The organism is Acinetobacter sp. AS167 (assembly GCF_037152175.1).
GTDB lineage: Bacteria > Pseudomonadota > Gammaproteobacteria > Pseudomonadales > Moraxellaceae > Acinetobacter.
Map to the genome: position 1 here is coordinate 1 of NZ_JBBCMP010000004.1, position 57,671 is coordinate 57,671.

50 protein-coding genes and 3 pseudogenes (1 of these 53 running past the window's edge) are annotated in these 57,671 nt (G+C 38.1%); 15 read left to right on the forward strand and 38 right to left on the reverse strand.

Annotated elements, in window-relative coordinates; genetic code table 11:
• The coding region (locus tag WFN33_RS08695) for a CoA-transferase (RefSeq protein ID WP_336952984.1) at positions 1 to 153 on the reverse strand (153 nt) is incomplete at its 3' end.
• A 250-nt stretch (positions 154 to 403) separates the two neighbouring features.
• On the opposite strand from WFN33_RS08695, the gene pcaU reads away from it, so the two are divergent.
• The gene (pcaU, locus tag WFN33_RS08700; RefSeq protein WP_336952606.1) at positions 404 to 1,228 is read left to right on the forward strand and encodes an IclR family transcriptional regulator PcaU; all 825 of its coding nucleotides are present in this window, start codon (positions 404 to 406) and stop codon (positions 1,226 to 1,228) included.
• Positions 1,229 to 1,427: 199 nt separating this feature from the next.
• On the opposite strand, the gene WFN33_RS08705 is transcribed toward pcaU, so the two are convergent.
• The 13 genes from WFN33_RS08705 to WFN33_RS08765 all read right to left on the reverse strand — a co-directional run bounded on the left by WFN33_RS08705 (position 1,428) and on the right by WFN33_RS08765 (position 17,349).
• Positions 1,428 to 2,081, reverse strand: a complete 654-nt coding sequence (locus WFN33_RS08705) for an ATP-binding cassette domain-containing protein (RefSeq protein ID WP_336952607.1) — start codon at positions 2,079 to 2,081, stop codon at positions 1,428 to 1,430.
• Complete coding sequence (gene modB / locus WFN33_RS08710) at positions 2,068 to 2,766, reverse strand: molybdate ABC transporter permease subunit (protein WP_336952609.1); 699 nt, start codon at positions 2,764 to 2,766, stop codon at positions 2,068 to 2,070. Before modB ends, WFN33_RS08705 begins: the two co-directional genes overlap by 14 nt.
• 11 nt (positions 2,767 to 2,777) lie before the next feature.
• Positions 2,778 to 3,521 (reverse strand): molybdate ABC transporter substrate-binding protein, encoded by a 744-nt coding sequence (modA, locus tag WFN33_RS08715; protein WP_419820727.1) that lies wholly within the window; start codon positions 3,519 to 3,521, stop codon positions 2,778 to 2,780.
• A gap of 28 nt (positions 3,522 to 3,549) precedes the next feature.
• On the reverse strand, positions 3,550 to 4,842 hold the full coding sequence (locus WFN33_RS08720) for a molybdopterin molybdotransferase MoeA (protein WP_336952612.1): 1,293 nt from the start codon (positions 4,840 to 4,842) through the stop codon (positions 3,550 to 3,552).
• Positions 4,839 to 5,762, reverse strand: a complete 924-nt coding sequence (gene moaCB, locus WFN33_RS08725; protein ID WP_336952614.1) for a bifunctional molybdenum cofactor biosynthesis protein MoaC/MoaB — start codon at positions 5,760 to 5,762, stop codon at positions 4,839 to 4,841. Before moaCB ends, WFN33_RS08720 begins: the two co-directional genes overlap by 4 nt.
• A gap of 68 nt (positions 5,763 to 5,830) precedes the next feature.
• Positions 5,831 to 6,529 carry a molybdenum cofactor biosynthesis protein MoaE gene (locus tag WFN33_RS08730; protein ID WP_419328462.1) on the reverse strand — a complete coding sequence of 233 codons (699 nt, stop codon included), beginning with the start codon at positions 6,527 to 6,529 and terminating at the stop codon, positions 5,831 to 5,833.
• A gap of 1 nt (position 6,530) precedes the next feature.
• The gene (locus WFN33_RS08735) at positions 6,531 to 6,842 is read right to left on the reverse strand and encodes a MoaD/ThiS family protein (RefSeq protein WP_336952616.1); all 312 of its coding nucleotides are present in this window, start codon (positions 6,840 to 6,842) and stop codon (positions 6,531 to 6,533) included.
• A gap of 1 nt (position 6,843) precedes the next feature.
• Positions 6,844 to 7,953 carry a GTP 3',8-cyclase MoaA gene (gene moaA / locus WFN33_RS08740; RefSeq protein WP_336952618.1) on the reverse strand — a complete coding sequence of 370 codons (1,110 nt, stop codon included), beginning with the start codon at positions 7,951 to 7,953 and terminating at the stop codon, positions 6,844 to 6,846.
• A gap of 186 nt (positions 7,954 to 8,139) precedes the next feature.
• Positions 8,140 to 8,775: a molybdenum cofactor guanylyltransferase gene (mobA, locus tag WFN33_RS08745; protein ID WP_336952620.1), complete on the reverse strand. Its 636-nt coding sequence runs from the start codon at positions 8,773 to 8,775 to the stop codon at positions 8,140 to 8,142.
• Positions 8,772 to 11,567: a molybdopterin-dependent oxidoreductase gene (locus tag WFN33_RS08750; RefSeq protein WP_336952622.1), complete on the reverse strand. Its 2,796-nt coding sequence runs from the start codon at positions 11,565 to 11,567 to the stop codon at positions 8,772 to 8,774. The genes mobA and WFN33_RS08750 overlap by 4 nt, the downstream gene beginning before the upstream one ends.
• Before the next feature lie 95 nt (positions 11,568 to 11,662).
• Positions 11,663 to 13,288, reverse strand: a complete 1,626-nt coding sequence (nirD, locus tag WFN33_RS08755) for a nitrite reductase small subunit NirD (protein ID WP_336952623.1) — start codon at positions 13,286 to 13,288, stop codon at positions 11,663 to 11,665.
• 99 nt (positions 13,289 to 13,387) lie between these two features.
• The gene (nirB, locus tag WFN33_RS08760) at positions 13,388 to 15,934 is read right to left on the reverse strand and encodes a nitrite reductase large subunit NirB (RefSeq protein WP_336952624.1); all 2,547 of its coding nucleotides are present in this window, start codon (positions 15,932 to 15,934) and stop codon (positions 13,388 to 13,390) included.
• A gap of 38 nt (positions 15,935 to 15,972) precedes the next feature.
• Entirely contained in the window at positions 15,973 to 17,349 is a 1,377-nt protein-coding gene (locus WFN33_RS08765; RefSeq protein ID WP_336952625.1) for an MFS transporter, read from the reverse strand.
• A 431-nt stretch (positions 17,350 to 17,780) separates the two neighbouring features.
• On the opposite strand from WFN33_RS08765, the gene WFN33_RS08770 reads away from it, so the two are divergent.
• Positions 17,781 to 18,374 (forward strand): ANTAR domain-containing response regulator, encoded by a 594-nt coding sequence (locus WFN33_RS08770; RefSeq protein WP_336952627.1) that lies wholly within the window; start codon positions 17,781 to 17,783, stop codon positions 18,372 to 18,374.
• Positions 18,371 to 19,360 (forward strand): ABC transporter substrate-binding protein, encoded by a 990-nt coding sequence (locus WFN33_RS08775; protein ID WP_336952629.1) that lies wholly within the window; start codon positions 18,371 to 18,373, stop codon positions 19,358 to 19,360. Before WFN33_RS08770 ends, WFN33_RS08775 begins: the two co-directional genes overlap by 4 nt.
• Before the next feature lie 190 nt (positions 19,361 to 19,550).
• Here WFN33_RS08775 and WFN33_RS08780 read toward each other — a convergent pair whose 3' ends face one another.
• The 3 genes from WFN33_RS08780 to WFN33_RS08790 form a co-directional block, all read right to left on the reverse strand.
• A complete protein-coding gene (locus WFN33_RS08780; protein ID WP_336952631.1) occupies positions 19,551 to 20,084 on the reverse strand; it encodes a hypothetical protein in 534 nt (177 codons plus the stop codon).
• Positions 20,085 to 20,132: 48 nt separating this feature from the next.
• On the reverse strand, positions 20,133 to 20,585 hold the full coding sequence (locus tag WFN33_RS08785) for a hypothetical protein (protein WP_336952632.1): 453 nt from the start codon (positions 20,583 to 20,585) through the stop codon (positions 20,133 to 20,135).
• Between the two features lie 112 nt (positions 20,586 to 20,697).
• Positions 20,698 to 21,294 (reverse strand): DUF4189 domain-containing protein, encoded by a 597-nt coding sequence (locus WFN33_RS08790; RefSeq protein ID WP_336952634.1) that lies wholly within the window; start codon positions 21,292 to 21,294, stop codon positions 20,698 to 20,700.
• A 476-nt stretch (positions 21,295 to 21,770) separates the two neighbouring features.
• On the opposite strand from WFN33_RS08790, the gene WFN33_RS08795 reads away from it, so the two are divergent.
• The 8 genes from WFN33_RS08795 to WFN33_RS08830 all read left to right on the forward strand — a co-directional run bounded on the left by WFN33_RS08795 (position 21,771) and on the right by WFN33_RS08830 (position 30,424).
• Positions 21,771 to 22,232 (forward strand): hypothetical protein, encoded by a 462-nt coding sequence (locus tag WFN33_RS08795; protein ID WP_336952636.1) that lies wholly within the window; start codon positions 21,771 to 21,773, stop codon positions 22,230 to 22,232.
• An 849-nt stretch (positions 22,233 to 23,081) separates the two neighbouring features.
• Positions 23,082 to 23,633 (forward strand): type 1 fimbrial major subunit FimA, encoded by a 552-nt coding sequence (gene fimA / locus WFN33_RS08800; protein WP_016539504.1) that lies wholly within the window; start codon positions 23,082 to 23,084, stop codon positions 23,631 to 23,633.
• Positions 23,634 to 23,685: 52 nt separating this feature from the next.
• Complete coding sequence (locus tag WFN33_RS08805) at positions 23,686 to 24,171, forward strand: hypothetical protein (RefSeq protein ID WP_336952638.1); 486 nt, start codon at positions 23,686 to 23,688, stop codon at positions 24,169 to 24,171.
• A 19-nt stretch (positions 24,172 to 24,190) separates the two neighbouring features.
• Positions 24,191 to 24,892, forward strand: a complete 702-nt coding sequence (locus WFN33_RS08810; RefSeq protein WP_336952639.1) for a fimbria/pilus periplasmic chaperone — start codon at positions 24,191 to 24,193, stop codon at positions 24,890 to 24,892.
• A 5-nt stretch (positions 24,893 to 24,897) separates the two neighbouring features.
• Positions 24,898 to 27,516, forward strand: coding sequence for an outer membrane usher protein FimD (fimD, locus tag WFN33_RS08815; protein WP_336952640.1), 2,619 nt, complete (start codon positions 24,898 to 24,900; stop codon positions 27,514 to 27,516).
• An 11-nt stretch (positions 27,517 to 27,527) separates the two neighbouring features.
• Entirely contained in the window at positions 27,528 to 28,538 is a 1,011-nt protein-coding gene (locus tag WFN33_RS08820; RefSeq protein ID WP_336952641.1) for a fimbrial protein, read from the forward strand.
• A 9-nt stretch (positions 28,539 to 28,547) separates the two neighbouring features.
• On the forward strand, positions 28,548 to 29,096 hold the full coding sequence (locus WFN33_RS08825) for a fimbrial protein (protein WP_336952642.1): 549 nt from the start codon (positions 28,548 to 28,550) through the stop codon (positions 29,094 to 29,096).
• A gap of 248 nt (positions 29,097 to 29,344) precedes the next feature.
• Positions 29,345 to 30,424, forward strand: a complete 1,080-nt coding sequence (locus WFN33_RS08830) for a helix-turn-helix domain-containing protein (RefSeq protein ID WP_336952643.1) — start codon at positions 29,345 to 29,347, stop codon at positions 30,422 to 30,424.
• Between the two features lie 169 nt (positions 30,425 to 30,593).
• On the opposite strand, the gene WFN33_RS08835 is transcribed toward WFN33_RS08830, so the two are convergent.
• The 3 genes and pseudogenes from WFN33_RS08835 to WFN33_RS08845 all read right to left on the reverse strand — a co-directional run bounded on the left by WFN33_RS08835 (position 30,594) and on the right by WFN33_RS08845 (position 34,200).
• Positions 30,594 to 31,985, reverse strand: a complete 1,392-nt coding sequence (locus tag WFN33_RS08835) for an amino acid permease (RefSeq protein ID WP_336952644.1) — start codon at positions 31,983 to 31,985, stop codon at positions 30,594 to 30,596.
• A gap of 99 nt (positions 31,986 to 32,084) precedes the next feature.
• Positions 32,085 to 32,582: pseudogene (locus tag WFN33_RS08840) on the reverse strand (aldehyde dehydrogenase family protein); the annotation flags it as partial.
• A 241-nt stretch (positions 32,583 to 32,823) separates the two neighbouring features.
• On the reverse strand, positions 32,824 to 34,200 hold the full coding sequence (locus tag WFN33_RS08845; RefSeq protein ID WP_336952645.1) for an aspartate aminotransferase family protein: 1,377 nt from the start codon (positions 34,198 to 34,200) through the stop codon (positions 32,824 to 32,826).
• A gap of 102 nt (positions 34,201 to 34,302) precedes the next feature.
• Here WFN33_RS08845 and WFN33_RS08850 point away from each other — a divergent pair, with 102 nt between their 5' ends.
• Positions 34,303 to 35,223 (forward strand): LysR family transcriptional regulator, encoded by a 921-nt coding sequence (locus WFN33_RS08850; RefSeq protein WP_336952646.1) that lies wholly within the window; start codon positions 34,303 to 34,305, stop codon positions 35,221 to 35,223.
• Between the two features lie 133 nt (positions 35,224 to 35,356).
• Here WFN33_RS08850 and WFN33_RS08855 read toward each other — a convergent pair whose 3' ends face one another.
• The 7 genes and pseudogenes from WFN33_RS08855 to WFN33_RS08885 form a co-directional block, all read right to left on the reverse strand.
• A complete protein-coding gene (locus WFN33_RS08855; protein WP_336952647.1) occupies positions 35,357 to 35,665 on the reverse strand; it encodes a hypothetical protein in 309 nt (102 codons plus the stop codon).
• A 115-nt stretch (positions 35,666 to 35,780) separates the two neighbouring features.
• Positions 35,781 to 36,791, reverse strand: coding sequence for a fimbrial protein (locus WFN33_RS08860; protein ID WP_336952648.1), 1,011 nt, complete (start codon positions 36,789 to 36,791; stop codon positions 35,781 to 35,783).
• Positions 36,788 to 39,361, reverse strand: coding sequence for a fimbria/pilus outer membrane usher protein (locus tag WFN33_RS08865; protein WP_336952649.1), 2,574 nt, complete (start codon positions 39,359 to 39,361; stop codon positions 36,788 to 36,790). Before WFN33_RS08865 ends, WFN33_RS08860 begins: the two co-directional genes overlap by 4 nt.
• Positions 39,362 to 39,496: 135 nt before the next feature.
• On the reverse strand, positions 39,497 to 40,225 hold the full coding sequence (locus tag WFN33_RS08870) for a fimbrial biogenesis chaperone (RefSeq protein WP_336952650.1): 729 nt from the start codon (positions 40,223 to 40,225) through the stop codon (positions 39,497 to 39,499).
• A gap of 77 nt (positions 40,226 to 40,302) precedes the next feature.
• The gene (locus WFN33_RS08875) at positions 40,303 to 40,836 is read right to left on the reverse strand and encodes a fimbrial protein (RefSeq protein WP_336952651.1); all 534 of its coding nucleotides are present in this window, start codon (positions 40,834 to 40,836) and stop codon (positions 40,303 to 40,305) included.
• 826 nt (positions 40,837 to 41,662) lie between these two features.
• The gene (locus WFN33_RS08880) at positions 41,663 to 42,094 is read right to left on the reverse strand and encodes a type II toxin-antitoxin system HicB family antitoxin (RefSeq protein ID WP_336952652.1); all 432 of its coding nucleotides are present in this window, start codon (positions 42,092 to 42,094) and stop codon (positions 41,663 to 41,665) included.
• A 41-nt stretch (positions 42,095 to 42,135) separates the two neighbouring features.
• Positions 42,136 to 42,225, reverse strand: a pseudogene (locus WFN33_RS08885) (type II toxin-antitoxin system HicA family toxin); the annotation flags it as partial.
• Positions 42,226 to 42,496: 271 nt separating this feature from the next.
• Between WFN33_RS08885 and WFN33_RS08890 the strand changes: the two are divergent.
• Positions 42,497 to 43,060, forward strand: a pseudogene (locus WFN33_RS08890) (GNAT family N-acetyltransferase).
• Between the two features lie 158 nt (positions 43,061 to 43,218).
• Here WFN33_RS08890 and WFN33_RS08895 read toward each other — a convergent pair.
• From WFN33_RS08895 to WFN33_RS08915, 5 genes are all read right to left on the reverse strand, one after another.
• Positions 43,219 to 43,575, reverse strand: coding sequence for a DUF1304 domain-containing protein (locus WFN33_RS08895; protein WP_336952653.1), 357 nt, complete (start codon positions 43,573 to 43,575; stop codon positions 43,219 to 43,221).
• 65 nt (positions 43,576 to 43,640) lie between these two features.
• Positions 43,641 to 44,618 (reverse strand): zinc-binding dehydrogenase, encoded by a 978-nt coding sequence (locus WFN33_RS08900; protein WP_336952654.1) that lies wholly within the window; start codon positions 44,616 to 44,618, stop codon positions 43,641 to 43,643.
• 9 nt (positions 44,619 to 44,627) lie between these two features.
• Complete coding sequence (locus WFN33_RS08905; RefSeq protein WP_262085351.1) at positions 44,628 to 45,230, reverse strand: TetR/AcrR family transcriptional regulator; 603 nt, start codon at positions 45,228 to 45,230, stop codon at positions 44,628 to 44,630.
• Positions 45,231 to 45,383: 153 nt separating this feature from the next.
• Positions 45,384 to 47,588 carry a TonB-dependent siderophore receptor gene (locus WFN33_RS08910; protein ID WP_336952656.1) on the reverse strand — a complete coding sequence of 735 codons (2,205 nt, stop codon included), beginning with the start codon at positions 47,586 to 47,588 and terminating at the stop codon, positions 45,384 to 45,386.
• 280 nt (positions 47,589 to 47,868) lie between these two features.
• Positions 47,869 to 48,483: a MarC family protein gene (locus WFN33_RS08915; RefSeq protein WP_336952657.1), complete on the reverse strand. Its 615-nt coding sequence runs from the start codon at positions 48,481 to 48,483 to the stop codon at positions 47,869 to 47,871.
• A gap of 685 nt (positions 48,484 to 49,168) precedes the next feature.
• Here WFN33_RS08915 and proP point away from each other — a divergent pair.
• On the forward strand, positions 49,169 to 50,650 hold the full coding sequence (proP, locus tag WFN33_RS08920; RefSeq protein WP_336952658.1) for a glycine betaine/L-proline transporter ProP: 1,482 nt from the start codon (positions 49,169 to 49,171) through the stop codon (positions 50,648 to 50,650).
• 198 nt (positions 50,651 to 50,848) lie between these two features.
• Here the strand turns inward: proP and WFN33_RS08925 are convergent, their stop codons facing one another.
• From WFN33_RS08925 to WFN33_RS08950, 6 genes are all read right to left on the reverse strand, one after another.
• Entirely contained in the window at positions 50,849 to 51,553 is a 705-nt protein-coding gene (locus WFN33_RS08925) for a hypothetical protein (protein WP_336952660.1), read from the reverse strand.
• A 442-nt stretch (positions 51,554 to 51,995) separates the two neighbouring features.
• Entirely contained in the window at positions 51,996 to 53,252 is a 1,257-nt protein-coding gene (locus WFN33_RS08930; RefSeq protein WP_336952661.1) for a carbohydrate porin, read from the reverse strand.
• Between the two features lie 162 nt (positions 53,253 to 53,414).
• Entirely contained in the window at positions 53,415 to 54,419 is a 1,005-nt protein-coding gene (locus WFN33_RS08935; RefSeq protein WP_336952662.1) for a transketolase family protein, read from the reverse strand.
• Positions 54,420 to 54,432: 13 nt separating this feature from the next.
• Positions 54,433 to 55,278, reverse strand: coding sequence for a transketolase (locus WFN33_RS08940; protein ID WP_336952663.1), 846 nt, complete (start codon positions 55,276 to 55,278; stop codon positions 54,433 to 54,435).
• 15 nt (positions 55,279 to 55,293) lie between these two features.
• Positions 55,294 to 56,592 (reverse strand): MFS transporter, encoded by a 1,299-nt coding sequence (locus WFN33_RS08945; protein WP_336952664.1) that lies wholly within the window; start codon positions 56,590 to 56,592, stop codon positions 55,294 to 55,296.
• A gap of 77 nt (positions 56,593 to 56,669) precedes the next feature.
• The gene (locus WFN33_RS08950) at positions 56,670 to 57,419 is read right to left on the reverse strand and encodes an SDR family NAD(P)-dependent oxidoreductase (protein ID WP_336952665.1); all 750 of its coding nucleotides are present in this window, start codon (positions 57,417 to 57,419) and stop codon (positions 56,670 to 56,672) included.
• 150 nt (positions 57,420 to 57,569) lie between these two features.
• Here WFN33_RS08950 and WFN33_RS08955 point away from each other — a divergent pair, with 150 nt between their 5' ends.
• On the forward strand, positions 57,570 to 57,671 hold the 5' end (the start) of the coding sequence (locus tag WFN33_RS08955) for a LysR substrate-binding domain-containing protein (RefSeq protein ID WP_336952666.1). The gene runs 810 nt beyond the window's last position; the window shows 102 of its 912 coding nt (coding positions 1–102); its start codon is at positions 57,570 to 57,572; its stop codon lies off the right edge, out of view.

The window sequence follows — 57,671 nt, forward strand, 5'->3', positions numbered from 1 at the left end:
GACAATCACCAGATCTTTAACGCCAAGTTCAATCAGCCCATCGATCAGCTCTGCGGGCTGTCCTGCTGTTCCAAAGCCACCAATCATAATGGTTGCACCATCTTTGATTTGGGATAGAACCTCAGTCAATGAGGTGGCATTTTTATCAATCATCTGACTACTTCCTGTACTTTGAATCACTCATTCATTTCATCCTAGAAACCGATGAAACTAAGCCGAGTGTTTTGTTCGGATTTCTAATCTTTATTCTTGATAAATTTTGTATTTACTTCTAGGCTTAAAGTTAGATTTTGTTCGATCATTATTTTTTATGTTCGATGATCGAACATTATCCCACTAAAACGGTCTGATTTGGATTGAGTAAAATTTTAATGTAATTGGCTTTAAATTAAGGATCTGCGTTATGGACGATGAACACAACAAAACTACCCGATTAATCCATCATTCTGAAAATAAAAAGATTATTCGCCATGAAGATTTTATTGCAGGGATTGCAAAAGGGTTGGCGATTTTGGAATGTTTTGGGCCTGAACGACATCGCTTGAATATCAGTACTGCGGCTGAAAAGACAGGAATGACCCGAGCAGCAGCGCGTCGCCAGTTACTGACCTTAGAGTACTTAGGCTATTTAGACTTTGATGGACATTACTATTATTTAACTCCCAAAATTTTAAAGTTCTCTGGTGCTTATTTAGATGGTTCACCTTTACCCAAAATTTGCCAACCTTTATTAAACTTATTGACCAATCAGACTTCGCTGATTTACTCGGTGATGGTATTAGATGGTTATGAGGCAATTACCATTGCACGTAGTGCCGCACATCAGCAAACAGACCGTGTTAATCCTTACGGCTTACATTTAGGCAATCGTCTTCCTGCACATGCAACTTCTGCGGGGAAAATTTTATTAGCGCATTTAAATGTGGAAGAACAAAAGCAATGGCTGACCCAGTATCCATTAAAACGTCTTACTAAATATACTTATACAGAAAGTGAGGCGTTTATCGAATTACTGCATGAGATTAAAGAACAAGATTGGTGTTATTCATGTGAAGAACATGAATTGGGAGTTCATGCTGTTGCGGTTCCAATTTATGACTCAAACGCGGTAGTTGTGGCCGCATTAAATATTGTCTCCCCCACTATGCGCACAACAAAAGATTATTTAATTACTCATATTTTACCGTTACTGCAAGAAACAGCACGTGATTTACGCCAAGTGATTTAATAGATATCTTGAACAAGTATATTTTTAGATCATTGCTAAATGAGCTAAACCTTATAAATCATGGAATTTAGACCATTTCATAAAGGTGAGTTTATCAAAATGTAGAGTTTGTACTGCGTATCTTGCATTTAAATTTAAATACATTTGAACAGACAATACTTCCTTTTTCATGGATAAAAAGATCTAATATTATTCAAGATTAGTGAGTTTTTGGGATTTCAGTGATGCTTCCCTGATCCATATAAACCACCTGTGCATTTAAATAAGCCAGCTCATCGGCATGATGGGTGACATAAATCATGGGTAATTGAGTTTCTAGTTTAACGCTATTTAGAAAAGGTAAAATTTGATCTTTTAATTTGTAGTCCAGCCCAGTTAATGGTTCGTCCAAGAGCAACAAATCAGGAGAAGATAAGAGCGCGCGACCAATCGAAATACGTTGTGCCTCGCCACCAGACAATTGATAAGATGCACGTTGTAATAACGGCTTGAGTTGAAGTAAATCAACAATCTGATCAAAGCTAAATTTCTTGTTCTGATCTGGACACAAATTTTCTGCATATTTTAGATTTTGTTTCACATTCATATGTGGAAACAGCCATGCATTTTGGAAGACTAATGCGATCCGACGTTTGTGCATGGGTAAATTAATTTTTTTTTGATCGTCGAAAACACACTGCTGATTGAGTAAAATTGAACCCTGTTGTGGCTGTAACAAGCCGGTAATGTTTTTAAGGAATGTTGATTTCCCACTGCCTGATGCACCCATAATGCCCAGCAATTGTTTTTGCATTTGCAACTTTACCTTTAAATTAAACTCAGCATATTGAAATTGAAAATCACATTGCAGCATCTTTGCCTCCCAATTTTCGCTGATAATTCTGAAGAATATAAGCATTTGCAATCAAAGCACCAAAGGCAACCAATATGGATAAGATCACTAAACGCATAGCGCCCTGCTCCCCATCAGGTTGCTGAATCAGCGAGTAAATTGCTATAGGAATGGTCCGAGTTTCATCGGGAATATTGCCCACAAAAGTAATGGTTGCACCAAACTCACCTAAGCTACGACTAAAACACAAAATACTTCCAATTAAAATTCCGGGTAAAGCCAAAGGTAGGCTGATACTGCTAAATACCCGTACAGGGCTTGCACCCAAAGAACCTGCAACCTGTTCCAGTTGCTGATTGATCATTTGAAAAGATAGCCGAATGGGTTGCACCATCAATGGAAAAGCCACGATCATGGAGGCTAAAACAGCTCCTTTCCAATTAAATGCCAATTGAATACCTAACTGATTGAGATATTGTCCAATCCAGCCATTGGCACCAAACAGGATTAAAAGCAAATAACCTAAAACCACTGGAGGTAACACCATGGGCATTTGTAACAGTGCTTCCACCACAAACTTTAATCTAAATTGATAACGTGCCAAAATCCAAGCGAGCATGATTGCAAATGGTAGACAGAATAAAGTTGCAAAGAAGCCCACTTTCACCGACAAATACAATGCACTCCACTCTTCTGAACTTAGCATAAAGTAGGATCCTATAAACCAAAACCATACTGAACAAAAATCTTTTTAGCTTGCGCATTTTCTTTTAAATAATGGTTAAATTTCACTGCTGACTGATTGTTGATACCTTGTTGTGTCAAAGCAAGCGGATAGACAATTGGATGATGGCTGTTGCTTGGAAAAACTCCTGAAATTTTGATTTTTTTACTGATCAATGCATCGGTCTTGTACACAATCCCCACTTGACACTCACCACGTTCAACAAATGCCAACGCTGAACGAACATCATCCGTCCCCACTATTCGACCATTTAAACTGTTCAGCCAATTGAGTTTAATCAGACTTTGCTTGGCATATTTACCTACTGGCACAGACTCCATTTGCCCTGTGCATAAATGCCCTTGAAATGATTGGGCAAAATTAAATGTAGGCACAGCTTTAAACTGTTGTTTGCTTTGCAAAGGGCTAATCAACACCAATTGATTAAACAAAAATGGTTTAACCTGATTTACCTGAATCTTCTGTTTTTGGACTAAATAATTCATCCAGTCCTGATCAGCAGAAAAGAAAATATCACTGGGCGCACCGGCCTCAATTTGTTTTGCCAGTGCTGAAGATGCACCAAAAACAGTCACTATTTTAACCTCTGGTTGCTGCTTCTCATACAATTTAGCAATATCTGTCACCGCATTGGTTAAGCTTGCTGCAGCATAAATTTTGATTGTTTCAGCGTGTAATATGCTCATACTCGGCAGAAAATACAGGCCCAAGATCATTTTTAACGACCTACGCATCTTTTATCCCCTAATCTTGAATAAATAAACCTTGGAGGACTTGCCCCTGTTGTATGTTTTGATCTGAGGGTATACGCACAATACAATTGGCATCAATCAGATTACTCAACATATGTGATTGCTGTTTAGTTAAACTCTTCAAACTTAATCTTCCTTGTTCAAATACAGCATGCATTCTTAAAAAGCGCTCTCGCGCATCAGACTTCAGCGCATGACTCATAACGCCTGTCATCCAATTGAGTGGATGCTTTTGCCCCTGTAAAGAATTCACTAGAGTCGCCACATAGACTTGCATACCGATATAAACCGCAGCAGGATTGCCGGGTAAACCCAATAGGTAACAGTGAGTTTGATCTTGTTGCTGTTCTTGTCCTTTTCTTTCTTGTCCTTGTTTTTTTTGTTGAGAATACTTGGCGAAAAGCATCGGTTTACCCGGCTTTTGTTTGACCTTCCAAAAAATTTGCTGAAAACCGAGTTTTAATGCTGCGGGACGAACAAAATCATAATCTCCTACAGACACCCCACCTGTAGTAATGATTAAATCGTATTGTTCCTTAAGACGATCAAACAACTGAATTACACGATGTTCGATATCTTCAACATGAATTAAATTAACTGTTTGATTTCGGGTTTGAAACCATGCGCGGATCATGGGTGTATTTGCATCAAAGATTTTGCCTGAATTTAAACATTCGATCATATCTGCAACTTCGTCACCTGTAACGACCACAGCAATTTTGGGATAACGATAAACTTCTACTTGCTTTACACCTGCCATACTGAGTGCTGCAATAACACCGACATTGAGTTTTTGTCCTACTGATGCAATTAATTGACCGAGTGCAACTTCTTCCCCAACATCTCGAATATCAGCATGACTGTTTAAAGACTCAGTGAGTTTTATATTGTGTAAATCGATGAGCTCAACAATCTCTTGTCGAGCAACCGTTGTGGTACCTGCTGGGATTTTTGTCCCTGTAAATATTCGAATCGCTTGCCCTTGTTTCAATTCGACCTCAACCCTTTGCCCTGCACGAATCTCTCCAATCAATTCGAATTTAGAATCTGTTTGAGTCACTGCACTTGCATTGATCGCATAACCATCTACCGCACTTTGCGAAAAAATGGGTAAATTAATTTCTGAAAAAATATCTGCTGCAACATAACGATTAAGCGCTTGGTTTAAGGGGATGGTTTCACTACCTAGACTTGGAGTGTGATCCACAAGTAACTGCAATGCTTGATCAACTGAAACCAAGCCTTTTTCATTGCCACAATCATGAGCGACCGCAATCTGATTCATTGATAGCCCCCAAGATGTGGAATATTTTTTTGCACATCAAAAAGATGTACCAAGGCTGGTAGAATGGCAATCAGTGACTCTTTAGCACCTTGGCGACTGCCTGGCAAAGTAATCACCAAACTATTGTCAATATAGCCCGCGACCCCTCGGCTGAGTGCTGCATAAGGGGTACGTCTTTGACCAAAACTACGAGAAGCTTCCATCAAACCTGGAATTTCACGTTTAAGTAAAGGTTGAATGGTTTCAACAGTTAAATCTTTAGGGCCTAATCCTGTTCCACCCACAGTCAAAATAAGTGGATAGTGATTCTTTTGTTGTTCAATTAACGCCAATAACTGTTCTGGAGAGTCGGCAATTACTTGATAATTCACCTGACTAAAATTGGCTTCTTCAAGAATTTCTAAAACATTTTGCCCAGCTGTATCAGGCTTTTTCCCTGAAGCCACGGTATCGGATAAGACAATAACCGATGCAGATAAAGTCTCTTTCAATACACGGGTAAAATGTGATTTACCGCCTTTTTTCAGTTGTAATTTACATTGGTCAAGGCATAAGTCTTCAGGTTCACAGTGCGGCTTAAGCATATCGTATAAGGTTAAGCCTGCTAGACTGACTGCCGTGAGTGCTTCCATTTCTACACCTGTAGGACCAATCGTTTCGACAGTCGCAATAATTTCGACATGTTTTTCATGCAACTCATATTCAACATCTGCACGATAGATCGGTAAGGGATGGCACAAAGGAATTAATTCATCAGTGCGTTTTGCTGCCAAAATTCCAGCAATACGTGCGGTTTTTAGTGCGTCCCCTTTTTCTGTACTTCCAGTGCGTAATAGTTCTATGCAATGTGCAGGTGCATATAAAATTCCTGTTGCTACGGCTGTACGGTAGCTTTCTGCTTTCATACTCACATTTTTCATTGCCTGTTCCTTCTCTTACGATATTACTTACATGGCCAGACATATTTAGCTGAGTTACTCAATCAGGTTTACATATGCCATTGGTAAATCGTCTGTTCACACTGGTTGCTCAGCAACATTTTCTGTTTTGCATCATGTTGTAGATTGTTCTGTGCTGTATGTCTGTGCTGTGAATCTTGGTAATGGGAATGACTTGGTAAAGAATGATGATGCTGCGCGGCTCCATGCCTATGCTCAAAATCGCGCCCACAACTATGCTCAGAATCATGTTGACTCAATGAATCCGTTTGTGTGGCTGTATCCTGTTCAACATAATCTTTCCGAATACAGCACCCAGCAACATATTGGCTACTACCATCTAAATAAAACTCCTCTTTCCATACAGGAACTTCGTGTTTTACTCGTTCTACCGCTTCTTCACATGCGGCAAAGGCTTCACGTCGATGTGCTGCATAAGCAATCGCAATAATGGCTTTTTCGCCGATATTTAAGGTACCAATACGATGAATCACCCGTACATAAGCCACAGCGAATTTCTGTTGAATCTCTTGCTCAATTTGACGAATCATTTTTTCTGAAACCGGCGCATAGCTCGTATATTTCAATGCTTTCACCGCTTTGCCTTCATGGTGATTACGTACTGTTCCAATAAAGATGCCAATACCACCGCATTCAGGAAAGTGTAGGATCGGATCAAAACTCTCCTGAGTTAAAGGAGTATCCTGAATCCTATTAAATTGCTTGAGTGTAGAATCAAATGTACTCATCTCAACCTCCTGCAACCGGTGACAGTAAAACAACTGTACTATCAGATGTTAATAGGGTCTGACGCGGAATAATGTCTTCCCCCATTGCACATGCACAGTGTTGAATCATTTTTCCTGCGTCTGGATATGCACGCACCACGTATTCTAAAACATCAGAAATGAGCATGTTTGACTCACATTGCAGGATTAAATCTGCTGGCAATACACGTTCAATTGCACCAAAGCATTCAATTTTTACCGTCATCTGCTGCGGTATATTCTTCAGTTGATTAACATTATTTGGCGTATTTAGAATTTTAAATTGATCTGACATATTAACCTCCAATCATATACATACTGATTTTTCGAGATGACGAATGTTTTGAATTTAGCTGTTGATGAATCTCATTAAAGCCTTGCTTTTTCTGCCAAATATAATCAGACAAAGTATCTTGTAATTGTCTGGGTTGCGGTAATTCTAGATTTATTGGCGAATATACAACTGCATTTGGTGAGTGACTTTGAACAAACTGAGTCTCAGCGAAATAATGTGAATCATGGTGCAATGCCTGAATTTGTGTTTTCAGGCTAATTCCCTTTGGAGCAAATAGGCAGTTATAAAAATCACCTTGTGCTGTTAACCGTATACGGTCACAAGTGCCACAAAATGAATTGGTTATGGTCGAAATGATGCCAATAGGATAATCATTAATAAAATACTGTCGTGCAGGCTCGGAAGATTGTCCTTGTTGTAAAGTGACAGTAAAGTCTTGCTTTAATTGCTCTAAAATTTCCTGCTCAGTGACAATATCGGCTTGCGTCCAAAGCCCCTCTCCATCTAAAGGCATAAACTCGATAAAACGCATTGTAAGATGCTGTTGAATGGACCAATGTGCTAAGGGTAAAACCTGATCATCATTGATTCCTTTGATCAATACAGCATTGATCTTGATTTTAAAACCTGCCTGCTGTGCTGCTGTAATGCCTTCTAATACTGGTTGTAACTCTTTTTGAGTCAAGGCCTTAAATTGTGCTTTATCTAAACTGTCCAAACTAATATTCAAATCATCTAAACCCGCTTGTTTTAACTGGGTTGCGTATTGTTTAAGGTAGTGTGCGTTGCTAGTCATTGAGATCCGTTTTAGGCCCAGTTTTTTTAATTTTTGTAGTTGATCAATGAAATGCACCACACCTTTACGCATTAATGGTTCGCCACCAGTGATTCGAATCTGCTCAATCCCATGTCGCACCATAAACTCGCAAAAAATATACAGTTCTTCAAAACTGAGTAAATTATGCTTTTTGATCCATTCTGGATGTTCAGGCATACAATAGACACACTTAAAATTACAGCGATCTGTCACTGAAATTCTGAGTTTGCGCTTAGTGCGACCATATTGATCGACAAAGGCGGCACCCTCTTCGTATTGTGTCATTGCATTCATATACACATCCCAAGCACTATTTAAGTTCAAGATTTTTTAATACTTAAAATCTGCGCTATTTTATTGACATTGAAATTGCAAAAAGTGTTCCAACTTTGATCATCTACAGCTAAATGTGAGCTAAAACCGATTTGACCTCTATTAAAAATGCCGAGATTTGCAAAAAATTAAGCAAAACTAAGCCAGTCAATTTAAAAACTTGAGCTGTTGGTATTGTTGTAATTCATCCAAAGAATTGATGCTGTGGAAAAACAGTGCATGATTCTCAAATAATGCTTCCTGAGCGTGCAAATCAGAAAAACATATCTTTAAACTGCGCTGTCCTTGTTCAAGATGAGTACAGATTCGATTGAAAGCGCTCCGTTTTAATAAACAAAATGGATATAACGCTTTACCATTGATATTGACGTAAGCCACTTCTGCCAAAGGATGACTCGCTAAAGTGACATGTAAGCGTTCAATGACCTCAGGTGGAATAAATGTCACATCACAGGGCACAAAAAGTACATAGTCAGATTCAACATAAGACCAAGCACTTTTAATTCCCATCAAAGGACCATAAAAGCCAGTTTCATCATCTTGATAGCAATACAAACTTGGAATAAGCTTCTGATAAATTGAATAATCGCGATGACTATTGACCCAGACCTGTGATACTCGGTTTTTTAATTGTTGATGGATCTTGATGAGTTGAATTTGATCATCAAACTTCTGTAACAGTTTATTGATCCCATTCATACGTCGCGCCTGACCACCAGCGAGAATCACAAGATCAGTTTGTGGATATTGCTTAGCTTTCTTGGGTTTTATAATTCTTTTCATAGAGTAAGCTCCGCTTGACAGGCTTTAATCAATCCGCGAATTTCAGGTAGACATGAACCGCAATTACCACCTGCTTTTAAACATGCAGTCACTTGTTTTTCATGATTGATATTGTTTTGTTTAATGGTTTCAATAATTCGATTTTTGCCTACCTTAAAGCAACTACATACCAATGGCCCCTCACTATTGCCTATTGACATGACTTGTCCAGCAAGTAAGGCTTTACGATGCATCGCACTTAAACGATCACGTTTAAACAAACTTGCGACCCAATCACGATCTGGTAATAATACTTTAGGTGCGATATATAAACTTGCAATAAGGCGCCCCTCTTTTAGCACTACACTATGGCTGATATGTGCAGTTTGATCTTCCAAGTTAAGCCATTCAAAACTTTCATCGTCAAAGGGTAAAAGTTGCTTGAGATTTTGGGAGGTGTGGGTAAAACGACGACGATCTGCCAATTCATACCGCACTGCTTTGGCAGTCTGAATTTTTGTCCACCACACCGTATTTTCAATGCTATTTTTAACAATGTGTTCAAAGCCTTCACGAACATAAAATACCCCTTGCCACTGGGTATAAAATGGCTGAATCAACACAGGGGTATGTTTGAATTCTGGCTCCCCTGAGATTGCGTCCACCACTGGATTGACCACTTTGCCAATACGTGCATCCGAAGCATATTGATCATTCCAATGAATCGGGGCGAAAATTTGTCCACGGCGGATATTGTCACTGAGTACAGCACGCAAGACACAATTGCCCCAAGCCGATTTGATTTCGACCAATTCGCCTTCTTTCAAGCCATACTTCAATGCATCATTGGGGTGAATTTCACAAAAGGGTTCTGCTTTATGGGTGCTTAAATTGGCAGATAAACCTGTGCGAGTCATAGTGTGCCACTGATCTCGAATCCGTCCTGTATTGAGAATTAAAGGATATTCAACAGTGCTTTGATGGACTGGATCTATCGCCATTGTGGCAATAAATTTAGCTTTGCCATCTGCATGACTAAATTGTCCCTGTGAAAACAATTGTGCGAATGCATGTTCAGTCTGATTGCGCATGATCACAGGCCATTGAATGGGTTCCAATTGATCATATTCATCTAATGAAAGATCAGTTAAACCTTGTAAATTGAAGTAACGAAAGCTTTGGGTATTTGATCGCGCATTAATCTCTGCGTTTTGATACGCAGATAACAGAGCATGTTCTTTAAAAATCTCGTGGCTATTTGCAAAATCAAAGCCAGTAAATCCGAGCTTTTGAGCCACTTGTGCCACAGCCCACCAATCCGCTTTGGCCTGCTCAGGCGGGTCTAAAAAAGCACGTTGTCTTGAAATACGACGTTCTGAATTGGTGACCGTACCATCCTTTTCTCCCCACCCCAACGCAGGTAAGAGCACATCGGCAAACTGAGTAGTGTCGGTATCTTTGCAAATATCGGAGACTACAACAAACTCACAGCTGTTTAAAGCACGTTTGACCTGATCGGCATTGGGGAGGCTGACTACAGGATTGGTTGCCATAATCCAAATTGCTTTAATCTTGCCACTTTCCACTGCTTCAAAAAGATCAACTGCTTTTAATCCCATATGCTTGGCAATGCTTGGACTGTTCCAAAAATTTTGTACAAGCTGTTGATGTTGTTGATTGTCTAAGTCCATGTGTGCTGCCAGCATATTGGCAAGCCCACCCACTTCACGTCCGCCCATTGCATTGGGTTGTCCTGTCATAGAGAATGGAGCTGCACCCAACTTTCCAATTTTGCCCGTCAACAAATGACAATTGATGATGCTATTGGCTTTGTCCACGCCACGTGAAGACTGGTTTACCCCCATTGAAAATAGGGTCATGACTTTTTCAGTTTGGGCAAACTTTTCAAAAAAGAGTTGAAGTTTTTCTAGCGAAATTCCTGTTTTCACTGCAACATCTTGGATATCTGTTTCAGCTTGCGAACTTTTTAGTGCCGTATCTAGCCCTTGAGTATGTGCCTCAATAAATGCGCTATCCGCATAGTTATGTTGATGTAAATATTGTAATAGCCCATTAAACAAGCAAACATCTTGACCCATTAGAATAGGCAAATGTAAATCAGCTGCTTCACATGTAGCCGTAAAGCGTGGATCAATCACCACCACAAATAAATCACTTTGCTTTTGTTGTCTTAATTCTTTGGCTTGCATGATGCGTTGATACATCACGGGATGACACCATGCTGTATTTGAACCAACCAAAATCACCATATCAGTATGTTCAAAATCGTCATAACTTGCAGGTACCAAATCCTCACCAAAAGCACGCTTGTGTGCGGCAACTGCCGAAGACATACACAATCTTGAATTGGTATCGATATTGGCTGTACCCAAATAGCCTTTAACGAATTTATTTACCAAATAATAGTCTTCTGTCAACAACTGACCAGAAACATAAAATGCGACACTGTCACGACCATATTGCTCGATATAGTGTTGGAATTTATTGGCGATTAAACCTGTTGCGCTATCCCAATCTGTAACTTGCTGATGGGGATGACGTCCAAGCATCGGCTGTAAAACACGTGTGCCCAACCCCAGCGTATCAGCCAAATTACTGCCTTTAATACACAGTTTTCCGTAATTCGAGGGATGCTTAACATCGCCAACCACAGAAACTTTTTGTCCTAGCGTAGTGTCTTGCACTGTTGCTGTTACACCACAGCCTACACCACAGTAAGGACAAGTGGTTTGTGTGCTTGTGATCTTATATTCTGTGGAGCTCGGCAGTTCCATTACAGGGATACTATTCATTGCTGCTGTGCTCCTCAATGCTATACATTCACTTGAATATGGCTTTCATTTAATCTTCCCCCTCCTTTTAAGATGAAGGGGTTAAGCGATATAAATCAGCCTGCTTTTTTTAATGCAAAATCCCGACCAAATAACAATTTATTGCGAATCGAAGATATTGGGGTTTGATCAGCAATCAATTCAGCGTACCAAGTGCCATCCTCTGTATCACCAAACAGTACCGCACCAACGACTTTATCTTTTTGAATAATAATGCGTTTGTAGATTTGACGTTTTTCATCATTCAGAATAATGTCTTCGAAATCTTCTATAGGCTGACTGTTTTCTAAATCAATACGGCCTGCTGAAAAAACATCACAACCACTGACTTTTAACTGGGTAGGAACCGTCGGTGCTTTAAAGGTCAAACTGCCGTGTTCGGCCAAATGTGATGCACAGATAAAGGCTTGCCCCCATAAAGGTTCTACCAAACCAAACGTTTGGTTACGATGCTCAATACATTCACCCACTGCATAAATACTTGGATCATAGGTTTGCATGGTGTCATTAACCAACACACCGCGATTACAGCGTAAACCCGCACTTTGTGCCAAAGCCATATTGGGACGAATACCCACGGCAAAAACCACCAGATCTGCATCTAAAAGTGTGCCATCTTGTAACCGAACTTGGGTGACATGACCATTTTCACCAAGTAATTCTTCTGTATTGGCTTCTGTGATGATCGGAATACCTTTTTGCTCAATTGCTGTTTTCAACATTTGACTGGCTTTGGCATCAAGTTGGCGATCCATAATACGATCCATCAAATGCAAAACCGTCACATTCATACCACGTTGCTTTAAACCATATGCGGCTTCTAGCCCCAAGAGACCACCACCAATCACCACTGCATTATTTTTAGATTTACAGTAGTCGAGCATATTATTGACATCATAAATATCACGAAAGCTCAAAACGCCATCCAATGCTGCGCCTTTGACCGGTGGAATAAATGGTTTTGAACCCGTTGCTAAAATCAAACGGTCATAACTCACCACCACACCTTTTTCGGTATAAACTTGCTTACGAGGACGGTCAATACGTACCACAGCATCACCTGCAATAAAGCGAATATTTTTATTCGCATACCATGAATGGGGGTGCAGCATAATGTCGTCAATGGTTTTATCCCCTGATAAGACAGGCGACAGCATAATCCGGTTATAGTTCCCCCAAGGCTCCTCACCAATCACCGTCACTTCATAACGATCAGGTGCCATATCAAGCAAATCTTCCAAGCAACGCATTCCTGCCAATCCGTTCCCCACCAGAACTAAATTGATTTTTTCCTGAGCCGTACCATTATTGGTGATATAAGTTTTTTGTGGGGTTGGACTGACCCAGACACGACCATTTTCAATTTTGCTTGGAAAAACCAGTAATTTTTGATCTTTGTCTTCTAAACAACGGCCTGTTGCTAAACTAAAATGTTGCTTATAAATCGGTGATGCAACTACACGTTCACCTTGTAAATCACCAATTATTCCACGTGACATGACAAAGGCTTTGCTAAATGGATCTTGGTTGCTCAGCGCATACACACGCTTTTCACTGCCTACCCGAAAAATAGCCACTTGTTGTTGCCCGAGCAACGCGCCTACACCAGTATTGGGCGTAATGTCTTGCAATGCACAAATATCGAGCCAGTCGAGTTCGTTCATATCTTTTAAAATGGTCATTGTGTTTGTCCTTTTAACAACGTTTATCAGCTCTTCCACAAGGCTTGTTTTAAGCTGTGGAATTGTGGAGTAAGGCCAATAAAGCAAGTATTCATATGCTTATGCTTCAACTACAGGAATACGGCTCTGATCACGTTCTGAGTCAGTTTTTGGGCGAATTTGCCCACGTACTTGAGCAAACTGAATATGTGGATCTTGCTGTTGCTCAGCTTTGGCATTAATAAAGGTCACAAAACGTTTACGGACTTCAGGATCTTCCACCGCAGTTCGCCATTCGTCTTGATAAGTACCCACCACATGGCTCATTCGGCGTTCTAGTTCAGCAGCAACTCCTAAAGAATCATGCACAACAACATCTTTTAGATAATCCAAACCACCTTCCATATTGTCACGCCATACCGAAGTCCGTTGTAAACGATCCGCTGTTTGGATATAGAACATAAAGAAGCGGTCGATATATTGAATTAAAGTTTGCGTATCTAGGTCAGAAGCTAAAAGTTCTGCATGGCGAGGTTTCATTCCCCCATTGCCACAAACATATAAGTTCCAGCCTTTCTCAGTGGCAATCACCCCAACATCTTTGCTTTGTGCTTCGGCACACTCTCGTGTACAGCCCGAAACTGCCATTTTTAATTTATGTGGGGAACGCAAACCTTTGTAGCGATTTTCAAGGAAGATGGCTAAACCGACCGAGTCATCGACACCATAACGACACCATGTGCTCCCAACACAAGATTTAACGGTACGTAATGACTTGCCATAGGCATGACCAGACTCAAAACCAGCATTGATCAGCTTTTCCCAAATTTCTGGCAATTGATGGACTTGTGCTCCAAATAAGTCTACCCGTTGCCCACCGGTTAGCTTGGTATATAAACCATATTCTTTGGCAATCTGCCCAACTGCAATCAAACCATCTGGTGTCACTTCACCACCTGCCATACGCGGTACAACAGAATAAGAACCATCTTTTTGAATATTGCCTAGGTAGTAGTCGTTACTATCTTGCAACCCAGCATGATTTGCAGTGAGAACAAAGTCATTCCAACAAGATGCCAAGATATTGGCTACTGTCGGTTTGCAAATATCACAACCTAAACCATGCCCATGTTGTTGAATCAAATCATCAAAAGTTTTAATTTCATTGACCCGTACCAAGTGATACAACTCTTGGCGTGAGTAAGCAAAGTGTTCACAAAGATGATTATTGACCGTTACCCCTTGGCGTTGTAATTCAGATTTTAAAACTTGGGTCACTAAGGGTGCACATCCACCACATGCGGTTGCGGCTTTGGTACATTTTTTTAACGCACCTAATGAGGTCGAACCCTCGGCAATGGCACTACAAATATCTGCTTTAGACACGTTATTACATGAACAAATCGTGGCACTGTCTGGCAATAAATCTACACCACTACTCCCCGCTTTTGCCGTAGATTGTGCATAGCCTGGCATGATTAAACTTTCTGGATTTTCTGGTATCGCTAAGCCATTCAACATCATTTGCAATAAGTCGTTATATTCTTTGGCACAACCAACCAGTACCGCACCAAGTAATTGGGTTTTCTCTGCATTGACCACGATCTTTTTATAGACCATTGCATCCTCATCAGCATAGAAATAGCTCAATGCATTTGCAGTCATGGCATGCGCATCGCCTACCGATGCCACATCGACACCCATCAGTTTTAACTTGGTGCTCATGTCTGCGCCAGCAAATGTGGGGCAACTTTGTTGCATCACATGTTTTGCTGCAATCCTTGCCATGTCATAACCGGGTGCAACTAAACCATAGATTTTATTGTTCCATAATGCACATTCACCAATCGCATAAATATCTGCATCGGAGGTTTGGCAGTAATCATTAATCGCGATACCGCCACGTTCACCTAACGCTAAACCACATTGGCGGGCCAACTCATCACGCGGGCGAATCCCTGCAGAAAATAGAATAATATCTGTTTCAAGTTCTGAACCATCCGCAAACTTCATCACATGGGTGCTATTCACGCCATCTTCTATCGATGAAGTGGCCTTTTGCGTGTGAACCTTTACCCCTAAATTTTCAATTTTGGACCGTAAAACTTTCCCGCCCAAATCATCAATTTGTACTGCCATTAAACGAGGTGCAAATTCAACGACATGGGTTTCTAAGTCTAAATCACGAAGTGCTTTCGCGGCTTCTAAACCGAGTAAACCACCCCCAATCACCACACCAGATTTTGCAGATAGACTTGCTGCCCGTATTGCATCTAAATCATCAATGGTACGGTAAACAAAACAGTTTTTACGATCATGCCCCGAAATTGGTGGAACAAAAGCATAGGAACCCGTCGCAAGCACCAATTTGTCATAGTTGATCACATCGCCATGATCGGTGGTGATGCATTTATGGATGGTATCAAGATGAGTGGCTTTGGTATTTAAACGCAGGTCAATTCCATAAGCATCTGCAAAGTCCGCACGACAAAGAGTTAAATCTTTGACAGATTTACCTGTGAAATATTCAGTCAAATGTACCCGATCATAGGCCAAACGGGGTTCTTCTGCCAAAATCGTGATTTCAACCTCATCACCTGCATGTTCTAGCACAGATTCAATAAATTTATGCCCAACCATTCCATGACCAATCATCACTAATTTCATATCGATTCTCCTCGATTGTTTTTGCTCTTGTTATTCAATTAAGTCGCACTGTTTTGTTTAAGACTTACAGCATTTTGTTCCATGCTATTTCGCTCCAGTACAGCAGCTTCAAATAACTTTTGCTCTTTCTCTTTATGTTCAACCGAGAAACGAATCATCAATACACAACTTGCAGCAATCACTACCAAACCACCTAAAACCATCAGCGTCGTTTGAATATCCAACATGCCTTTTAATAAGAAACCCGCAGCAACAGCACCGACATTACCGCCTGCCCCGATAATGCCCGCCACACCACCCAAAGCATCACGATCAATAAATGGAACCAGTGCATAGGTCGCACCGCAGGCCATATGGGTAAATAAAGCAAATACGGTCATGACCAGAATCGCCAGAATCGCGGTATTCATTTGTGAAAAGACAATCAGGAATACGCCTTCTAACAGGATCATGGCAAACAACACTTTCGTGCGACCATCGAGACCTTTTTTAGTCGCCACCTTGTCAGAAACGATACCACCAAGCGCACGGGCAAACAGTGCAAGTAAACCGAAAATCCCTGCTGCCATCCCTGCTTCTTTTAAACCAAATTTAAAATGATCCACGTAGTACATTGCGACAATGTTATGAATGAAAATTTCAATACCAAAACACGCTGCATAAGCACCAAATAGAATCCAAACGCGGTAGTTTTTTGCAGCATGCATCAAAATTGCCATACCGCCTTTTTTATCACTCCCCACATGCAGACCTTGTGCACGAAGCTCTTTAAAATCACCTTGTGGACAGTCTTGAGTAAACTTCCAATACATTGCACCGACAATTAACATCATCACACCAGGTACAATTAGTGCAATTCTCCAGCCCATGGTTTGTTCAACACCGAACATCACCAATGCTGCGAGCATCAAAGGCATCAAGGCTTGAGTTGCGCCTCCACCTGCATTACCCCAACCTGCTGTGGTTGCATTTGCAGTGCCTACGACATTTGGTGCAAACATAATACTGGTGTGATATTGGGTGATAACAAAGCTGGCACCAATTGCGCCAATCAAGAGTCGGAAGAATAGAAAAGACTCATAACTATTGGCTGATGCCACCCCAAATACAGGGATACTGCCGATAATCAATAATGCGGTATAGGTTTTACGTGGGCCATATTTATCGCATAAAGGACCAACAATCAGACGCACTACAATCGTGATTGCAACAGCAGCAATATTAATATTGGCGATTTGATCTTTGGTGAGATGGAATTCACCTGCAATAACAGGCATTAACGGCGCACAGGCAAACCATGCAAAGAAACAGACAAAAAAAGCAAGCCAACTCATATGGAAGGCCCGCATTGCTGCACTGCTAAAATTGAAAAGATGAATCTTTGTTGCTTTTTTCGCATCTAAATTTGAAGACATAGCTTCGATCTCCTGAACTGAACGCATATAAGTTGCTGTTATGCACGAGGCATATCAGTAACGATCAGAACGGACGTCGTTGGCCGTCTTACAAATTTTGAAAGTCTTCATTGACTTGATTTAAACTATGCATAGTTCATGCCAGTTTAATATTTCTAAATATCTAATTTTTTATTTTGCTTGAATACTCAGTACTTATGATTGAATAGTTGTACCTTTATCCTGTGATACACGTTCATGCTTTTTATCCGCACGGATAAAATGTAAATCATAAAACTGCATGTTTAGAAGGCAAATTGCGTCAATAAAGTGCATCAATTTTCTTTAACATTCTGTGACTATGCTTTAAAACAGCACTATTCATGCGAAATATTGGCATCTAAATTGCTTATATGCTGAAAGTTCATGTCAGGACATACTTGAGTAGCGACATGCCAAAATTAAGAATTGCCCTGATCGATGATGATATAGAGCGGGCATCTTTTATCAAATCCTCTTTGATCGAACATGATTTCGAGGTGGTCGCATGTCTGATGATTGACCATTTAAATAGTACCGATCTTCATCACTTATATGCTGATGTGATTTTGCTGGATATGGACCATCCACATCGAGATATTATTGAAAGCTGTGTAAGTCAGTTTGATTTACCCACTGTGCTTTTCACTAAAAACTCGCAAAAAGACACCATCAAAAGTGCTATTGAAGCGGGTGTAACCGCCTATATTGTTGATGGGATTGATCCTGAAAAACTGGAAAGTATTTTAGAAATTTCGATTGAGCAATTTAAAAAACATAAAAAGCTCTTAAAAGATCTCAATGAAACCAAATGCAAACTTGCTGACCGTAAAGATATTGAAAAAGCCAAAGTGATGCTGATGCAGATGCATCAAATTGAAGAAGAACAAGCTTTCAGTTTGTTACGAAAAAACGCCATGAGTCACCGTATCACCATGGGGGAAATGGCAAGAAAGTTAATCGATGCTCAAGCCTTGCTCCAAGAAATTTCAAGGAATAAACAATGAACACACTTGAAACCACGGACATTGAATTAGGCTATATTCCTTTGCTGGATTGCACTGCAATACTTTGGGCACAACATCAAGGTTATTTTACTGAGCAAGGTCTGAAGGTTAGGTTGGTGAAAGAGCCTTCTTGGGCAAGTTTACGTGATCGTTTAGCTTTTGGCATTTTAGATGCCGCACATTGTCTTTCTGCCATGCTTCCCGCTGCTGCGACAGGCAATGATCAGCTGGGTATTCCCTTACAAACCTCATTGGTGTTGAGCACCAATCGTGCATTTATCAGCTTGAGCCAAAAACTCTGCTATGAGTTAAAAATTCACACGCAAGATACTGCGCAAGCGTCAGCAGTGAAAGTAGTTCAAGCCTTAAAACAAGGCGACAAAATACAACTGGCCCATGTATTTAAACAGTCCATCCACCATTATTGTTTAAGAGAGTGGTTGGCTTTGGCAGATCCAGACTTGGCAAAAAAATACCAACCATCCACACTGCCCCCTTCCTATATGGTGGATGCGATTTCATCACAACTCATTGATGGATTTTGTGTCGGTGAACCGTGGAATATCCAATCGCAGATTGAAGGTTATAGTTATGTAATTGCTGAGAGTAAACAGATTATTCCTGAAGTGGCGGATAAAGTTTTAGCCACCACCCATGAATGGGCAAACAAGCATCCGAATACGTTAAATGCATTGCAGACGGCGATTCAAAAGGCACAACATGATTTAAGCACCTTGCAATCACTACAACCCATATGGCATATGCTAGAAGTGAGTGACATCATCCGTTTCAATTGTTCTCATCTAGTGCATACCTATGCGTTTCATAAAATACAAAATATTATTCGCTCTTTTGGTACACAGGACCGACCAAAACCAGATGATTTTGAATGGATTATTCAACAAATGTGCAAATGGGATAACTTAGAACTCGATACGGCACAAATCAAAAAAATTTCGACACAATGCACGGGTGATTTAATTTAAAAAATGACTAATTTAAAATGTATCAAGCTGCAAGTTGCTTTGACAAAGATGCAGAAAACTAGACATAAAATGTTCACCATTTTATAGCGCTAAGCTCACTGCATCATTATTTAATATTCGAATAGTTATTAATTACGGTTATTTATACATTACTAAGCTTAAGGATCAAGTTGCATGATCATTTTGCAAATTAACCCGCCGCACTTTCCGCAACCCATTGTGAAAATTTACTTGGAACACCTTTAGTATTTTCATCAAAGCCAAAGAATTTAACACCATCTTCAGTATCTGAATAAGCCGCCATGACTTTACCTGTTTTGGTATTGATCGCAATGACGGCCTTACTCGAACCCGCCCCACGTGGGTCATAACCACTGCCTACCAGCCAATCACCCTGACGCTGCATTGCACTGGATACCACTAAAGCTGAAGTGAGATTTGCATATGATTTGCCAACTAATTGCTGAAAACGAGCTTTCCAAGGTGCTGCCTGTATAACGTCATGTGGGTGTTTACCATCTGGTTTCGCCATACCCGTTGTTGGAACAGGACGTGTACCACACTTGCTTTTGATTTCTGACTCATAGCCGATATTACCAACTTCTTGCACATCGATAGTACGCCCAACCTTATCGGCACACTCAGCCCATTGTTGTGGTGTTTTTGCCTGTGCAACAATTGGCGTGACCAGTATACCTGCCAATAAAAAACTAAAGATTTTCATGATTTATTTCCTTTAAATATGTACTTAACAGCGCGATAACAATACGCTTTAATAACCAGAGCTTTTAACTAGTTTTGGGGTATCTGCTTTTTCGACTGATACCAATTTTGCCAGATCAGTACCATCACTTTCGCCCTTATAAACCGCATATTCTCCAACCGTTACAGTTGCATGTCCTGTATAGCCAATATAGCCTTCCTTGGGTCTTTTGTTGAGTTTCAATGCCTGAGCTGCCTGTTGAGTATCATTGAAACAAAACCAGCGTGAACGGCGATCATCCGGCTTACGCGGTATCAACTGATCTGAAGGCGCACTGGGATGAAAACAGATAACATCACCTGCCACTTCATCATCAAAATAATATGAATATTCTCCATTTACTGTAATTTGACCACGATATTGATCAAATTCCTGTGTGCTTTTTTGCAGTTTCAAGGCATCTGCATGTGCAAACAAGGGCAAAGCTAAAATACTGCCCAGTAAAAAATTAACCGCTTTCATCATTTTTATCCTTTAAAAAGATCCGATCTTTTATTTAAATATATTTTACTTCAAATACTTATCTCGGGTTTATCACAATAGGCGATGTTACTTAAAGCAGAACCGCTATGTATTACCACCAATAAAATATACTGGCGCCCGGCTCGTAATAAGTACTACATGCTGAGTAAACCACTTTACACTCTTGCTTGTTTTTACTTTGACATTCATAAGCAGCTAATGCTTTGGCGCCTGCGGGCGTACGATCAATTCTAATCACAGACTCTTGACCACCTTGAGTCGGATCAGCCAAGGCAACACATTTATTGTTATAGGTAAAGATGACCTCACAATTTTTACCTCCCTTTTTTTGGCAATTTTCCAAGGCTACTTTTTTTGCCCCACGTTCGGTTCTTGTCGCTTGGGCATAACCTGTAGGTCGAGAAGGTGCTGCCTTATCTTCAGCAATCGCGCCCCAACGTTTTTCCCAAAGTGAGGGTTCCCATTTATATGTGCCACCACCGCCACCACCATTACTACCGCCACTTGGAATCGGTGCACACCCTTGCAAGCCTTGCCCACCAATTGGATAATAACCAGGAGGACAATTGCCCTCTGCGGCCACATGGCCTGACCACATCAAAACAACAAACGCCAACACAAGCGTGTTTGCAATCCCCATGAATTGTTTTAAATAGTGTTGCTCTGCGATCGTGAATGTTTTAAACATAATAAAAGCCCTCATGGCCAATAACCATCAATAAATTGAATGATTTTCACTTAGAAAAACAAACAATATATGATCAATTTTCCGATTGATGGAATGTTAATATTTTATCTAACGTTCAAACTTAGATTAAAACTTCTACAACTTTTTTCTGCAAGCCCTTTTTTATTCATTAAATTTTCTATAAGCATTACCAGTAAGATTAAATACAGAACGGCTAAACACAATAATTAAATCATGTGAAAAATCAATACAAAAACATATTTTTAAAACTAAAAAAATTCAGATAAACTCTAACTCAGATAAACTCTAACACTGCATACGAAATTAAATCGCCAGTAAATATTTCATGCGATAAGATGATCAAATTAAGTTGTGAAAAATAATTCAACTGATTTTCTAAAAGCAGGAGCAAACTGATCGATTTGAATGAAGACATAAAAGAAAAATCGTGATGTATTGATATACAAAGGAATAAAATGAAACTGACTAGGACATTTACTTTACTCATAGTGCCAATTGTACTCACTGCATGCCAATCCAACAGTGTAAATAAGCTGATCAGAGATCTGCCCTCTCCCGATGGACGTTTTCATGTAGAAGTCCTACAGTGCCGAGCCAACGATGTCATGTTTGGTGGTGCAACACAAGTTCAGGTTTCAGTTCTAAAAAAAGGTGAAACTGAAAAATGTCGATCATTTATTTATGCATTGGCGCAATTTGATGTAAGAACCATCGACTTTGGCGCAAAGGATAATGCTTTACACATAGAGTGGTTGTCAGACACTGAACTTAGTGTGTGGCATCGTAGTTTTGCAACATCTCAAGGCAAGAATTATATAGGGCCAGATGTACAGCATAGCCAGGCGAACTCTCCAATTAAAGTTATTTTTTCGCCTTTGGCTGCGCAAATTGGAATGCCTTCTCAGATTAAAAAATAAAACGCTATCCACAATAAACCGTTATATAAATCGTCTAGTTTTGATTGCTGTTGTTATGCAACTGCCCTTTATGGGTCAAGTCTGTCCTCCGAGAAGGTTACTGTGATCTAGTTATAGTCTTCTATTTACATTGATCATCCAATAATGACCTATCTATTAGCTCCCAGCCAGAATGCTCAAAGCGGTTTATTTTTTCATGCTTAAACTTAATCAGTAAACCTTCATTGTATGTAGTAAATACTTTTTATGATTACTGGTGAATTTCATGAAATAGATCGCATTTAAGCGCTTTACCTCTTAGCGAATACTTAATCATACCCTTAAAAAGCTGAACTCCTCTGCTATTAATAACTGCTTCAAGCATCTTTCCTATCGCATTATCCCAACTCTAAGCCATTAGCACGCTAAAGCAAATATTCAATAAGATCAGTCCATCATGAGTGCTTCCAATATCCAAATTCAACAATAAACATTTGATATTAAATAAAGTTTAATTCTAATAAAATATTATATCCATCCATTCAATGATCATTTTTATCAAAAAAAACATAGCAAGTTTTATCAATATTAAGCAACGACGTTCTACCCAACACATCTAATAAAAGCCCTCTAAAATAATCACATTAATTCATATACTTTTCATAAAAAGAGATAAGGTCGTCAAATACAAATTAATTATGCACAAAATACAAAGTTATTTATTGTGATGTGCGTCACTATAACCCTGCATTTATTTAAGTACATTACTATTTTATTAAACAGTGCGACTAAGTGTAATTTATTGAAATCATAAAAAATGATTTTAAATAAATATTAAAAATCAACCTTCTAAAATGAATGGGTTTTACTATGAAATTAGCTCTATTAAGTACTGCAACTTTATCTGCTTTAACACTTTCTGTTTCAGCTTTTGCTGCTGATCCTGTAACTGTTAACGGTGGTACAGTACATTTTACTGGTGAAATCGTAAATGCAGCATGTGCTGTAAGTACAGAATCTTCAAATCAAACTGTTGATTTAGGTCAATACCGTACTGCACGTTTAGCTGTTGCTGGCGATAAAACAACTCCAGTACCGTTCCAAATCAAACTTGTTGACTGTGATCCAACAGTTCAAGCAACTGCAGCTGTTGCATTTTATGGTCAGTCTGTAACGTCTAATGCAAACTTACTTTCAGTTGCTGCTGGTGGTACAAACTCTACTGCTGCAACAAATGTAGGGATTGAGATTGCCGATGACACTTCAAAAATCTTAGGTGTTACGGGTGCAAGTTTTTCTACACCTAAAACATTGATCACAGGTGATAACACACTTCAATTCAGCGCACGCTATGTAGCTACAGGTGCATCTACACCTGGTCAAGCAAATGCTGATGCAACTTTTGTAGTGAAATATGAATAATTTATCTGCCTAAGATAATTATTAAATATTTGATTACATGAGCTTATTTACCATGAAAAAGTATATAACCCTGATTGCTGGAATATTAGTAAGTACTCATATTTACGCAGAAAGTTATGTATTTGGTGGAAGAGCTCATTTTCAGGGAGTTTTGATAAATCAAAGCTGTTCAATCTTAATTGAGAATAATGCTGCTGTATCTATTAAAACTCCCAATTCTCCAATTCAAATCAATTTTTCATTATGCCCTGTAAGCATCTACGACAATCTCGCCATTGGTCTATCTGAACAAAATAAGCCAACACATGAGATGTTTTATACAGACCCAAAAGCAAGAAATGATTTTGATATTAATCAAGAATTAAACATTCAAAGTCTTGAACAGACCGGTCTGGATCAGAAATTTATTCGACAAATTGATCGACCTGAACGTTATGACAGTTTCGCTAAAAATAGGATTGGTATTCTCCTCAACCAAACTTCAGAAAAGTCATCCGCTCAAGCATCGAATATTTTAATTTCTGTTTTTTATCCATAAATGAATTCTAAGGACTTATATGAAACTGAACTTATTTAAAAATGGTGTTCTTAGTATAACCTTAGCCTGCTTAGCATCCACCAGCTGGGGCAATAACAATATTATTGGGGGTATATCACTTGGAGCAACTCGTGTTATTTACCCAACCGATGCCAAGCAAGTTTCATTGGCTATTGTCAACAGCAACAATAAAGAACGCTTTTTAATTAACTCGTGGATTGAAAATAATCTAGATGAAAAATCAAAAGATTTTCTTATTACTCCTCCCTTATTTGTCGCAGAAGCAAATAGCGAAAATACATTAAGAATTGTCAATGTTGCCACTAACTTACCACAAGATAGAGAGTCGGTATTTTGGGTCAATGTTAAGGCAATTCCTTCGATTGATAAATCGACTTTGACTGACAAGAATATTTTACAACTTGCTGTTTTATCTCGAATCAAACTGTTTGTAAGACCGATAAATCTAAAAACTAAACCTGAAGCCACATTAGAAACGATTAAGTTTTCAAAATCAGCAGAAGGAATCATGGTTAACAATCCATCTCCATATCATGTTTCTTTTGTGAACGTTTTTGTTGATAACCAAAAAGTGCCAAATGTGATGGCGAGTCCTTTTGCCCAAACAAAAATTTCAGCGACTTCAGGTAATAAACTGAGTTATCAAACGGTCAATGATTACGGTGGTTTAACAGCTAAAGTTGATTTAGAACTGAAGTAATAATTATGAATAGTCTATTTTCAATGCCATACAATGTTGTATGCGTAAGGAGACATATGAAGCGATATCCAGTGGGTATCGCAATGACTATGCTGATTTCAATCGTAGTCCCAAGAACCAGTCATGCAGAACAGGTTTTTAACCCTGCATTTTTAACAGATAACTTATCCAATTCACAAATCTCTGATTTAAGCAGATTTGAGAAATCGACCCATCAATTGCCAGGCGTGTACCGGGTTGATGTGTATGTCAATGATCAATACGCGTTTACTCGCGACATCAATTTTATTGAAAAATCAGGCATTCAAGATACAACTGGGTTATTTCCGTGTTTAGACAGCAAAACATTGCAGGGATTTGGGGTCAATATTGCCCAATACGAGCAATTGTCTACCTCAAACCCACAATGTGTAGATTTTATTTCAATTATTGAAGGTGCAAATAGCCACTTTCAATTTGATAAACAAAAATTATTGATCAGTTTACCGCAAGCTTCTTTACGCAACCAAATTCGCGGCTATATTCCACCCGATCAATGGGATGAAGGGATCAACGGCTTTTATACCAACTATAATATTTCGGGCTATGACAACTCTAAAACAGATACCAACAGTTTCTTTTTACGTCTGGATAATGGACTCAATATTGGCTCATGGCAGTTCCGACATTCAGGTAGTTTTAACGCTAATTCGCACAATGGTAAAACCACAAATCAATGGAATAATTTAAACACCTATGTACAAAAAACAATTATTCCTTTAAAAAGCCAGCTGGTGCTTGGTGACGGTTCAACAAGTAGCGAAATATTTGATAGCTTTGGTTTCCGTGGCGCACATTTGTCAACTTCTGAGGCAATGTATCCTGACAGTCAGCAAGGCTATGCACCTACTGTTCGTGGGGTTGCAAAAACCAATGCAAAAGTAGTGATTAAACAAAATGGTTTTGTGATTCATCAGGTAAATGTCGCACCCGGACCATTCCTTATCCAAGATTTAAATCCAACCTCAATCAGTGGTGATCTTTTGGTTACCATTGAAGAAAATGACGGTTCGATTCAAAGCTTTCAAGTGCCCTATTCAAGCCTTCCTGTTTTACAACGTGAAGGACGCACAAAATATAGTCTAGTAGTGGGTGAGTACCGCAGTGGATTGGATTCTCAAGATAATCCTTCATTGTTACAGGCAACTGCAATTCACGGTTTAAAAAATGGTATTTCCGTTTATGCTGGGACGCAATTGTCAGATAAATATAAGAGTGCTCTGGTGGGCCTAGGAGCCAACCTTGGAGATTATGGGGCTTTGTCTTTTGACCTTACCCATGCGGACAGTGAGTTGGCAGATCAATCCTCAAGCAGTGGACAGTCTTTGCGTTTTTTATATTCAAAATCATTATTAAGCTCTGGGACAACCTTCCAATTATTAGGCTATCGTTATTCGACCAAGGGTTTCTATACCTTAAATGATGTTGCTTATAATCGTATGAGTGGTTATCACGTTTCCGAAACTCAAGATGGAAATCAAGCCAATACACCAATCATTACGGATTACTACAATTTATATAATTCTAAAAAAGGTCGCTTTGAAGTCAACATCTCACATTCACTTGGAAACTATGGTTCTTTATTTGTCTCAGGCAATCAGCAAACCTATTGGGATACCAACAAAAAAAATGAATGGGTTCAAGCCGGTTATGCAAACTCATGGAAAGCACTGAATTACTCATTCTCAGTCAGCCGTAACAAATATTCTGAGATTAATCAGAGTGACACCATGTATGCCATGAATCTGTCCTTCCCATTGGATAAGTTATGGCCGAAAGCCAATTTCCGTAATCATCCAATCCAAAATGCATACAGCACTTTTTCGACCACACAAAATTCAAATGGTAATGAGTCCTATATGGCAGGTTTAAGTGGCACCTTACTGAAAGATCGAAATTTAAGTTATAGCATCAATCAGGGACAAGTCAGTAAGCAAGGTGATATTGGTTCAGTCAGCCTAAATTACAATGGTAGTTACGGCACAGTAGGTGCAGGTTATAGCTACGAAAAGAACTCAAATCAGTTTACCTATAATGCATCTGGTGGCATTTTAGCGCACCGTGATGGTATTACCTTTGGTCAGCCTTTAGGGAGCACCTCAATCTTGGTTAAAGCACCCGGTGCCAAAGGTGTAAATATCGAAAACTATACAGGCGTTAAAACCGATTGGCGTGGATATGCCATTGTTCCTTATGCAACTGAATATCGTGCCAATCGTGTTGCGCTGAATTCAAATACGTTCAGTAATAATCTCGAAATCAGCAATAACGTTGAAAATGTCGTCCCAATTAAAGGGGCGATTGCCAGAGCAACGTTTAACACCAGTTTAGGTGTAAGAGCACTTATCACGTTATCCCATAACGGCAAGTTTATCCCGTATGCAAGCAGTGTGATTGAAAAAGGAAGTTCAGCCACCAGCATCGTTGCAGACGATGGCCGGGTTTATCTAACTGGACTTCCGCTCAAAGGCACCTTGGAAGTGAATTGGGGCGAATCTGCTGAAGGAAAATGTTTGGCAAACTACGATATTTCAGACATGGACCTTAGCAAACCCGTTATTCAATTTGATCTTGAATGTCAATAAGGAGAGATCATATGAAATTTAAGCTTTTAATTTCCAGTATGTTGCTACTTGCTTCAGCTCCATCTTTTGCAGTTGTCTGTTGGAACAGTAAAGGAAATGGTGTTGTGGATGAAGTTTTTTATGATCTATCCAATAGTTTCAGCAGCTCTAATAACGCTGTAGGTAAAATTGTAGAGCTTAAAAAGAATTTTTCTTCGCAAGTTTATGGAACCTGCCCTGCTCATAATTCCAATATTAGTCGAAATAGAACCATGCGTAGTTATGTTTCCGACCTCTCTGTCGTAGAAACGATTGATCGATATAAATACTTACCGATCAACGACTATTTAGTCGGTGCTATGAAAATTACCGATAGCTTTGCGGGAGATTTTTACCCCCCTGCAAATTATGTACAGATGGGTACAGATCCCAATGTAAGTAAAGGCCAACCCTTTGGTATTTGGGATTCAAACTTTACCTTTCGCCTCAAAGTGATTAAACCCTTTATTGACTTTGTGCCTATCCCTAAAAAAACCATGTTTACCGTATATGTCACAACGGGTTCAGCAGATCCATTAAGTATCCCTGTTTATAAGATTAGTTACAGTGGCTCTATTTCGGTTCCACAAAGCTGCAAAATTGGCACAGGTGATTTTTTAGAAATTAAGTTTGGGGAAATTCCAGCCTATGCCTTTAGTCAGGCTGGTCCTGGCAATAAACCCAACAATGTCAATAAACAGAGTCATACCTTAGCAATTCAATGTACCAATATTGATGCCCAAGCAATGCTGACACTTCGGCTTGAAGCTGAAAAAGCCACTGGAGATATGATGATCTCAGATAATCCAGATATTGGCTTTAAGATGTCAGATCAAAACGACAATGTGTTATTGCCCAACAATATCAACAGTGTGATTCCGTTTAATCTCAATCAACAGCCAGCAAATGTGACCATCAAAGCTTGGCCTGTCAGTATCACTGGAAATAAACCAGAAATTGGTCCGTTTAAGTCTAGAGGATATCTCAGAGTGGATTTTGATTAGGAGAAACCAATGAAAAATAAAGCAAGATATATGGCTGCTGCCACAATGATATGTTGTTTAAATATTCATCAGCTCTCTCATGCTCAAAATACCAATGTAGAGCTGGGTCGTGTGAATATTGAACTTTCAGGGATCGTAACTACAGCAACATGTGGCGTGTTAAGTTCTGAACAAGATAAATATATTCAGCTTGGAAGCGTTGCGAGCAAAGACTTACCTAGTATAGGTAGTCAATCAAAGCCAACCCCGATTCATTTTGAGATGAGTAACTGTCCGCCAAATGGTTCTGTGACGATCACTTTTGATGGGCCCCGAAATACTGAAAATTCTGAACTTTTAGCGCTCGATGCCTTAGCCAATAAAGCTGAAAATATTGCCATAGAAATTCGAGATCAAGATAAAAAAAGATTAGCTTTAGGCAAGAAAAGCGAAGCCTTTAGTACAGACATCAATGGCAATGTTTCAGCGATATTTTATGCAAATTATATTGTGACCAAAGCACAAGCCTTAGCAGGCATTGCAAATGCAAATGCTCAATTTTCTATTCAATACGATTAAGAAAATAAAACGATTCATTATTGACGGTTAACACAATTGATTATTCAGACTCTTTAAGGCAAAGCGTTAAGAATTCATCATTCTCATTTGAATGACACCAAAATAGCTGAGAACGTTTATCTATTTTAACCATTCAAATCTCCTCGCAGCTTTAAAGAAAATGAATACATCGCATATAACGACAATTGTTTGATTACTTTAAATAAAAAATAAATACATAGAAATATCTAATGATATGGGGAGAATCCATGAAAACTTTTTTTAAAATAAAAAGTGTGAATAAGGGTATGGCATTTCTATTAGATGATTTTTGTAAAAAAAAAGGGTTAGATTTTTCAAACCCTACTGACTACCATTTAAATGATCATATTCCATTTGGAGAATGGCTCAGGCGGATAAAAGAAATCAACACACAATATCCTCAAGCTGGCGTGGGATTAGACATTGGTGCTTTAGTCCAGCCAAAACATATGGGTATCGTAGCGTATATGGCGCAGTCAAGTAATACTTTAGCAGACTACATCAAAATACTGAGTCGATACGAAAAGCTATGGTTCAATTATATCCCTAAAAAAGTTCTGCTTGATGAAAACTACTTTTCAATCTCATGGGATAAACCCGCTTATTTACAAGTAGGTTTATATACTCAAGAAACGATAGTTGTTGAAGAAATACAGGTTTCTGTGCTCTTTCATCATTTAAAACAACTCATTGATTCAGGTGAAAATATTTTTCATCGTTTAGAACTTGCGATCCCTAAGCCAAATGATATAAAAAAATACCAACAATTGTTTAACTGCCCAATTCAATTTGATGCAAGTCAAACTCGGATTGTGATACTCAGCTCACTACTGGAAACTAAATTAAAATACTATGATCCTATTCTTTTAGAAATTTTATTTGACCATGCCGATATATTACTTAGTAAAATGCCTCAGGAAGATTCATTCTTAGAGTTAGTTAATCTGAGTATGTTGCAAGCACTTGAGAATAATAATGTTCAAATTCACTCTATCGCAAAGTCATTAAATCTATCGGCAAGAGCACTACAAAAATATTTAAAAAATAGAGGTTTATCATTTAAAGAAATCTTATGTAATATTCGGCAAAATTTGGCAAAAAAATATCTGCAAAACCAAAATTTATCCATAACAAAAGTTGCTTATTTACTTGCTTATAAAGACCAAACTTCCTTTAATCGTGCTTTTAAAGCATGGTATGGTGTTTCTCCTTCGATGTGGAGAAAGCAAAATATCAATAAAAAACTGGATATTAATGAAAAGTTTGAAACTCGTTTCAATGAGCAGAATGTTTATGCAAGAGAATAAAATAAGCCCATGCTTTGTAAAACCCGAGAGAATCCAGCATAAGTTGTTATTGTTACTACAAGGCATGAAGAAAAAAACTACAACGTTCATACATAATACAAACCTTGTACCGCTGTTTTACCCTCAAAGTACAAAGTTTGATTATTTTTCTATAAGTGTAAATGATCCTTTAATCCAAATGCATTACTATGCGCTTTGTAGTTTTATTCTTACGAGTCACAAGAATTCCACAAATTACTACGACTGAGGTTACTCCTAAAGATAAGGTGGTCTCATAACTATATTGAGGCGATAAAAACATATATGCCAATACACTCATAATCACGACAATCACAAACCATGTCAGCCAAGGAAATAACCACATTTTAAAGGTAATTTGCTTCCCTATTTTTTCTAGTTTACGTCTTGAGCGTAACTGAGACACTGCAATCACTAAATAAACCACCAGCGCAATCGAACCCGTTGTTGACAGTAAAAATCCAAAAACTTGCCCAGGGAACATATAATTCACGGCGCAACAAATCAGACCAACAAAAGTTGAAGCAAACACTGCAACTGTCGGCACACCTGCATCATTAATTTTAGTCACAACTTTTGGCGCTTCTTGACGTGTACCCAATGCAAACAGCATACGTGAAGAGGTATATACAGCTGCATTCATACAACTTGCAACTGCAATAAAGACCACCATGTCCATAATCAATTTAGTTTGAGGAACATTGAGACTGACCAAGACATATTGAAATGTCCCCAATTTTTGTAAATCTGGGGAACGCCAATCAACTAAAGCAACCGCAAGGAAAATTGAAACAACAAAGAATAAGATAATTCGGTAAAGCACCAAATTGGTAGCACGTTTAATTTTATCTTGTGGATTTTTAGACTCTGCTGCTGCAATGGAAAGGATTTCAACACCGAAAAACGAAAATGTTGAAATTAAAATAGCTGATAGAACACCACCCATTCCATGCGGCATAAAACCGCCATTTGAAAATAAATGGCCAATACCACTAACATCGTGCGCTAAAGGCCAAAGCCCAAATACTGCCGATGCACCAATAAAAATAAAAAGCAGTATTGCAACAACTTTAATTAACGCAAACCAAAACTCAAACTCACCAAAACTTTTGGTACTAAAGAAATTGGCTAAACTGAGTAAAATAATAAAAGCAAAGGCATAAATAGCACTGGAAACTTGAGGAAACCATGCATGTAAAATTTCAGCACCTGCAATTGCTTCGATAGGGATCACCAAAACCCAAAACCACCAATACAACCATCCCACGGTAAAGCCTGCCCATGGGCCAATTGCTTTACGGGCATAAGTAGAAAATGAACCTGTATCTGGTTGCGCAACAGCCATTTCACCAAGCATACGCATCACCAGAAAAACGATAATACTGGTAATAATATAAGCCAGTACAGCAGCAGGACCTGCTTTGGCAATTGCAGCTGAAGAGCCCACAAATAAACCAGCACCAATAACGCCACCGATACTAATCATCGTGATATGTCGATTGGAAAGTCCTTCACCTAATTTTGTTGTTTTAACACCATTCATATTTTATTCCTTAAAAATACTTTTAAAATCGTGATCTACATTGTTAAATCCTTATTAAAAATAGAGAAAATTAATGACCTTCCCTCTATACACAAAAAATTAATTTAAGGTGGGCATTGAAAACAGCTTAGCTTCACAAACGTGTGAAGAAGGCCAACACGGGGTAATGGTTTTACGATGCGTATAAAAATGCACTCCATTTGGCCCAAAAGCATACCCATCACGGGTATATATACAGATGCCATCTCCATACTCATGATCATTAATCAGTTGCATCGCCTGTTGCATGGTTTCTATGCGAATCACTTGTAGAACAGGGTCAAAAAATTCTTGCTGATAACTGGTCATGTCTGATGAAACCTGATCAATTAGCGTTGAGTCAACAAAAAATCCAGTCTTATAACCTATAGGTTTGGTATCACGACCATCGACAACGATTTTAGCACCTTGATGTTCAGCACTTTGGATAAAAGCTTGAACTTTATCGTTATGTGCTTGCGAAATGAGCGGTCCAAAGTCATTTTGTTGATCTTCATGATAACCAAACTTCAGTTGTGCAATTTGAAGCACCTGATTCACCAACACGGTATTAGCAAGCGCAAATTGTTTACGGATCTCTACTGTGGCTGGTTGATATAGAGGTTGTTTTCTTGCCGACTTAACAACCAGACTGTCTTGAATAAAATATCCAACCCGCTTGAAGGATTGTATTGCATTAACATCAATCAACTTATCACCATTAAAATTTTCTAAATTGTTCATTACATTTCCTTATCTATTCTCATTCCCTTCTATACCACGTGATTTAGTGTCATTTTTGCTTAAGCGCTCATCTTACTTATTTCACCTGATAAATTGCTTCACCTACTGCATTCATCAAACTCGTTAATTGCACTTCTGTGCTGTTAAACATCGGTCCAAACTGAATGGTATCCCCGCCAAAACGGACATAGAAACCGGCTTTCCACAGTTTCATTCCAATTTCAAAAGCTCGAATCGTGGCATCGCCATCACGCGGTGCCAATTGCAATGCACCAATCAATCCACAGTTCCGAATATCGACAATATGAGGTGAACCTTTTAACTCATGGACAAGCTTTTCAAACCTTGGCGCTAAGTCAGCAGATTGAGAAATTAAATTTTCTTGTTCAAGAACATTCAGCGTTGCTAGAGCAGCGGCACAAGCAACAGGATGGGCTGAATAAGTATAGCCATGGGTGAATTCAATCGCATGTTCGGGTAGATCTTGCTGCATAAATACATTGTAAATTTCATGGCTTGCGACCACACCACCTAATGGAATTGCACCATTGGTAATCTGTTTAGCAAAGGTCAAAAGATCTGGGATAACTTCAAAATATTCTGCCGCAGTCCATTTGCCGATGCGCCCAAAGCCTGTAATCACCTCATCAAAAATCAGTAAAATATCGTGTTGGTCACAAATTTCTCTCAAGCGTTGTAAATAACCAACAGGTGGCACGATACACCCTGCTGAACCTGAAACAGGCTCTACTATTACTGCTGCAATATTAGAAGCATCATGTAATTCAATCAGCTTGAGCATTTCATCAGCCAGCTCAACCCCACCCGTCTCTGCACAGCCTTGGGTAAAACTTAAGTGCGCTTGCAAAGTGTGAGGCAAATGATCAACATCCATCAATTGACCAAACATTTTACGATTGCCGCCTATTCCACCTAGACTGGTCCCCGCCACGTTTACACCGTGATAGCCACGTGCCCGACCAATCAATTTGGTTTTGCTTGGTTTTCCTTGAATACGCCAATAGGCACGTGCGATCTTGATGGCAGTGTCCGCAGATTCTGAACCTGAGTCGGTAAAAAATACGTGCTGCAATTTTTCCGGCATCAGCTGAACAATTTTTTCAGCCAATTGAAAAGATAAAGGATGTCCAAAGTGGAATGCAGGTGAGTAATCCAATTTTGCCAATTGCTTACTCACAGCCTTCTGGATTTCAGGCCGTGTATGCCCTGCACCGCACGTCCATAGCCCTGACAATGAGTCATAAATCTTACGCCCAGTACTGTCAATTAAATACGATCCTTTTGCACCCACGATCATGCGCGGATCTTTATGAAAATTACGGTTTGCAGAAAATGGCATCCAATGGGCTTGATAATTTAAATTCATCTGCTCATTTGACTGACTGGCTTCCAATGCGTCATCGCGGTCATTTGATGTATCGATATCGAACATAAGTACTCTTCTTGTTTTGTGGTTATCTCTTGAGTGTACAAAGCGAAATAGTTTTGATAAATTCAAAATATCTTGAGTTTAGATATAAAAAAGCAAAACTAAATGAAACCTAAAAAATTAAACCAAGTTACTGATTTTGATATAAAGTTACTCAAAATATTTAAAACAGTGTGTGATTGTCACAGCTTCACTGCTGCCGAAAGTATCCTTGGGATCAGTCGTTCTGCCATTAGTCTGCATATGAGTGATCTGGAAAATCGCTTAGGGATTCGACTCTGTCAACGTGGTCGAGCAGGCTTCTCCATCACCGATGAAGGTCGAGAAGTTTTACAATATATTGAAGTACTGACCGCTTCGATTGAGGACTTTCGTGCCAAAATCAATCAAATGCATAATCAGCTCAAAGGTGAATTTAATATTGGTATTATTAATAACTTAGTCACGATGCCTAGTGCATATATCACCAATACATTGGCACAGCTTGCGGAAGAAAATACAGAGGTGGTTATTAATATTAGTATGAGCACAGTGTCAGATATTGAGTGCCGTGTTTTGGACAATCGCTTACATGCTGGTGCGATTCCGTTGGTAAGTCCATTGTCAGGTCTAGATTATTTTCATTTATATAACGAAGAGTCTTCACTCTATTGTGGACAAAACCACCCACTCTTTCAGCATTTAGGTGAAATAAGTTTAGATGACTTAAAAAGATGCAAAACAGTTCTTCCCAATTACGCGATTACCCCCGATGCAATGAAGTTACATCAACGCTTGAACTGTTCAGCGACAGCCAGTGATCGAGAAGGTATTGCTTTTCTGATTCTTTCAGGAAAATTTATGGGGTTTTTACCCGATCATTATGCGAAAAAATGGGTCCAAGATGGTTTGATGCAACCCATTTTACAGGAGAGAATGCATTATAGTACACCGATATGTCTGATTACACATAAAGGGAAAAACTATAATATTATCTTAAAAACATTTATGGATATATTAAGAAAAACCGTTCAACCGATAAAATAATATACAAACATTTAAATTTGGTTATTTTTAATACGAATTAAAATATAATCCAACCTAAATAATCAGATTATATTTTAACTTATCACACAACATATTTTTTAATTTATGTTATTTATTTCACATATTAATTGGCTTAATAATAATCTACCACCAATATTTTATGCTGATCACTCTCCAAATCTTGAATTTTTAAATGCGCCATACTATTGGCATTTTTATCAACTAAGCTATTGAAATTAAAGCTATCTATTATGCTGGTTTTTCTCAGTACATCAATCGTATTATCAATCACTTTGCAATTAGAATTATTAGAATCCTTTTCACATGTAAATTCTACAATTTGCCCTTGAAAATGAATCTCCTCTGCGTAAGTGGCTAAACTTAAACTCGATATCGTTGTAAATGTTATTAATAAAAAGGATAGTTTTTTATTTAACTCCATCTCATTCCCCTCTAAAGAAATGGTGTAGTTAATTAATTACATAACCTTATTATTAATACAAGATTTTCCAATCAATAAATAAAAAAATAATTTTAAAAAATATGATTTACATCAATTAATCATATTCAATTGTGACGGTTGCCATAGCTCGTACTTTTCCGGGCATCACTTTGGTTGCAGTCTGATAGTAACGCGCAGTCATTGGCACATTATATTGAATATTATCATTTGACTTTAACGTGCCTAATTCTAGCTTGTCATTTTTAGCAATCACTTTATTCGAATTTTTATATTGTGAAAGCAATTGTACGCCAACACCTGATGCACTGCTTCCTGCGGTATTTGTATTCGCAAGTACATTTTGAGTGCTACTACTCACCGCATCATAATCAAAGCTTAGGCTGATTTTATTGCTTTCTTCATAACCACTAGGGTTTTTACCACCATTACACAAAATGTTGAGATCAAAGGCTTGCTCACCTTGCGTTGAACCAACACCTTTAAAATCAACCTTATTTACGGTTGGCAGTGTCACGGTTTTATTAATATTTCCCAATATTTCACATGAAGAAGACGCAATAGTAATCGCATTCCCATATACCGTACTGGTTAACCAAGGCGGGCTTGGGCGTTCACCAGAACGATAACTACTATATGTGCCTGGAACCAGTGCGCCAGATCCTGTTGATGTCGCCGTTTTAACAATTTCAACAATAAAAAAACCTTCTGCCAAAACACGTCTACCACTCGCACTTCGTGTATAAGGATAATAATCGGCAAAACCAGGAGCTGTTGGTGCTTCCCGGTATAAGCGAATTCCAATCCCATCAATATTGGTGTTATAAACCGAATTACCGATCGGGCTAAGTGAATAGTTTTGAGTTAAAACTGCACCAAGTGTCCCATAACTACCACAACTATACGTCGAACCATTGGGTCTAATTGGAAAAGAGGCTTTGCGTAAAACCTTTCCTACAGGGTCACTTGGTCTCACCACAACACGTCCTACTGCCATGCTCACATCAACAGTAGAGAAACCACGATCTGGTATACATGCAGCATACGTCCCTGAACTCACAGTCCCAGCAATGAGCAAGAGAATACGATTTAAAACTTTACCGTTCATTGACATACACCTTCCGCCATAATCATATTTTGCTTTTTGTCTGCTGCTTGCGCAGAAACGTCATATTGAATGCGGCATTGCTCGTTGGCATTTTCGCCCCATTTTACTGTAACCGAGTCTGCTGTAGTATTGGTTCTTAAGTAAACCATACTACCTTGTGCAACCATCCCAATATTTTCACCTTTTGTATCAAATACTTCTGCTGCAAAAGGTAAGGTATCACCATTTTCTTTTTTACTGCGGATATAAATTGCTTTACCAATTTTAGTTGCAAAACTCACTTGTGAAATCGAACCTGCATAGGGTGCGATACGCTGACTTGTACCATCCAACTCCACATCTGTCGACATTCCTTGAGGATCAAGAGTAATATCATTTAAACGATACGGTGTTACATATGGAATCACAGCATAACCAGATTTATTGATACTTAAACCTGTTGCATTATTTACTTTTGCACCAGCTGCTTCAGGCGCATACACCAAGACCATGGTTTGTCCCTGATCTGGTCCAAACAAAACACCTTCAGGATGAGCAACAATATTACCACGTGCCGTCAACATTGCTTGTTGGTAACGGTCTGCAACACTGTATGATCCACCAACGGTCGCATAGTTTGTACGATATTGGGCATTCAAATTGGCACTAGGATTATCACCATAGCGAGTAGATACAGATGTACCATAGTTAAAACGATCGCCCACTATGCCACTTACCCCAACAGTCGCATTATCTTGCGTCATAATCGAGTTAAAGTTCGCTGAGTTTTTCTTAAATGAAAGTGGCAATGAAAGGGTCAGCATATACTCAGTATCACTATTACTTATACTTGTCGCATTGTTTTCAACAATACGTTTAATTGCTGATAAACCATAAGTTAACCCACGATAGCTATTGCTATATCCGACTTGATACTGACGCGTTGTTTCTTGGCGATTCCAATAATCCACCCAAGAACCTGTTGCATAAATATTCCCCCAATCACGCGGTAAGCCCTGATTCAGAGTGATCTGAAATTCACTACGTTGTTTACCTACATGCGCTGAGCTAATGCCTTTATTATCTAGGTCTTGTACCAATATCGCATCACGTAGCTTATAAAAATTTTCTGTAGAATAACGATATGCAGCCAAAGTCAAATTGGTATCTGTTGGCGTAATTAATTTACTATAACTGATACGGAAGCTTTGCCCACTTTCACTCTTACGACGTTCAAAATCTGCTTGTGAATGTGTCACATCGACTGCGATTGCACCAATTGGCGTTGCAAAAGCACTACCCAAAGTTACTGCTGAATAGTCTTCTGAAAACTGTACACCACCATAAGCAGTGATTGAGTTATTGATACCGCGTTGATATTTCCCTTGTACAATAAATGGATCTAAATCAATATCTTTATCGCGGAATTGACCCATTGATACAGAATAACGACTCATTCCTGGGCGAAGCATTTGAACAACAGATGCATAAGGAATTGAATAGCGTTGAATCTCGCCATTGGCTTCTAAAATAGAAACTTCAAGTTCACCACCAAACCCTGTTGGGTAGAGATCATTAATTTCAAAACTACCGGGTGCAACAGTCGTTTGATAAATTAATTGACCTTGCTGACGTACTTCAACCTTAGCATTGGTTTTTGCATTACCTCGAATACGTGGTGCATAACCAATCATACTGTTCGGTAACATACGGTCATCACTGGAAAAATCCAAACCGCGATAACCAAATGAATCAAAAATTTCACCATCGGTAAAGCTTTCACCTAAAGTCAATACGCCACGGTATTGAGGAAATGCACGCTGAACATAGGTGTTAATTGAGTCATAGCTTGATTTAGATTTATTTTCTGTCGTGGTGCGGTCTTGCCACTGCCATTGACCATTATGGCGCAATTGCCAACCTGCCAAATTTGCACCAGCTGTAACCGAAGTAAACGCGTTTGTGGTTTCTTCCCCACCTTGCATTTTATTAAATGTTTTATATGCACTAGCATTATAAGATAGAAATGCAGCATTGATCCCACGATCCCATACGCTTGGATCGACATAGCCTTGGGCATTCTTTTGCATTGCAACTTGTGGAATTGAAATATCTACACGTAAACGTGAAGTATCAAATTCATAAAAAGAATCTTCAACCCATTCCTCGATTTTCTGACAACCAGTCAAAGCAAAGCTATCGCCTTTTTTTAATACCTCTGCTTTTACGCCATATTCTAATAATTGATTTGAATTAAAGCAGGTAAAAGCATTTTGATTATTTTCAGTTGCTTTAAACACCATCCGGTGTTTACCAAACCAGTTACCATTGACATAAATATCAACATTATAGTCACCTGGTAAGACAGGGTTACCATATTTAAAGCGGTTTACATCTATCTTTTTGGCATCGCCAATTAAAAAAGCCGAATCAAATTCTGCTTCTGCAGCAGCCGGAGACTTTTCAGCCTCTTTTAAGTCAGTTTCAGATGCATTAACTAAAGCAGGAATGCTGAGTGTAATAACCCCACAAGCCACATAGTAACTAATATGTCGCTTGATCCACTTGTAGCTTTGTTCATTTTTTTGCATAAAGAAGTCTGCCTATCAACAAATGAATAGGGTTTTTTACTCGCTTAATATCAGATAAATGGAATGATTAAATCATCACTGCGAAGGTGCTTTAAATTTCTCGTGTTCAAGAAACTTAAAGACTTGTGCAATCTATTAAAATTTAATATTTCGCTCTATACGACCACCATAATCATTGATTGTGGTAAAGGTCATCTTAGAGACATTAGAATTTTTTAAATTCACAGTTCCATCAGAAAATGGTTTCAACATTAAGCCTTGTGAAATCAAATCAACGCGTTTGCCTGATTGATCCTGCATAATAGAGGTCAAGGTAATATGAAATGGTGTTGGGTTTTTTACAGTTAACTGAGTACCGTTATTGCTCCACTGTAATTTTTCAGGTGCCAAAGCGACATCTTCTTTAATTCCAGTTGGGCGATAAAAAAACTTAATACGTGATCGAATGGCAAGTTGTAAAAAGTTGTCTGGTATAACATTCTGATCTTTCGCAGAAGGTTTTGGCGGAATATCAAGAATATTTAACCAAAAAAGTGTTTCTTGAGTTTTACTTAACTCATTTGTATTAGGCAAACTGGTAATCCGTAATGACTGCCCTTTTTTAGCTTCTACACGCGATATAGGCGGTGTAATCATAAAAGGCGCTTTTGATTGATCTGGAGTCGATTTCGCATCTCCCTCATCAATCCATGCTTGAACCAATGCAGGATTATTTCCGTTATTACTTACTTGTAAAGTAATTTCACGTGCATCAGATGGATAAATCACACGTGTACCATGAATGATGATTTCAGCATTTGCTGCACCAAACGGAATTAAAAATGCGAGTAAACCTTTTTTAAGAAAGGAATGATTCAAGAACATAACGATTATCTCTATCTAAAACAAAGTAAAAGAGCTAGTTTGCCAGGCAATCTAGCTCCGTACCATTCAATAAAAAATTATTGATAGATAATAGTGTATTGAACAGAAGTAGTTACTTTACCAGCAGCAGATGCATCAGTTGCATAATATTCAGCATAGTAATTTAGGTCAGCTGCACCTTTGTCAGCAACATCTACCCACTGAGAGTTAGCTTGTGCACCAGAAGCACCAGCAGCAAGTACAGGGATGAATTGGTTATTTGAACCTAACAATTGAACTTGTACGTTTTTTGCACCAGTTGCATCTGTGTTGTTTAAACGACCTGTACCAAAGTCAACTGTTGAACCTGGTTCAAAATAAGTTGCAACTTTACCTTCAGAGCAGTTCGCCAAGTTGATCGTGAATGGCGTACGACCTGCGATATCACCAGTTTTAGCAAGAGTTTGCTTAGATACTGTTGGAAGAGTAACAGTGAAATCTTTACCTTGTGGAGTCACGATGTCACAAGTTTTGTCAGTCACTAAACCGTTAATTGTGATTGTGCCATCTGCTGCAAAAGCACTAGAAATTCCTAAAATTGAAACTGATGCTGCTAAAAAAATGTTTTTCATACCAAATATCCTATACAAACAAAAAAATGATTAGTGTTGGTCGATGGCTATTATGCACACTGGGACAAAAATGTAAACAAAGTCACACTTTTCATAATAAATAGATACAAGCGTATATAAATTTGTATTTTTTGAGATAAATTATTTAACTATATATTTCAATATGTTAAATAATCATTAAATTGATATTTCAGTTTTATTTAAAGAATTTTTTTTTGTAAATTTTTCATGAAAAAGTTAAATTTACGTTATTTCAGCCTCAATTTAGAGCTGTTACAATCTAGTAAAGCATCTTTTTAAGTTAATTTTGCTTGTAGAGTTTGATCAAAATTAAGCATGCTTATTTAAAAAATTTAGAATGACTGCAACCATGCAACGACTCTACCCTCCCCCTGACTTATCCTAAGAATCAAGCACAGACATGTTTTAAGCACTATTTTTATTATTCGTGTTTCATTGCCATTGGATATTTTCAGTGAGCAATACTTGCTAAGAGAGAAAATTAATATTTGTATTTAGGAACAGGTTTATGGAGGAAATGTTCTTAGGATATCCATGTACTCTTCAATTTTTTAATGTTAAAAATCATGTAAATATTTTTTTCTAATAAAAGTGTGAATTAGTTAACATATTAAAATATGTTGTGTTGGCTTCTTTTAAGCTGCCTGTATGGCAGTAGACTAGCACGACTGTGGTGGTAGAATCCGTCTACATTTCTAAGCTGCCTACTCGGCAGTGAACAGTGGACTTTCTAAAAATATTTTGCTTCTTGCTGAGTATTCGTTTTAATACTCATTCACTTTTCTTTAAATATTCAGAAGCCCACTCAATTGAGTGGGTCTTTTTGATTAGCTATGGATGAAGCTTGCAGTATTTTTTCTGCACCAGCTGCTGCAGAACGGGTTTTATACTGCTTATCTTTACCCACTTTATCCTCTATGAGATAAATTAAGCGACTTGGTAAAGTGACATTAATTTTTTCAGCCTTACCTAAATAACGATTCACATCAACATCTAGGACTGCCCAGATAAAGCCTTTAAACTCTTCATCGTTAAGAAATTTACTTACTTCTGATGCCAAAGGAATATTTTTGCCATCTTCTGCGAGAATCTCCAAATGATCTGCAATGGCTTCTTTCGCATTGCTTAATGCTTCTTCAAAAGTATCTCCCGCAGAAAAACATCCATGAATATCAGGAACAATCACGCCATAGGCTTCATCATTCGAGCCTTTTTCTACTGCAATTGGATATAACATACTCACCTCTTTTGGAGAAAATGAAGCTTGGATGCAGTGGGTCACTCAATACCGGCTTGCTTTAAGATGCTTTTAACAGTTCCAGTTGGTAAATCTTTATTAAGGTGAGGTAGTGTGACTAGACCTTCTTTGACAAAAATAAGTGAACAATACGCTAACAATAAAGGTTGATTTAAAGAATCACTTAAATTACTTGTCCTCCATAGATAATCTTTTACATTTTGATGAAGAAAATTTAGATCACTTTGCATTTTGAATAAAATTTATTAAATATCTGCCTAATTATAATGATTTTGTTTTGAAAAGTACCGAAATTGCCAAAATTTGGGAATAGTAATAAGCGCCTAAAATATCTATAGTTTCTTTTTGAAATTTGATGAATTTTATAAGCGACTTTACAATATGATTTTGACAACTGAACGGTTAATTTTACGACCTTGGCAAGAAAGTGATGCAGAAAGTTTATATGAATATGCAAAAGATGAACGCGTTGGGCCAATTGCGGGCTGGCCGGTACATAAAAGTCAGGCATAAAGTTTAGAGTATATTCAGACAGTTTTTGCACATGATGAAGTCTATGCGCTTGCAAAAAAGCATGACAATCGAGCCATTGGTATGGTTGGTCTACTGATTGGGCAAGACAGTAATTTCGATATTGCAGATAATGAAGCAGAAGTGGCTTACTGGATTGGTGTTCCCTTTTGGGGAAATGGTTTTATACCTGAGGCTGTTAAGGCAGTCATGCAACATGCCTATGAAGATTTGCAATTACAAGCTTTATGGTGTGGTTACTTTGCAGATAATGAACAGTCACATAAAGCACAAGCAAAATGTGGCTTTAAGCATCATCATACTGAAACAGATAAATATAATCAGTTTCTAGCAGATTACCGTACAGAGCATATCAGCTATTTATCGCGTGAAGATTGGATCAAATTGCCTACGCATTACAAAGCAGGCGAATAGATGGATTAGAGTCAATTGAAGTTCGCCAACATCAGAGGTATTAATAAATAAATTAATATCATTATCCAAGCCTAATTTTATTGATCGCACTGATGTTGCTGTTTAATCAAATTATTTTTGAATAAATTTAAAGTAAGGGGCTAGGTAAGCCCCTTACTTTAGTAATTCAAATTCACGACAATTAATGCCAAAGCTGCAGGAATCGCTTGTATATAAATAATTTTCTTACTTGCAGTCATACCGCCATAAATCCCAGCAACCAACACACAGCCTAAAAAGAAATTCGCCAGTGATAATGCATAAATTGCAGGTGCACATAAAGACCAAAATAAACCAGCAGCTAAAAACCCATTATATAAACCTTGATTTTGTGCCATGACTTTGGTGAGCTGTGCTTTTTCAGGCGTATTCCCAAATGCTTTTAAACCGTATTGTTTGTCCCATAAGAACATCTCTAAAACTAAAATATACACATGTAACAGTGCAATTAAGGCAATTAAAATTTGTCCAATCATCGTTTTTTCCTTATTTTTAAAATTGGTCATAGATCAGTCTTACAACTGATCTACCTCAAATATATTTATGGTTTTAATAATACTTTGCCTTGGCGTGCACCTTGAGTGGCTTTGGCTGCCGCATTCTGAATCTGATCAAAACTAAAGATACCTTCAACAGGCAACACCAATTTTTTCTGAGCAGCTAAAGTCAACAATTCTACAATTAACTCTTTTTTGCGTTCAGCAGACAATTGCTTATTGACCACACTCGCCCAGAAGCCTTTTACTGTGGCTTGTTTGAAAATAAGATCACCTGATGAAATTTGCATCAGTTCACCCGTCATACTGCCAAATGAAACCAATACACTATTTTCACTGAGTAAAGCCAACATTTCACCACTGGCTTTACCGCCAATTGAATCTACCCCAGCAATTAAAGGTTGATCTGCGTGTATCGCTTTTACTTGATCTTTCCAATCCGCTTGATCAGTCGCCACTACATTTTGAATACCTAAACCATTCATTTCTGCAACTGCATCACTACGGCGAACTAAATGAATGACTTTTTGACCGCGAGCGTGCGCAATCATCGCAACAGTTTTACCCACAGCGCCATTGGCTGTGTTTTGGATAAGCCACTGATCTTGTTTTAAATCAATAAAATCTAACAACATCAGTGCACTAATCGGCATACCAATCAATTGTGCAGCGGTTTCATCATCTATTGCATCAATTAAAGGAACCACACTATGGGCAGGTGCAATAAAGTATTCTGCCCAACTGCCATGGACCGCAGCCACTGCAACACGTTGCCCAACAGATACAGCATCGACACCCTCACCAACAGCATCAATCACACCAACGGCTTCACTCCCCCCAATCGCAGGAAGTGTTGGCTTATAGCCATAACTGCCTCTCACCGTCCAAACATCATGGTTATGCATCGGAGATAAAATCATTTTAATACGAACTTCGCCTGCTTTAGGCTCTGGCTTTGGCATTTCTGCTGATGCTAATACGTCGACAGGTTCGCCAAAAATATGATGAATAATACTTTTCATTTGTTGTTCCTATATAGGTTTTAGTAATTGCTGTGTGGTTTCTAAAGCCAGATAAAGTGGCTGTTTGTTCTGTGCAAGTTTCGCCAATAAAGCTGCGCCTAACCAGAGTTGATACATGGTTTGTGCCATTTTCTCAGGCTCAATATGTTGTGGAATTGAGCCATCCTGTTGTCCGTCACTAAGTAAATTTGCAATGCGTTCTGTCAGCTTGGTTACACCAAAATTTAAAATCTGACGCATATCTTCCGATAAATCTGAAACCTCAGCTGCAAGTTTTACAATTAGGCAATTCTCAGCCCAACCACCATCGTTATGGCATGGATCATCAATCCATGCTTGCCAAAGTGCAACTAAACGCGCATAAGCACTCCGCTCTTCTTGTAGAATTAATTGATCGATTTTCACTTTATAATCAGCAAGGTATTGCTGTAAAAGCGCACAACCAAATGCTTCTTTGGAAGAAAAGTAATAATAGAACGAGCCTTTGGGTACACCGCAAGTCGTTAAAATTTCCTGTAAGCCGACGCCGACAAAACCTTTATGTAATACCAACTTAAAACTAGTATTTAAGATATGTTGTCGAGTCGCTTCACTTTTATCTGATCGTTTCATATACACACTATAAATTAATAATAGACCAGTCGTCTATAAATTTATAAAAAATTTAATTAAGAAAATTTGTTGAGGTTTTGAGTGTATTTTAAGGTGTCAATTGGATTGTTATTTTAGTGAATGGCTGAAAATATCAGCCATCCTTCGATTGATTTAAAACTTTGCGCGTAAGGTGAACGTTGCATTTCGAGGATTACCAAAACGAATAGTTCCATCACTATAAATTTGTGAATAATATTCTTTGTCAAAAATATTATTGATATTCAATGCAATATTCACTTTATCACTTAATGGATAACTCGCCACCAAGTTAGCAATCGTATATCCAGGCTGACGATAAGGATGTTCGCTATAACGACCCACTTTCCAAGTACTTTGATAATTTGCACCGCCGCCTAGGATTAAATTATTTGCAAACTTATAGGTCGCAAATAAACGTGCAATATGTTCAGGCGTATCCTCATTAAAAACCAAACCTTGATTTGTAGGGTCGTTTGCATATTCCGTAGTATTGTATGTATAGCCGAAACTTAAATTAAGATTGGGGATAATTTCACCACGAATCTCAGTTTCAATCCCTTTACTGATCACCTCACCCGATGCAACATTACAATAAGCCTCACCACCATTAAACGGACACTGACCTTTCGAACTTTCATCTCGTATTGACCGATTTATTTGATTGGTTTTAAATCCAGCAACTGATGCAATTAAACGATCATCCCAAAGACCTGCTTTCAAACCAATTTCATAAACATTACCTTGTACTGGATCAAGTAATGTCTCATAACGATCTTTAGCATTTTGAACAACAAAAGTATCGGTATAACTCGCATATGCAGTCAATGCATCATTGATATCGTAAGTAAGTCCAAAGTAGGGTGTTAAAATATTAGATTTCTTATATTCGTTTACACTTTCATAATTGCTTTGGCGCACACCTGCAATAACTTTGAGAGGATCAATAATATTTAAGCGAGTGGTGAGATAGAATCCTGTCTGACGTACCTGATCAACACTGGTATTTTGATAACGTGGCGCGATATAAGGTAATTGATAAGGACTGTAATTTTTTATATTGACGTACAAATAGTCACGCGTCGGTGTTTCCCCCCCACCAACCAAACTATAATCTTCTAGAACTTGGTCCCAACTTGTCCATGCCCCTGTAATATTACTTTTGCTGTGATTTGCGCCAAATACTAGGTCATGCTCACGGCCAAATAATCGATATGTACCTTTTGCAAAAAAATCATAAATATCTAATTTTTGCTCATAGTTATATCCGTACTTATAAACAGTTGCCAAAGCATTATCTGCACTTGTCGTAGTTGAAGATAATCCCAGTGATGTAAATGCCATATCCATGACATATCTTGCCTTCAAATAGCTGGCTTTTACTTCCCACCCATTATCAAATTTATGGCTAATATCTAAGAAGCCTTGTGTATTGGTTTTATCCCAAAAATCTCTGTAATCACAACCACAGTTAGAATTATCGATGCCTATTTTAGTACCATTAAAATAGTTAGGAATTGTATTGACGGGAACTGCATGTTCACCTTGACGTGAATATCCAATATTCAATAGCGTATTTTCAGTTAAATCACTGCTCACGATTCCATATAAAACATTAGAATCACGAGTAACAGATTTCATAAATGAATCACCATCTTGACCTGCCGCCACTAGACGACCACGCACGCTCCCAGATTGATTCAATGGACCAGAAACATCCATTTCTCCACGTACTGTGTTCCATGAGCCATAACTTACAGCACCACTTGCTTGAAAAGTTTCTGTTGGTTTTTTACGAATAAGATTAATTGCACCAGACGGTTCTCCTGAACCTTGCATTAACCCTGCTGCCCCTCGTAATACTTCAATACTTTCAATGGTTGCCATATCTGGTTTAGATGAGGTGACATTACTTGCATTTACAGCAACCCCATCATATTGCAATATATTTGAATTCCAACCATCTCCAACATTAAACCCTCGAATTGAAAAGTTGGTTCTCTCCGTATTATCCCCTGTTAGCAAAATCCCTGTTGTATTTAATAATGCATCACCCAAATTTGTCGCACCCATATCTTCGATTTGTTTGCGTGTAATCACTGAAACAGATTGTGGGGTTTCTTTTATACTCAAATCGAGTTTAGTAGATGTACTGGCATTCTTTTTAGTGTAGTTATTTTCTGTATTATTTTCTGCTGTGACAACGATCATGGGTAAAGCATTTGTTTGTTCTGTTGTTGCTTCCGTCGCAGCATAACTTGTCCCAATCCAACAACTATAAAGTGCAAGATAAATAGCACTTTGAGCAAAGATCCGATTTTGAGAAATCCATCTACCCATGAAATAAAACCCTTAATCTAAATAAAAATCATTATCGTTATATTTCACATAAAAACAACATATATCTCTATATTCCTCCATTATTTTCTACTTAAAATTCGTTTTGTTAGACAAAGATATAAAATGGACAGCCTCTCAATCTGAAAGGCTAAGAAGATTTCTAGATGATAGTCCTGAATAAACTTTGACATAATGTTGAGGTGGATCTCCCACCTCAGCGTAAATCATGTCTCAGCTTTTATTTAATAATTATCTTAAAAATCAAAAATATAAATAATTATTAATACTTTTCAAGTAAACCAATAATCCCTGTCGCGATCATATCAATCGCAATAGTCCCAATTAACAAGGCAGATAAACGTCCAACAATATCAAAATAGCGATCAATATATTTCGCATGGCTATAACGTAAGTGGTCATGCCCATACTTCATGATCATTAAAATGCCACAGCTAATAAATAAGGTAAAAGCAATCAACACCGCGGATTCGAGTAAAGACATACTCGCTCCTGTCACCACAGCTGCACTAATTGTGCCTGGACCAATCATAAATGGCATAGCCATGGTACTGGCCAAATGTGCAGGCGTTCCTCTCATTTCTCCGATAGTATCTGCACCTTGAAATACAAAACGATAGCCAATCACCAAGAAAATTAGCCCACCAAAAATCTGAAATGATTCAAAACGAACATTTAAATAAGTACTAAAAATTGCTTCGCCACCCCATGCAAAAAGCATAAAAACCACATAAGCAATCAAAGCACCTTGTGCTAAACCTTTATTAAATACTTTAGTTTCAGTGTGTCTGATCATCCCGATCATATAAATACTCATCAAAAAAGGATTGAGTAAGGAGAAAAACAAAACAAAAGGATGAATATAATTTGAAAACATAATGGCTTTCCATAAAACAAAAGCAGGAAATAAGTGACTTGCTAAAAATTGTACTTCTCAATGAACAGATATTTTGTCTAACTAATCATTAAAATTGTAAATTACATTAGTTTTTAATAACTTATTTTTACAAAAAATATAACATTTAACTTAAAAAACTCAGGACCTTATAAAATGGACTCATTGTTATCTATAAAAAATATTTATAAAGTTTTAGCGTCCCATTTAAGCTGGATAAGGTTATAACTAATATTGCACTCATTAGCATTGGAATTGTAGCTAAAATTATACTTAACGGCTGTTCTTTGCTTTAATCATCCTCTTAATACCTTATATTTAGTCTTAACATCTTTTATCATTTAATTTAGCTTTAATCACTGCAAAAAAAAATTTAGCGAAAGGAAACACAACTATTATTTTCAATCCTTTTGATTCATTTATATACGTTAAACTCATTACACAATTACATCAGATCTCATACATTTTATTCATGATTACCCAACACATAAAAACCACAAAAAAACTAAAATTATAATCAATTGATATTTATTAAAATTCTATGACATTGAAATTTTAAATGTAACTTAGCGTTATCTTTTAATTATTTCTGCTCATGATGAATTTTATTTTTGACTTTGGTTTAGAGATTTTTTAAACACAGTCATTCATTAGGATTAAGCCATTTATGTATAAAAGAAAAATTAAACCACTTGAAATCGATGATGTCGAAATTATTGATTATGATAAGACTAAAAAAGCCATTAAAGCCGCAGCCTTAGGCAATGCAATCGAATGGTTTGATTTTGGTGTTTATGGTTATGTCGCTTATGTATTAGGTAAAGTCTTTTTTCCAAATTCATCGCCGAGTATACAAATGATTGCAGCACTCGCAACCTTTTCTATACCTTTTATATTTCGACCTTTAGGTGGATTGTTTTTTGGGCATTTAGGTGATAAATACGGTCGTCAAAAGATCCTAGCGATCACCATTATTATCATGTCCGTCAGTACTTTTGGTATTGGCTTAATCCCATCCTATGAAAGTATAGGAATTTGGGCCCCTATTCTGCTACTCATTGTAAAAATTGCTCAGGGTTTTTCAGTCGGAGGAGAATATGCTGGAGCTGCAATATTTGTAGCGGAATATTCACCAGATCGAAAACGTGGTTTCATGGGAAGCTGGCTGGATTTTGGTTCTATTTTAGGTTTTGTTGTTGGGGCGGGTGTCGTTTCAATGATTAGTTTTTCCATGGGGGAAGCGGCCTTTGTCGATTGGGGCTGGCGAATTCCTTTTTATTTAGCGTTACCACTAGGACTAATTGGCTTATATTTACGTCATTCTTTAGATGAAACTCCGACTTTTCAGGCGCATGCTGAAGAACAGTCACTATCTAAAAAACCGCAAAAAGTGGGTTTCAAACAAATTTTCCGTGAACATAAGCGCAGTCTATTGGTATGTGTTGGTCTAGTTCTGTGTACAAATGTCACCTATTACATGCTACTTACCTATTTACCAAGTTATTTCTCACATAACTTAGGCTACTCAGATAATCACGGCGTTTTGATTATTATTGCAGTAATGGTCGGAATGCTCTTTGTCCAGCCATTCGTGGGAATGCTGAGTGATAAAATTGGTCGTCGACCATTTGTCTTTGCAGGGAGTTTTGCACTGATTGTTTTGTCATATCCAGCCTTTATATTGCTTGCCACAAATAATGTTTATTTAATTTTCTTGGGTCTGTTGATGTTGGCACTTTCACTCAATATGCTGATTGGAATAATGGCTTCAACCCTACCCGCATTGTTTCCAACTGAAATTCGCTATAGCGCACTTGCAATTGCGTTTAATATTTCAGTGGTGATTGCAGGTTTAACACCTACCATCACAGCAACGTTGGTTGAAACGACTCAAAATATTATGGTGCCAGCCTATTATCTGGTGATTTGTGGTTGCTTTGGTGTTATTACTGCGATTTATCTTAAAGAAACAGCAAATTTACCACTTAAAGGTGCCAAGCCAATGGCGGTTGATCCTGAAGAAGCTGAGGAACTTCTAGAGCAATATCATGGAAATATTGAGCAGAAAATCGAAAAAATTGATCAAAAAATCGAAGAACTACAAGAAAAACGTGATCACCTTGCCAAACAGCATCCTGATATTGATTGATGATTTTTAAATGGGCTTATTCAGCATGATCGTGTTGGATAAGCCTCCATATTTGTGACAAGCAAGAACATAAATATGTTGGAGTGCATGGTATAGACGCCACGAGAATATTAAAGTGCCCTAAGAAATTGATTGAGCATTTTATGAGATAAGTGTTGTTCTATTACAGGATAAGACAATATGGCAGAATTAACAAAATCATCTTTTTTTCTTACGTTTTTTAGTTTTGCTGTTTCTTTTGGAAAAAAGAATTTTCCCAGTTCCCAACCCACGGAAATAGTAATTGCTGAGATAAATGAATAAAAGAAAGAAATAAAAAATAGGCGAGATGCTCAACAAGCTAATAATGAACTCCCAGAACAATACGCCTATTCTATAGTTGTAACTCCATTCTATGAGTGCACCTTTACGACTACCACTTTGAAATGAAATTTCATCATGAACAAAGTGCCATATACTGCCAAGAAAACATAAAATAAAAATGCTCGAAACTAATATTTTTTTGATTATTGGTATTTCTAACCAAGGATATTTATATGAAGAAGAAAATTCGAATTGTAAGAATAAACTGTAAATTTTTTTTTGGAAGTTTTCTTGAATGCCATACTTTTTTAAGAATAACCAGCAGACATAGCAACTTAAGAAAAACATAATGATTGTAATGTATATACTAGAAAGAATAGTAAAAAATGGTAGTGGTCCTTTTGAACCTACTGTAATCAACAAATTTTCTGTGATGTACTTATAAATGGAATATTGCCAGTCATTTCTTGGATACGCGGGAAATAACAATAAAGGCGGGATAAATAGAAGAATGGAAAGTTGCAAAAGTAATTTATTTTGTCTTTTTTGCTTTGTTTGGTATTTTTGCATTTCTGTTGATAGATAAGGCTTTTTAGACATTTTTAACTTGAAAACTTACAATCATTTTATGTTCACTAATATCTAACTTTACCCTAAAGATTAAAAACTTCTAGCCAAAAAACCTATTTGGTATATGCCAGTGTATATTGCTAGTGACTTTGTCTTTAATAAAAATATATCAAATCCATGAGCCTTTTTCTTTAGTTAATTCAAATATATTTTTTTGATAATATCAATAATCTTTATTCTCTAGAGAGACTGCCTACCTTTGTATGATGTGTGCTGCTGAAAATGTGCATGAGGTGACCATCACCACCAACAGCGGATTGACCTATACCTATAATTTTTAGCTATTGAAAACGACGATTTTTCATAAATTAAGAGAATAAAAAATATTCCCTTAATTTAGCTCTAAAAAAAGTGATAATTTAAATATTAGAAATTTAAAAAATATCGTTCAACTCTTATAGTAGATATATTTTTAAAAAATAATTTTCGAGCTTAAGCCCAGCACTAGAGCATTATCCACATAACTCGTTGCCCCAGGATTGATTACATATTGAATATTAGGTCTAAGCATCAACCATTTCATTGGGAAATATGAATAGTTCAACTCAATATTATATTCAGCATCCTTGTTAATGGCTTGCTGTGTTTGGCTGTAACGATCACTCACATGAACTCTATTCGCAGCAAAACCTACAATGTCATTGGGATAATGATTTAAAAGTCCAATGTACTTTAAACCCATCTGTTGCATATTTCCAACTTTGTTAGTGGTTTGATCATGAAAACTAAAGTTCACAAAAGCGTATAGCCCCTGATGACTTGAGCCATTTTTGGTTAACTGTTGTTCTACGACTCCCCACATCCCATATGTGTGAGATTTTGGTTCTCCTGTAACGATGTCTTTTTGATTTTTGAGATCATCAGCCGTATTGTAAAATGCACCTATACGATAGATACCAGCTAAGTTATTAATCGCCTGTTTCGGCTGCCAGACAAGCTCAACAGGAATATTGACGCCATCGGCATCTTTTGTATCCAAATTCCATCCTTCACTTTCTTCCAAGTTTGTTTGGTTATATTCAAATACACCAAATTGTATAAAAGCCTCAGGGTTGAAACTATATTTAGACATTACAGCCCATTGGCTTACAGGTGCATTAATCCATTTACTGCCTTGCCATTTCCCCATTTGCGCACCGCAAAAAGAATTATTTTGAAAGTCACAAGACATCACATTGAAATAAGTTCCCATGGCAAAACGCCCAACTCGAATACTGGTAGTTGCGTTACTAAAACTCTTTTCGATCGATAGTTCTGCAAGTCTTGTACCCGAATTTCCTCGACCATAATTTGCCTGTACATTGGCCAATTGTGGTACTTGCGGATCGGAGATCTGTTCTACTGATACACTCTGCCCTTGTCTTGCCATAATTAATGCTCGAACACTCAGCCCGTCTAGATTTATCAATTTTTCTAAATCTAAGGTTGAACCAAGTGAAAACTGGCTAACATATGTTGGATCTTGTCGTGAGACATATCCACCGTCTGCCAAGTAAGCAATATCGAGATTTAAACTACCATCAAATTTGATCCCTTTATCTGCTAAAGCTGTTCGTTCACCTTGCCCTATTAAATTTTTCCGATTCACATCGAATAAGTTTCCAGCAAAACAAGCCGTATTTGTTCCAATAAGTACACCAATAAGACATAAAAAATTAATTTTGTTCATTGCACAATCCCTGCAAATTTTGAAAATAAGTTTCCCTAAATAACTAATTGAATAAGCTATATTTTGAATGGTTAAATGGAGTAAAAGTGGTATGAGAAAATTGCAGCATGGCAAGACTCCTGTCGTACACCATGCTCAATTCACTAACAAAATTGGATTCTCTTAGGTTAAGTGATTTTTAATTTTCTCTTTAACTGCTTCAACAGAAATACCATATCGATCATGCAATGTCGGCAGCGCACCTGCATCTAAAAATGCATCGGGCAAACCAATCATGTCAAAACGTGGATGTTGCCCATTTCTTAATAACAAGGTTCCAACTGCTTCACCTAAACCACCAACTACAGAATGATTTTCAGCAGTAAGTACAGGTCGTCCTCCTTTAGCTACCTCATCTAAAATGGTCTGTTCATCAAGAGGCTTAATGGTTGGAACATGTAGAACTGAAACCTCAATTCCTTCTTTTTTAAGTTCTTCAGCTGCCTCAAGAGCGCGCATCGTCAGCAGTCCTGTAGAAATAATCAACAGGTCTTTGCCAGGTTTAATCACTTGAGCCTTACCTAATTTAAATTGGTAATTATATTTATCCAGTACCAATGGAACTTGACCACGTAACAAGCGCATATAAACAGGACCTTGATGAGCAGCAATCTGTGGAATAGCCTGTTCAATTTCCAAGGCATCACATGGATCAATGATCATTAAATTTGGCATTCCACGGAAAATTGCAATATCTTCTGTTGCTTGGTGACTTGGCCCATATCCTGTAGTTAAACCAGGAAGGGCTGCTACAATTTTTACGTTCAAATTATCTTCGGCAATCGCCATACAGATAAAATCGTAAGCTCGGCGTGAAGCAAATACAGCATAAGTCGTGGCAAAAGGAACGAATCCTTCTCGAGCTAATCCAGCAGCAGCACTCATCAGGAGTTGTTCTGCCATTCCCATTTGAAAGAATTTGTCTGGGTTTTGGTTAGCAAAAATATGCAAATCTGTATATTTGGATAAATCTGCTGATAATCCAACGATATCATCACGCTCTTTCACCAAGGCATTTAAAGCATGTCCAAATGGTGCAGGTTTGGTTGGTTGGCCTTCAGCAGCAATCGAAGCAATCATTGCAGACGTTTTTAATTTTTTCTTTGGAGAGTTCGCTAATTGGCTCATGGATCTAAACTCCTTATTTGCCGTAATGGGTTAATATATTTAAAGCTTCATCCCATTCGCGTTCATCCACGCGAATAAAATGTGTTTTTTCACGGCTTTCTAAAAATGAAACACCTTTACCCATTTTGGTATCGCAAATAATTACTCTTGGGCATGCTCCTTCGTAGCTTTTCGCTTGATCAAAAGCATCAAGTAAAGCTTCCATATTGTTGCCATCTACGCGTTGGGTATACCAGCCAAATGATTGCCAACGATCTATAATCGGTTCAAAAGCTAGAATTTCACATGAATGCCCATCGGCTTGCTGATTATTCACATCAATAATTGCAATTAGATTATCTAATTTCCAATGTGAAGCCGACATTACGGCTTCCCATGTCGAGCCCTCATTGAGCTCACCATCTGATAAGAGGTTATAAATAAATGACTCTGATTTCTTTTGTTTTAATCCAAGGCAAGCACCTACCGCAATACCCAAACCATGACCTAGCGAACCTCCTGTGATCTCCATACCAGGGGTATACGTTGCCATGCCTGACATAGGTAAACGACTGTCATCAGAACCATACGTTTCAAGTTCTTCAAGTGGAATCACGTTTGCTTCAATCAAAGCAGCATATAAAGCAATTGCATAATGACCTATTGAAAGATAAAAGCGATCTCGTCCTTCCCATTCAGGATTCTCAGGCTGATATTTCATTGCATGAAAATAAGAAACTGCAAGTAGATCGGCTGCACCTAAGGCCTGTCCAATATAACCTTGGCCCTGTACTTGTCCCATACGTAACGCATGTTGACGAATGTTATATGCACGTTGCTGTAGTTCAGCAATACGAACTTCTTTATTAATATTTGACATGATTAACTTCTCTTATTAACGATTAACAAGTTTTGCTGGAACGCCCAGTACTAGGCTGGCACCGACAAATAAAACTGCTGTGATTAAGAACATGCCAATCGCATTCGAACCTGTATTAGTCGTAATCCAGCCGATAAGAAACGGAGAACAAAATCCAGCGAGGTTGGCAAAACTATTGATTCCAGCAATACCCGCAGCAGCTGAAACACCTCCTAAAAAGTTGGTTGGTAACATCCAAAACAAAGAAGATGCGGTGAGTACACCTGATGCTGCAATACATAAACAAATCAGCGATAGGGTTAGATTTGAGGCAAACAATGTTGCGAAGGTCAGTGCAACTGCACCAGCACACATAGGAATAATTAAATGCCAGCGACGCTCTCTAAAGTGATCTCCGCTACGGCCTGCTAACAGCATTACAACTATGGCACATATATAAGGTAGGCTGGTCAACAAGCCAATATGCCAGTTGTCGCTAATACCTGAGTTACGAATTAATGTCGGCAACCAGAAAGTAATTGCATATTGTCCCATTACGACACAAAAGTAGATTCCCGCAAGTAACCACAAGCGTTTATCACTAATGAAGTCTTTAATACTGCTATGCCCTTCTTTCTGTTGATTATCTTGAGCGATTTCTTGCTGAACTAAATTCTTTTCAGCACTTGTTAACCAATGTGCATCTTGAACAGAGTCTTTTAAAATGATTAGCACCAATAAACCAACAAGTACCGTGGGTATCGCTTCAATAACGAACATCCATTGCCAGCCATACCATCCCTGCACATTGTTCATTTGATCCATGATTAAGCCAGATAGAGGACCGCCAATCATTCCCGAAATTGGAATCGCAATAAACCAAAGCACGGTCATACGGGCCCGACGATAAGATGGGAACCAATATGTAAGATAAAGTAATAAACCTGGTGCTAACCCTGCCTCAGCAACACCGAGTAAAAAGCGCAAGGTATAGAATTGCCATTCTGTTTCAACAAATGCAAAACAGCCTGATAAAATACCCCATGTAATCATAATTCGGGCAATCCAACGTCGAGCACCAACTTTATGAAGCACAATATTGCTAGGTACTTCACATAAGAAATATCCTATAAAGAAAATACCTGCTCCGAGTCCATAAACAGCTTCACTAAACTGTAAATCACTCATCATTTGAAGTTTGGCAAAACCAACATTTACACGGTCTAGGTAAGCACAAAAATAACAAAGCATTAAAAATGGCATCAGCCGAAATGCAATTTTTCGATATGCAGATTTACGAATAGCATCTGTATCAGATGAAAATACGGTATCCATCATGCGAGTCCCTTTACAATTGGCCACAATATCCTCTCATGGCCATGTCTCTATTTTAGATTTTCTAATACTGTGTTTTAGTGAATCAACATGCCGCCATTTACGTCTAAAGTTACACCTGTTAAATAGGCTGATAGATCACTGGCTAAAAATAACGCTGCATTTGCAACATCTTGTGCTCTGCCTAAGCGACCAAGTGGAATACCTGCAAGAATGTCATGACGACGATCATCATTTATTAAACCACCCGTAATATCTGTTTGAATAAGACCTGGTGTAAGTGAGTTGACACGAATATTATCTGCACCAAACTCGCGAGCCATCGCTTTACCTAATCCTAAAACCCCAGCTTTGGCAGCACTGTAGTGTGGACCACCAAAAATACCACCACCTCGTTGTGCCGAAACGGATGATAAGCACACAATACTTCCTCCACCGTTTTCTTTCATTGAGGGAATTACTGCCTGAGACATAATGAGTGTTCCTCGCAGACTGACATCCAAAATACGGTCATAATCATTACGTTTGATATCTAATGTTTTTACAGGTTGGGTAATGCCTGCATTATTGACCAAAATATCAATTTTTCCATAGTGTTGAAGGGCTTTTTCCACAGTAGCGTATGCTTGTTCTTCATTTGCAACATTTGCTGCTAGACCTAAATGACCTTCGCCCAATGCTTTAGCTGCATTCTGGCTTTGCACAAGATCTAGATCAACAATAATGACTTTAGCGCCTTGCTGTGCAAAGATTTCTGCTGTTGCACGACCAATACCACGCTCTGATGCAGCACCTGTGATTAACGCTACCTTTCCTTGTAGTAACATGTCTATTCCTCTTATCTTCAACATATTTATTCATCATTAGATTCTCTTTTTTCACGGTGAGCAGCAATAAGGTTAAACTCAACTAGGCATGAATTTTATTCATGCCTATGATATTTTTAGTTTGTATTCGAAAGAAAAATGGAATTTTAAATGAACAATAGTGAAAAAAATTACAATCAGGTACCTGCAATAAAAACCTTACAAGCGTTTGAGCAAACTGCTCGATTAGGAAATGTGGCAAAAGCGGCAGAA

Coding starts and splice junctions, on each gene's coding strand:
- pcaU (WP_336952606.1), top strand. CDS start 404: ATGGACGATGAACACAACAAAACTACCCGATTAATCCATCATTCTGAA.
- WFN33_RS08705 (WP_336952607.1), bottom strand. CDS start 2,081: ATGCTGCAATGTGATTTTCAATTTCAATATGCTGAGTTTAATTTAAAG.
- modB (WP_336952609.1), bottom strand. CDS start 2,766: ATGCTAAGTTCAGAAGAGTGGAGTGCATTGTATTTGTCGGTGAAAGTG.
- modA (WP_419820727.1), bottom strand. CDS start 3,521: ATGATCTTGGGCCTGTATTTTCTGCCGAGTATGAGCATATTACACGCT.
- WFN33_RS08720 (WP_336952612.1), bottom strand. CDS start 4,842: ATGAATCAGATTGCGGTCGCTCATGATTGTGGCAATGAAAAAGGCTTG.
- moaCB (WP_336952614.1), bottom strand. CDS start 5,762: ATGAAAAATGTGAGTATGAAAGCAGAAAGCTACCGTACAGCCGTAGCA.
- WFN33_RS08730 (WP_419328462.1), bottom strand. CDS start 6,529: ATGAGTACATTTGATTCTACACTCAAGCAATTTAATAGGATTCAGGAT.
- WFN33_RS08735 (WP_336952616.1), bottom strand. CDS start 6,842: ATGTCAGATCAATTTAAAATTCTAAATACGCCAAATAATGTTAATCAA.
- moaA (WP_336952618.1), bottom strand. CDS start 7,953: ATGAATGCAATGACACAATACGAAGAGGGTGCCGCCTTTGTCGATCAA.
- mobA (WP_336952620.1), bottom strand. CDS start 8,775: ATGAAAAGAATTATAAAACCCAAGAAAGCTAAGCAATATCCACAAACT.
- WFN33_RS08750 (WP_336952622.1), bottom strand. CDS start 11,567: ATGAATAGTATCCCTGTAATGGAACTGCCGAGCTCCACAGAATATAAG.
- nirD (WP_336952623.1), bottom strand. CDS start 13,288: ATGACCATTTTAAAAGATATGAACGAACTCGACTGGCTCGATATTTGT.
- nirB (WP_336952624.1), bottom strand. CDS start 15,934: ATGAAATTAGTGATGATTGGTCATGGAATGGTTGGGCATAAATTTATT.
- WFN33_RS08765 (WP_336952625.1), bottom strand. CDS start 17,349: ATGTCTTCAAATTTAGATGCGAAAAAAGCAACAAAGATTCATCTTTTC.
- WFN33_RS08770 (WP_336952627.1), top strand. CDS start 17,781: ATGCCAAAATTAAGAATTGCCCTGATCGATGATGATATAGAGCGGGCA.
- WFN33_RS08775 (WP_336952629.1), top strand. CDS start 18,371: ATGAACACACTTGAAACCACGGACATTGAATTAGGCTATATTCCTTTG.
- WFN33_RS08780 (WP_336952631.1), bottom strand. CDS start 20,084: ATGAAAATCTTTAGTTTTTTATTGGCAGGTATACTGGTCACGCCAATT.
- WFN33_RS08785 (WP_336952632.1), bottom strand. CDS start 20,585: ATGAAAGCGGTTAATTTTTTACTGGGCAGTATTTTAGCTTTGCCCTTG.
- WFN33_RS08790 (WP_336952634.1), bottom strand. CDS start 21,294: ATGTTTAAAACATTCACGATCGCAGAGCAACACTATTTAAAACAATTC.
- WFN33_RS08795 (WP_336952636.1), top strand. CDS start 21,771: ATGAAACTGACTAGGACATTTACTTTACTCATAGTGCCAATTGTACTC.
- fimA (WP_016539504.1), top strand. CDS start 23,082: ATGAAATTAGCTCTATTAAGTACTGCAACTTTATCTGCTTTAACACTT.
- WFN33_RS08805 (WP_336952638.1), top strand. CDS start 23,686: ATGAAAAAGTATATAACCCTGATTGCTGGAATATTAGTAAGTACTCAT.
- WFN33_RS08810 (WP_336952639.1), top strand. CDS start 24,191: ATGAAACTGAACTTATTTAAAAATGGTGTTCTTAGTATAACCTTAGCC.
- fimD (WP_336952640.1), top strand. CDS start 24,898: ATGAATAGTCTATTTTCAATGCCATACAATGTTGTATGCGTAAGGAGA.
- WFN33_RS08820 (WP_336952641.1), top strand. CDS start 27,528: ATGAAATTTAAGCTTTTAATTTCCAGTATGTTGCTACTTGCTTCAGCT.
- WFN33_RS08825 (WP_336952642.1), top strand. CDS start 28,548: ATGAAAAATAAAGCAAGATATATGGCTGCTGCCACAATGATATGTTGT.
- WFN33_RS08830 (WP_336952643.1), top strand. CDS start 29,345: ATGAAAACTTTTTTTAAAATAAAAAGTGTGAATAAGGGTATGGCATTT.
- WFN33_RS08835 (WP_336952644.1), bottom strand. CDS start 31,985: ATGAATGGTGTTAAAACAACAAAATTAGGTGAAGGACTTTCCAATCGA.
- WFN33_RS08845 (WP_336952645.1), bottom strand. CDS start 34,200: ATGTTCGATATCGATACATCAAATGACCGCGATGACGCATTGGAAGCC.
- WFN33_RS08850 (WP_336952646.1), top strand. CDS start 34,303: ATGAAACCTAAAAAATTAAACCAAGTTACTGATTTTGATATAAAGTTA.
- WFN33_RS08855 (WP_336952647.1), bottom strand. CDS start 35,665: ATGGAGTTAAATAAAAAACTATCCTTTTTATTAATAACATTTACAACG.
- WFN33_RS08860 (WP_336952648.1), bottom strand. CDS start 36,791: ATGAACGGTAAAGTTTTAAATCGTATTCTCTTGCTCATTGCTGGGACT.
- WFN33_RS08865 (WP_336952649.1), bottom strand. CDS start 39,361: ATGCAAAAAAATGAACAAAGCTACAAGTGGATCAAGCGACATATTAGT.
- WFN33_RS08870 (WP_336952650.1), bottom strand. CDS start 40,225: ATGTTCTTGAATCATTCCTTTCTTAAAAAAGGTTTACTCGCATTTTTA.
- WFN33_RS08875 (WP_336952651.1), bottom strand. CDS start 40,836: ATGAAAAACATTTTTTTAGCAGCATCAGTTTCAATTTTAGGAATTTCT.
- WFN33_RS08880 (WP_336952652.1), bottom strand. CDS start 42,094: ATGTTATATCCAATTGCAGTAGAAAAAGGCTCGAATGATGAAGCCTAT.
- WFN33_RS08895 (WP_336952653.1), bottom strand. CDS start 43,575: ATGATTGGACAAATTTTAATTGCCTTAATTGCACTGTTACATGTGTAT.
- WFN33_RS08900 (WP_336952654.1), bottom strand. CDS start 44,618: ATGAAAAGTATTATTCATCATATTTTTGGCGAACCTGTCGACGTATTA.
- WFN33_RS08905 (WP_262085351.1), bottom strand. CDS start 45,230: ATGAAACGATCAGATAAAAGTGAAGCGACTCGACAACATATCTTAAAT.
- WFN33_RS08910 (WP_336952656.1), bottom strand. CDS start 47,588: ATGGGTAGATGGATTTCTCAAAATCGGATCTTTGCTCAAAGTGCTATT.
- WFN33_RS08915 (WP_336952657.1), bottom strand. CDS start 48,483: ATGTTTTCAAATTATATTCATCCTTTTGTTTTGTTTTTCTCCTTACTC.
- proP (WP_336952658.1), top strand. CDS start 49,169: ATGTATAAAAGAAAAATTAAACCACTTGAAATCGATGATGTCGAAATT.
- WFN33_RS08925 (WP_336952660.1), bottom strand. CDS start 51,553: ATGTCTAAAAAGCCTTATCTATCAACAGAAATGCAAAAATACCAAACA.
- WFN33_RS08930 (WP_336952661.1), bottom strand. CDS start 53,252: ATGAACAAAATTAATTTTTTATGTCTTATTGGTGTACTTATTGGAACA.
- WFN33_RS08935 (WP_336952662.1), bottom strand. CDS start 54,419: ATGAGCCAATTAGCGAACTCTCCAAAGAAAAAATTAAAAACGTCTGCA.
- WFN33_RS08940 (WP_336952663.1), bottom strand. CDS start 55,278: ATGTCAAATATTAATAAAGAAGTTCGTATTGCTGAACTACAGCAACGT.
- WFN33_RS08945 (WP_336952664.1), bottom strand. CDS start 56,592: ATGGATACCGTATTTTCATCTGATACAGATGCTATTCGTAAATCTGCA.
- WFN33_RS08950 (WP_336952665.1), bottom strand. CDS start 57,419: ATGTTACTACAAGGAAAGGTAGCGTTAATCACAGGTGCTGCATCAGAG.